General features: G+C 64.5%; 47 protein-coding genes and 1 pseudogene (1 of these 48 cut by a window edge). 31 read left to right on the forward strand and 17 right to left on the reverse strand.

Annotated elements, in window-relative coordinates:
• On the reverse strand, window positions 1-1,973 hold the 5' portion of the coding sequence (locus F3J17_RS14685) for an FUSC family membrane protein (protein WP_167059523.1). It extends 520 nt beyond the left edge of the window; the window shows 1,973 of its 2,493 coding nt (coding positions 1-1,973); the start codon lies at window positions 1,971-1,973; its stop codon lies off the left edge, out of view.
• Between the two features lie 115 nt (window positions 1,974-2,088).
• Window positions 2,089-2,790, reverse strand: a complete 702-nt coding sequence (locus F3J17_RS14690; protein ID WP_240160979.1) for a VC0807 family protein — start codon at window positions 2,788-2,790, stop codon at window positions 2,089-2,091.
• A gap of 227 nt (window positions 2,791-3,017) precedes the next feature.
• On the opposite strand from F3J17_RS14690, the gene arfB reads away from it, so the two are divergent.
• Entirely contained in the window at window positions 3,018-3,422 is a 405-nt protein-coding gene (arfB, locus tag F3J17_RS14695; protein ID WP_167059526.1) for an alternative ribosome rescue aminoacyl-tRNA hydrolase ArfB, read from the forward strand.
• Between the two features lie 128 nt (window positions 3,423-3,550).
• Here the strand turns inward: arfB and F3J17_RS14700 are convergent, their stop codons facing one another.
• From F3J17_RS14700 to F3J17_RS14710, 3 genes are all read right to left on the reverse strand, one after another.
• Window positions 3,551-3,811: a DNA-binding protein gene (locus tag F3J17_RS14700; RefSeq protein WP_167059529.1), complete on the reverse strand. Its 261-nt coding sequence runs from the start codon at window positions 3,809-3,811 to the stop codon at window positions 3,551-3,553.
• 208 nt (window positions 3,812-4,019) lie between these two features.
• Window positions 4,020-4,262 (reverse strand): hypothetical protein, encoded by a 243-nt coding sequence (locus tag F3J17_RS14705; RefSeq protein ID WP_167059532.1) that lies wholly within the window; start codon window positions 4,260-4,262, stop codon window positions 4,020-4,022.
• A gap of 204 nt (window positions 4,263-4,466) precedes the next feature.
• Complete coding sequence (locus tag F3J17_RS14710) at window positions 4,467-5,156, reverse strand: YdcF family protein (RefSeq protein WP_167059535.1); 690 nt, start codon at window positions 5,154-5,156, stop codon at window positions 4,467-4,469.
• Window positions 5,157-5,492: 336 nt separating this feature from the next.
• On the opposite strand from F3J17_RS14710, the gene F3J17_RS14715 reads away from it, so the two are divergent.
• The gene (locus F3J17_RS14715) at window positions 5,493-5,816 is read left to right on the forward strand and encodes a hypothetical protein (protein ID WP_167059538.1); all 324 of its coding nucleotides are present in this window, start codon (window positions 5,493-5,495) and stop codon (window positions 5,814-5,816) included.
• A gap of 225 nt (window positions 5,817-6,041) precedes the next feature.
• On the opposite strand, the gene F3J17_RS14720 is transcribed toward F3J17_RS14715, so the two are convergent.
• Together F3J17_RS14720 and F3J17_RS14725 are read right to left on the reverse strand one after the other, a co-directional pair.
• The gene (locus F3J17_RS14720) at window positions 6,042-6,353 is read right to left on the reverse strand and encodes a hypothetical protein (protein WP_167059541.1); all 312 of its coding nucleotides are present in this window, start codon (window positions 6,351-6,353) and stop codon (window positions 6,042-6,044) included.
• Window positions 6,354-6,780: 427 nt separating this feature from the next.
• Window positions 6,781-7,167 (reverse strand): annotated as a pseudogene (locus F3J17_RS14725) (transposase); the annotation flags it as partial.
• Window positions 7,168-7,594: 427 nt separating this feature from the next.
• On the opposite strand from F3J17_RS14725, the gene F3J17_RS14730 reads away from it, so the two are divergent.
• From F3J17_RS14730 to truB, 9 genes are all read left to right on the forward strand, one after another.
• Window positions 7,595-8,497, forward strand: coding sequence for a LysR family transcriptional regulator (locus tag F3J17_RS14730; RefSeq protein WP_167059544.1), 903 nt, complete (start codon window positions 7,595-7,597; stop codon window positions 8,495-8,497).
• Between the two features lie 150 nt (window positions 8,498-8,647).
• Entirely contained in the window at window positions 8,648-9,850 is a 1,203-nt protein-coding gene (locus F3J17_RS14735; RefSeq protein ID WP_240160988.1) for a pyridoxal phosphate-dependent aminotransferase, read from the forward strand.
• Between the two features lie 360 nt (window positions 9,851-10,210).
• Window positions 10,211-11,143 carry an SMC-Scp complex subunit ScpB gene (gene scpB, locus F3J17_RS14740; protein WP_167059550.1) on the forward strand — a complete coding sequence of 311 codons (933 nt, stop codon included), beginning with the start codon at window positions 10,211-10,213 and terminating at the stop codon, window positions 11,141-11,143.
• A gap of 63 nt (window positions 11,144-11,206) precedes the next feature.
• Window positions 11,207-13,051: a 23S rRNA pseudouridine(2605) synthase RluB gene (gene rluB / locus F3J17_RS14745; protein WP_167059553.1), complete on the forward strand. Its 1,845-nt coding sequence runs from the start codon at window positions 11,207-11,209 to the stop codon at window positions 13,049-13,051.
• 475 nt (window positions 13,052-13,526) lie between these two features.
• Window positions 13,527-13,985, forward strand: coding sequence for a ribosome maturation factor RimP (rimP, locus tag F3J17_RS14750; RefSeq protein ID WP_065061251.1), 459 nt, complete (start codon window positions 13,527-13,529; stop codon window positions 13,983-13,985).
• Complete coding sequence (nusA, locus tag F3J17_RS14755; RefSeq protein WP_027818245.1) at window positions 13,982-15,457, forward strand: transcription termination factor NusA; 1,476 nt, start codon at window positions 13,982-13,984, stop codon at window positions 15,455-15,457. Before rimP ends, nusA begins: the two co-directional genes overlap by 4 nt.
• Before the next feature lie 177 nt (window positions 15,458-15,634).
• Window positions 15,635-18,580, forward strand: coding sequence for a translation initiation factor IF-2 (infB, locus tag F3J17_RS14760; RefSeq protein ID WP_167059556.1), 2,946 nt, complete (start codon window positions 15,635-15,637; stop codon window positions 18,578-18,580).
• 186 nt (window positions 18,581-18,766) lie between these two features.
• On the forward strand, window positions 18,767-19,132 hold the full coding sequence (gene rbfA, locus F3J17_RS14765; RefSeq protein ID WP_027818247.1) for a 30S ribosome-binding factor RbfA: 366 nt from the start codon (window positions 18,767-18,769) through the stop codon (window positions 19,130-19,132).
• A gap of 10 nt (window positions 19,133-19,142) precedes the next feature.
• A complete protein-coding gene (gene truB, locus F3J17_RS14770; protein WP_167059559.1) occupies window positions 19,143-20,102 on the forward strand; it encodes a tRNA pseudouridine(55) synthase TruB in 960 nt (319 codons plus the stop codon).
• 101 nt (window positions 20,103-20,203) lie between these two features.
• Here truB and F3J17_RS14775 read toward each other — a convergent pair whose 3' ends face one another.
• The 4 genes from F3J17_RS14775 to F3J17_RS14790 form a co-directional block, all read right to left on the reverse strand.
• Complete coding sequence (locus F3J17_RS14775; protein ID WP_167059562.1) at window positions 20,204-21,772, reverse strand: DHA2 family efflux MFS transporter permease subunit; 1,569 nt, start codon at window positions 21,770-21,772, stop codon at window positions 20,204-20,206.
• A 109-nt stretch (window positions 21,773-21,881) separates the two neighbouring features.
• Window positions 21,882-23,105, reverse strand: coding sequence for an EmrA/EmrK family multidrug efflux transporter periplasmic adaptor subunit (locus F3J17_RS14780; protein ID WP_167059565.1), 1,224 nt, complete (start codon window positions 23,103-23,105; stop codon window positions 21,882-21,884).
• Window positions 23,106-23,183: 78 nt separating this feature from the next.
• Window positions 23,184-24,788, reverse strand: coding sequence for an efflux transporter outer membrane subunit (locus F3J17_RS14785; RefSeq protein ID WP_167059568.1), 1,605 nt, complete (start codon window positions 24,786-24,788; stop codon window positions 23,184-23,186).
• A 135-nt stretch (window positions 24,789-24,923) separates the two neighbouring features.
• The gene (locus F3J17_RS14790; RefSeq protein WP_167059571.1) at window positions 24,924-25,448 is read right to left on the reverse strand and encodes a MarR family winged helix-turn-helix transcriptional regulator; all 525 of its coding nucleotides are present in this window, start codon (window positions 25,446-25,448) and stop codon (window positions 24,924-24,926) included.
• Between the two features lie 410 nt (window positions 25,449-25,858).
• Between F3J17_RS14790 and typA the strand changes: the two genes are divergently transcribed.
• The 6 genes from typA (at window position 25,859) to F3J17_RS14820 (ending at window position 35,637) form a co-directional block, all read left to right on the forward strand.
• Entirely contained in the window at window positions 25,859-27,679 is a 1,821-nt protein-coding gene (gene typA, locus F3J17_RS14795) for a translational GTPase TypA (protein WP_167059574.1), read from the forward strand.
• Between the two features lie 360 nt (window positions 27,680-28,039).
• Window positions 28,040-30,904 carry a 2-oxoglutarate dehydrogenase E1 component gene (locus tag F3J17_RS14800; protein ID WP_167059577.1) on the forward strand — a complete coding sequence of 955 codons (2,865 nt, stop codon included), beginning with the start codon at window positions 28,040-28,042 and terminating at the stop codon, window positions 30,902-30,904.
• 105 nt (window positions 30,905-31,009) lie between these two features.
• On the forward strand, window positions 31,010-32,281 hold the full coding sequence (gene odhB / locus F3J17_RS14805; RefSeq protein ID WP_167059580.1) for a 2-oxoglutarate dehydrogenase complex dihydrolipoyllysine-residue succinyltransferase: 1,272 nt from the start codon (window positions 31,010-31,012) through the stop codon (window positions 32,279-32,281).
• A gap of 124 nt (window positions 32,282-32,405) precedes the next feature.
• Window positions 32,406-33,836: a dihydrolipoyl dehydrogenase gene (gene lpdA / locus F3J17_RS14810; protein WP_027818255.1), complete on the forward strand. Its 1,431-nt coding sequence runs from the start codon at window positions 32,406-32,408 to the stop codon at window positions 33,834-33,836.
• Between the two features lie 117 nt (window positions 33,837-33,953).
• Complete coding sequence (gene zapE, locus F3J17_RS14815) at window positions 33,954-35,051, forward strand: cell division protein ZapE (protein ID WP_167059583.1); 1,098 nt, start codon at window positions 33,954-33,956, stop codon at window positions 35,049-35,051.
• A 130-nt stretch (window positions 35,052-35,181) separates the two neighbouring features.
• Window positions 35,182-35,637, forward strand: coding sequence for a transposase (locus F3J17_RS14820; protein WP_167059586.1), 456 nt, complete (start codon window positions 35,182-35,184; stop codon window positions 35,635-35,637).
• A 99-nt stretch (window positions 35,638-35,736) separates the two neighbouring features.
• On the opposite strand, the gene F3J17_RS14825 is transcribed toward F3J17_RS14820, so the two are convergent.
• The 4 genes from F3J17_RS14825 to F3J17_RS14840 all read right to left on the reverse strand — a co-directional run bounded on the left by F3J17_RS14825 (window position 35,737) and on the right by F3J17_RS14840 (window position 41,545).
• Window positions 35,737-36,219: a DUF2147 domain-containing protein gene (locus F3J17_RS14825; protein WP_167059589.1), complete on the reverse strand. Its 483-nt coding sequence runs from the start codon at window positions 36,217-36,219 to the stop codon at window positions 35,737-35,739.
• A gap of 188 nt (window positions 36,220-36,407) precedes the next feature.
• A complete protein-coding gene (locus F3J17_RS14830) occupies window positions 36,408-38,129 on the reverse strand; it encodes a ShlB/FhaC/HecB family hemolysin secretion/activation protein (RefSeq protein ID WP_167059592.1) in 1,722 nt (573 codons plus the stop codon).
• A 235-nt stretch (window positions 38,130-38,364) separates the two neighbouring features.
• On the reverse strand, window positions 38,365-39,846 hold the full coding sequence (locus F3J17_RS14835; protein ID WP_167059595.1) for a collagen-like triple helix repeat-containing protein: 1,482 nt from the start codon (window positions 39,844-39,846) through the stop codon (window positions 38,365-38,367).
• Window positions 39,847-39,916: 70 nt separating this feature from the next.
• Window positions 39,917-41,545, reverse strand: a complete 1,629-nt coding sequence (locus F3J17_RS14840; RefSeq protein ID WP_167059598.1) for a collagen-like triple helix repeat-containing protein — start codon at window positions 41,543-41,545, stop codon at window positions 39,917-39,919.
• Window positions 41,546-42,272: 727 nt separating this feature from the next.
• Between F3J17_RS14840 and F3J17_RS14845 the strand changes: the two genes are divergently transcribed.
• From F3J17_RS14845 to F3J17_RS14910, 14 genes are all read left to right on the forward strand, one after another.
• Window positions 42,273-42,443, forward strand: a complete 171-nt coding sequence (locus F3J17_RS14845; protein ID WP_167059601.1) for a Flp family type IVb pilin — start codon at window positions 42,273-42,275, stop codon at window positions 42,441-42,443.
• A 132-nt stretch (window positions 42,444-42,575) separates the two neighbouring features.
• Complete coding sequence (locus F3J17_RS14850) at window positions 42,576-43,094, forward strand: prepilin peptidase (protein ID WP_167059604.1); 519 nt, start codon at window positions 42,576-42,578, stop codon at window positions 43,092-43,094.
• Entirely contained in the window at window positions 43,091-43,621 is a 531-nt protein-coding gene (locus F3J17_RS14855) for a TadE family protein (RefSeq protein ID WP_167059607.1), read from the forward strand. Before F3J17_RS14850 ends, F3J17_RS14855 begins: the two co-directional genes overlap by 4 nt.
• Window positions 43,622-43,718: 97 nt before the next feature.
• Window positions 43,719-44,657 (forward strand): Flp pilus assembly protein CpaB, encoded by a 939-nt coding sequence (gene cpaB, locus F3J17_RS14860; protein WP_167059610.1) that lies wholly within the window; start codon window positions 43,719-43,721, stop codon window positions 44,655-44,657.
• A gap of 54 nt (window positions 44,658-44,711) precedes the next feature.
• On the forward strand, window positions 44,712-46,148 hold the full coding sequence (locus F3J17_RS14865) for a type II and III secretion system protein family protein (RefSeq protein WP_205194790.1): 1,437 nt from the start codon (window positions 44,712-44,714) through the stop codon (window positions 46,146-46,148).
• A gap of 78 nt (window positions 46,149-46,226) precedes the next feature.
• The gene (locus tag F3J17_RS14870) at window positions 46,227-47,465 is read left to right on the forward strand and encodes a fimbrial protein (RefSeq protein ID WP_205194791.1); all 1,239 of its coding nucleotides are present in this window, start codon (window positions 46,227-46,229) and stop codon (window positions 47,463-47,465) included.
• 3 nt (window positions 47,466-47,468) lie between these two features.
• Window positions 47,469-48,809, forward strand: coding sequence for a CpaF family protein (locus F3J17_RS14875; RefSeq protein ID WP_167059613.1), 1,341 nt, complete (start codon window positions 47,469-47,471; stop codon window positions 48,807-48,809).
• Window positions 48,802-49,887 carry a type II secretion system F family protein gene (locus F3J17_RS14880; protein ID WP_167059616.1) on the forward strand — a complete coding sequence of 362 codons (1,086 nt, stop codon included), beginning with the start codon at window positions 48,802-48,804 and terminating at the stop codon, window positions 49,885-49,887. Before F3J17_RS14875 ends, F3J17_RS14880 begins: the two co-directional genes overlap by 8 nt.
• Window positions 49,884-50,924 (forward strand): type II secretion system F family protein, encoded by a 1,041-nt coding sequence (locus tag F3J17_RS14885; protein ID WP_167059619.1) that lies wholly within the window; start codon window positions 49,884-49,886, stop codon window positions 50,922-50,924. The genes F3J17_RS14880 and F3J17_RS14885 overlap by 4 nt, the downstream gene beginning before the upstream one ends.
• A gap of 40 nt (window positions 50,925-50,964) precedes the next feature.
• The gene (locus F3J17_RS14890) at window positions 50,965-51,861 is read left to right on the forward strand and encodes a pilus assembly protein (protein WP_167059622.1); all 897 of its coding nucleotides are present in this window, start codon (window positions 50,965-50,967) and stop codon (window positions 51,859-51,861) included.
• A gap of 41 nt (window positions 51,862-51,902) precedes the next feature.
• Window positions 51,903-52,253: a DUF3613 domain-containing protein gene (locus F3J17_RS14895; RefSeq protein WP_167059625.1), complete on the forward strand. Its 351-nt coding sequence runs from the start codon at window positions 51,903-51,905 to the stop codon at window positions 52,251-52,253.
• A gap of 1 nt (window position 52,254) precedes the next feature.
• Window positions 52,255-54,162 (forward strand): TadG family pilus assembly protein, encoded by a 1,908-nt coding sequence (locus tag F3J17_RS14900; RefSeq protein WP_167059628.1) that lies wholly within the window; start codon window positions 52,255-52,257, stop codon window positions 54,160-54,162.
• Window positions 54,163-54,172: 10 nt separating this feature from the next.
• Window positions 54,173-55,561, forward strand: a complete 1,389-nt coding sequence (locus F3J17_RS14905; RefSeq protein ID WP_167059631.1) for a sigma-54 dependent transcriptional regulator — start codon at window positions 54,173-54,175, stop codon at window positions 55,559-55,561.
• 55 nt (window positions 55,562-55,616) lie between these two features.
• Complete coding sequence (locus F3J17_RS14910) at window positions 55,617-56,363, forward strand: DUF2968 domain-containing protein (protein WP_167059634.1); 747 nt, start codon at window positions 55,617-55,619, stop codon at window positions 56,361-56,363.
• A gap of 79 nt (window positions 56,364-56,442) precedes the next feature.
• On the opposite strand, the gene F3J17_RS14915 is transcribed toward F3J17_RS14910, so the two are convergent.
• Window positions 56,443-56,634, reverse strand: a complete 192-nt coding sequence (locus F3J17_RS14915; protein WP_167058856.1) for a hypothetical protein — start codon at window positions 56,632-56,634, stop codon at window positions 56,443-56,445.
• A gap of 169 nt (window positions 56,635-56,803) precedes the next feature.
• Window positions 56,804-57,310, reverse strand: coding sequence for an RNA chaperone Hfq (gene hfq / locus F3J17_RS14920; protein WP_167059637.1), 507 nt, complete (start codon window positions 57,308-57,310; stop codon window positions 56,804-56,806).
• Between the last annotated feature and the right edge of the window lie 361 nt (window positions 57,311-57,671).

Below are 57,671 nucleotides of genomic sequence, written 5' to 3' on the forward strand. Positions count from 1 at the left end.
GCGGAAGCCGCTGGCGCTGCGGTCTGAGAGGCACCAGGAGCGCCAGCAGCGCCAGAAGCAGCCGCTTCCTGATTCAGTTGCGCATTGGCCTGTGCCGACACCTTCGCGCCCACCGCCGCGACGGGGCCAGGCTGCGCGCCCAACGCCGCCGCGCCTTCCATCGCCAGCGCCTCCTGTTCCTGCGTCGCTTGCGCGGGCACGCGCGCCGCCGCTTCCGTGAGCATCGGTCCCGCGAAGGCGGGCTGCGCGGAGCTGGCGCGCCCGCTCCACCATCCGCTCGCCTCCAGATAGCTGCGCGTCGCGGCGATCATGTCGTGCACGAGCTTGCCCATCAGCCGGTATTCCCAGTACGGGAACAGATGGCTCGCGCCGATCGCGATCATGCAACCCACCACGGTGTCGATCGCGCGCTCGCCGATGATGCGCATGCTGCCCGGCGCGAGCAGATGGAACATCAGCAGCACGTAAGCCGAGGTGAACACCACGCTCGCCGTGTAGTTGAACAGCAGCAGGCTGTAGCTCATCACCATCGCCGCGAACATCGACACCAGCAGCACGAGCGGCTGCTTCACGAGCAGGATCAGCGCGATGCTGGCCACGCAGCCAATCAGCGTGCCGACGATACGCTGCGCGTTGCGCTGGCGCGTGAGCGAATAGCCGGGCTTCAGGATGATGATGGTCGTCATCACGATCCAGTAGGCGTTGGTGAGCGGTAATAGACGCCCAAGCCAGAAGCCCGCCGCCACGGCAATCGTCACGCGCAGCGCGTGGCGAAAGCTCGGCGAGGCCATCGTGAGATTCGAGAAAATCTGCAGCCACGACACGCGCCGGTTGGTCACGAAGCGCGTGAGGGCTTCGTCGATGCGCAGTTCGGTTTCCGTGGTGGGCACTTCGCTCGCGAGGCTGCGGCGCATGCGGTCGATCAGGCGCGTCGCGCTCCAGATGCGGCGAAACGAAGCCGAGATCGCGGCGTAGGCTTCGGGGTCTTTGGCCGGCAGATCGCGCCGCTTGAGCATTTCGAGTTCGAACTCGATGGCGCGCAGTTCGGCCTTGACGTTGACGTTGGCGCGCGGCGCTTCGTTCTGCAGCACGGCGAGGCCAATGTCTTCGAGATCGGCCGCGGCCTTGCGGATCAGATCGCGATAGAACACCAGCAGATCGGAGCCGCCGAACGTGTTGCGCACCAGCGGGTAATCGGTATGCGCGCCCACGAACAGCTCGTGCAGATCGACCGTGTTGATGAACAGGTTGAAGTGCATCGCGCGGCGCGCATCGACGCGTCCGCTGCGCAGTTTGGGCAGATTGCGCAGCACGATGTCGCGCGCCGCGTCCTGGCGCTCGACCGCCGCGATCTGCTTGGCGACAAGGTTGCGGTAACACTCGTCCAGATCGTTGTCGAGATCGAAAAACTGCGCGCGCGCGAGCAGATAGTCGGCGCAGGCGAACACGCTTTCGGCGAGCGCCTGCTGTTCGATGCGATCGAGCATCAGGCGGCTCACGAGCGTCGACCAGCCGGTGTACCAGAGCCCGCCCAGCAGGATCCACGCGGCGTTCACCAGCGCCTGGTGCGGCGTGAAATGCTCTTCGAGCGTCATCACCATCATGAACAGCGTGGCGAAGCTGATCTGCGGCCAGCGGTTGCCGTAGACCACGATCAGCGAAAGCACGAAGGTGAGCGGAACGACGGTGGCCCAGAGCGCGATCGGGCTGAAGGTGGCGAGACCCGTGGCATACGCGGATAGAAAACCTATCACGCTGCACGCGAGCATTTCGTTGCGCTTGTATTTGAGCGGGCCGGGCATGTCGACCACACACGCGCCGAGCGCGCCGGTCGAGATGGTGAAGCCCAGCTCGCTTTTGTCGAATACGAAGAGGCACAGGATGGCCGGTAGCGAGATGCCGACCGCGATGCGCAGACCGCCGTAGAAGTACTGGCTATAAAGGAACTTCCTGATTTCTACGGAGTAGCGCATCGACTGCCATGGTGTTCGGATGCGGACGGAAGCGCCGCGGACTGTGGCGCTGAGTTTAAATGATTTCGGGCGCGATCCGTCCGTCTCTGTATTCGGGGTTTCCCGCGCGCAGACGTCAGCCCGCCGCGCCGCCCGATGGGTCCGTGGTGCCGACCGATGTACCCACCGTCGTGCCCAGTTGCGCTGCGTCGCCGAGCAGCCCGTGCGTGCCGCGAATACGGCGCATGCGCGTGCGATACCAGAAGGTCCACGCGAGCAGCGCGCCGAACATGCAGTAGCCGAGAACCGGCGAGACCACGAGGAAGCGCTCGACGGGCCAGGTGGCGGCCAGATACGTGCGCAGTGAGGCATCGGCGATCAGGCCCGCGCCCCACACGAAGGTGAGCAGACGCATCGCGGCCACGAAGCTGCGGTTTTCCGTCCACAGCAGTTCGAGCCGCGCGACGCCTTCGCTCGTCTCGCGCGCGACGGTGGCGCGCGTCAGATAGAACACGATAGGCCGTCGCGCCAGCAGCGAAAGCAGGAAGGTCACGCCGATTGCGCCAGTGGAAAAACTTTCGCGCATCAGCAGCGCACGCGTGCCGCCGCCGAATGCCATCGCGACAAGCGACAGGACGATGCCGAGCAGGATCACCGCCGAGAGCGCGTCGACGCGCCGGAAGCGGATGAGTTCGACGATGGTCCACGCCAGCGGCGGAACCGCCGAGGCAATCAGGCCGCCGACTTCGCCCCAGTAAGGTTGGGCGAGCCGGTACGCGACCCAGGGCAGCAGCAGATTGACCGCCAGTTCGGCGACGAATGCTGGACGCACTTTCATGGGATGCGCTCTCCATAAAAAGATGAACGAAGTATGGTTCAAGCGCCGCGCATCGGCAAACCGGCCAGGGCGACGCGTAGAACGCGAACGGTCCGTGTAGATGCATCCCGCGTGCCTGGACAGCGAGCCGCTTGTTGAGGCGCATATCGCGTCATGGCGCTTCATGCGACACTGCGAGGCTTGCGGGCCTGATCTCCCAGCTTGTCTCTCGCCATTTTTCCTTCGCCATGTCCGACCGTCTGTCCATCCCGCCGAATGAAATCGAACTCGTCGCCGTGCGCGCGCAGGGCGCGGGCGGCCAGAACGTCAACAAGGTGTCGAGCGCGATTCACTTGCGTTTCGATATCCGCGCTTCGTCGCTGCCCGAAGTCATCAAGATGCGCCTGCTCGCGCTCGCCGACCGGCGTATCACGCACGAAGGCGTCGTCATTCTCAAGTCGCAGGAGTACCGCACGCAGGAGCAGAACCGCACGGCCGCGCTCGCGCGCCTCGATGCGCTGATCGAAAGTGTGAGCGTGACGCGCAAGGCGCGGGTGGCAACGCGGCCCACGCGCGCGTCGAAGATGCGGCGTCTGGACGGCAAGGCGCGTCGCAGCGAGGTCAAGACGGGGCGTCAGCGCGTGACGGAGTGACGCGGGAGATCGCGTGCCGGCAGGCGGGGGAAGCCGGAAGGGCAGGAGGAGCAGGAAGACAGCGCGCGACCGCAACGATCGCGCGCGAGTGACGGCGGCGGGCGCTGTCTGGCGCCTGCGGGTACGTCTTAGTGCGTGGTTTCGGGCACGTCGAGGATCAGGATGATGGTCCAGTCGGCTTCGCCTTCATGGTGATACTGGCGCTCCGCGACGATGAACGGCTGTTGCTTGCCCTGCGGGCCGAGGAACAGCACATCGCCTTCCATCGGGAGGCATTCGACCGGGGGCAGCGCGAGGAACGCCTCGGTGCCCTTGCCGCGCGGCATCAGCTTTTCGATCTTGCGGGATGCCGCTTCGGTCCATTCGATGTCGAGCTGGATGTTGCTCATGGGTGTTTCTCCGCGCGAGTCGCGCACAAAAGTAGGGGAATTCGAGGTGCGCGACTTTAGCATAACCCGCGCGCGCGCCGCCCAGTGGGCGCGTTGGCGTCGAAACCTCACCGATTGCGTGCGCTTGATATGAAAAAAGCCGAAACCGGAGACCGGAATCGGCTTGTCGAACGTATCGCGATCAACGCCTTTGCAGGCGCATGGCGCTTTATTGTTCGGTCTTCGGCGGCGCCTTGTGATGCGGATGGCCGCCCTTCTTGTGGTGCTTCATCGGCGCTTCGGACGGTTGCGGCATCGCCTGCTGGCGCGCCTGGAGATCCTGCGCGCGTTGCTCGACGTCGGCGGCCTTGGCCGGATCGGTGCTCATCATGACGCCGTTGTCCGACTGTGCATAAGCGGCGCCCGTCAGAGCGGACAGCGAAATCAGGACTGCGAGGGACACTTTTTTCATCACTACCTCCGAAGGAGCGGTTTATGGACCCAGCTGGTGCCTGCCGAGCAGGATAAGGCACGTCATTCTAACGACCCTGACGTCATTCCCGATGACGCGGCGTAAGGCTAGTGCGTGCGATTTACAACTCCTTACATATCCTCATCCCTATCCTGGCACATCTGACCCGATCTTGATTGGGACATGCCCGTGGGCAACATACTGCTAGAACCAGCCCAGCAGCACGTAGACGTGAAACTGCGCAATCCCGATCAATTCGTGCAAAGCGGATTCGGCGTTACGCAGATTGCCTAGACGCGGCCACAGTCCCAGACGCACATGTCGTACCTCGGAGACGGCCGGCACCGGATGCATGCCGAAACGCTCGAAGTCCAGCATCGCGCGTGCCATGTGGTAGGACGAGGTTACGACGAAGAGCGTATCGGCGCGCTGCGAGTGCACGATGGGGGCAACATTGCGCGCGTTCTGCCAGGTCGTGAGGCTGGTGTTTTCCAGCACGAGATTGTCGCGCGCGATGCCTGCGCGCAACAGCCAGGGAGCGTAGGTATCGGCTTCGCTTGCCGGGTGATGCTGCGGATTGCCGCCGCTCGCGATCACCTTGCACGTGTCGCCGGCGGCGAGACAGCGCGCCTGCAGCGCTGCCGATAGCGCAATGCGCGCATAGACGTCATGCTGTGGCGCGAGCGAGCCATCGGGCATCACGTCGGTGCCGCCGCCCAGCATGACGATGGCGGTGCGCGCGCCGAACGTCGCCTTTGCCGGATCGTAGGGAGTCCGATACGCCGCGGGCTGGGCCAGATCGAGCAGCGGCTTCGCCAGCCAGCCCGAGGCGAGCAGCCAGAAAAAGATGACAGTCGTGAGTGCGACAGATCGTCGGGCGCGGCGCCACAGCACGAATAGCGCAAAAAATAGCGCAAATAAACCGAATAGAATCAATTTGAATGAGGTAACGTATTGTTTTCGGGATGAAGCGTGTCTCGTGCGCGTGAGCGGCAACAACCGCCGCCGCGTCGATCATGCCGGAAGCCACGGCCTTGCGCCGCGCAGCGCTCCATGACGAGCAGCTGGCGTTGCTCGCAGTGCCCGACGCTTTCGCGGGGGCCCGAATAACCTGCAGTCCGTGCCACGGTGCAGGATAGCGGCAGGGCACGTAATGCTTGCCGACATTGCGCTGCACCAGGTCACACCAGGCGCAATGGCAGCAGGACTGCATTTTAAGAAAGAAGTGAGATGACCACGTATTCCAACGAAGCAGTACTCGAAGCCTTGCGGCGGGTGCAGTATCGGCAGGTCCCGTGGGCGCGTAGTCCCAAAGTTTTCCAATATCTGCGTAACCTTGGCCTGATGGATACCGTCAGGCAGCGCACCGTCGCTCCCGCCCCGGGCTTTCACGCTCCCGTCGATATCGCCGTGCTGACCGATCGCGGCCGGGCGGAATTCGCGCGCCTCGCGCGCGACGAGCGCACCCTCCAATGGACCGACCAGCGTACGGCCGATTACGTCGACGAATCGCTCGTCCAGTCGTCCGACGCCGCAGGCACCACCGCTTTATAGCCAGCCAAAAAAAAGCCCGTATCGAAAGATACGGGCCTACCGGAATTACTGCTGCCACGCTGTGCTTAATGGCAATAGATAGACCGCGCGTCGTCGCGGTGGTTCCCGTCATCGCTACGCCTTCTGGATGTCATCGATACGACGCGCGCGTAAGGGCGGCCGTTGGGTCGGCTATCGTTATCGCGTGATCTATTTCGCATTGCTGTGCGACGCGTGATAACAGCGCTAATGGCGCGAGCGCGGCGGCTCCGGTCGCGGCGGCGGGCTGCGACGGGCGTTGTCGACGATATCGCCGCGCAGGTCGCCGCGCGGCACCGGCTGCCCCGCATTGTCGGCAGCACGGCTTTCGTTGGGGGGCCACGCATGTGCGCCCGTACGCGCGATCGGCCAGTGAGCGGCGCTGGATTGCGGCGGCTGGGCCGAAGCGTCGTCTGAGAGCCACGATGCCAGTTGGCCGGGCAATGTGAGCGACGCAAGCAGGGCGAGGGCGGACAGCGAAACCATGATGCCCCGATTGCGCAGAGTCATGGAATTCATGGCGGCCTCCCGTCAGAGCGGGAAATTGACGTAGGTGAACATGCTCCTAAGGTACGGGCGGCCGCGAAAGCATGCTGTAAATATTGGTAAATAGATGTTTCGCGCGCATCGATCTGGCGCGCATCCGTGGGACGTCGACGGAAATTAGAGGCATTGCACCAGCCGGGATCCAACGCGTGTTTCGTCGCGCCACACTGTGGCGGGCAGACAACAGCTCGGAAGTGCAGCTCAGATGCGCGGCCCGAAAGTCGCCCAGAAGCGGCCGGCAGCGAACGTCGCTGGAAAGCGACAGCCGGGCGCAGATTGCGCCCGGCGGAGAGAGCGTGAGGAGTCAAACCGGGCGCTTTCACGCCCACCAGGTTCAGTCGATCGGAACCCGGCCTACAGCAGATCCAGTCGCGGGATCAAGACGGCGTCAAGCCATCTTGACGGGTGCGCGCCACGATTCCGGGTTGGTCCAGAAGGCGCCGCGCAGGCGGTCGCGGCTCGGCGGTGCGGGCGGCTTGGTGGCCGTTGCGCCAATGCGTCCGCGCAGCGAAATTTCGCGGCCGCTCGTGCCCAGGCGCTTCACGATTTCGGCGAGCGTGCCGTCGGCCTGCCATTCGTCGAAGCGGCGGCGGCAGGTGGGCGGCGAGGGGTAGCGGCCCGGCAGCTTGGACCAGCCTTCACCCGTCGACAGCACCCAAAGCACTGCGTTGACCACGGCACGCGCTTCGACGCGAGGCCGTCCGCGTCGCTCGCTCCGTGCGGGTTCCGCACAGAACAACGCCTCGACCAGGGCCCATTCGTTATCTCTCAAATCGTCGAACAGCATCATGTTTCACCTCAGCGAAGCTATCTCCGGTGCGCTGCCCCGCGCTGCGCACTCTTCATGTACATCCGGCCGGTTGGCGGAGTACCAGGCGGAATCGGTTTTGGACGGGCCAGTCTCATCAAGCATCGGACCGTCCGCCGATCCTGTGTCTGCCTTAATGCGAGAAGCGTGCCAGCTCGCACACTTTCGTCTCGAAGCCGCGTGGTATCAAGCCTGCGCGGGTGCTTGCCAGGGGCGTATTCGACTCGAAAACGCATCACCGGGAAATCGGGACAATCACCAATCTTGTGCAAACAGGCCCGCCAGGCGTGCGTTTTCGCTGTATTGCTGCACTGCGGCGAACAATTGACGGGCAGATTCACCCTGCTGTAACGATCCAGCAAGCAGCTAAAATTGCATCAAACACAGTGATTCATGAGGCCACCGGATGAATGTGACGTTGCGGCAGTTGCGGGTATTCATCGAAGTCGCGCGTCTGCAGAGCTTCAGCCGCGCGGGGGATGAAATCGGCCTCACCCAGTCGGCGGTGAGCCGCTGCGTGCGCGAGCTGGAAGCCGAGATGGGCGTCAAGCTCGTCGATCGCACCACGCGCGATGTGCAGTTGACCGACGTGGGCGCCAACCTGATCGCGACGATTCCGCGCCTGATCGGCGACCTGGACGACGCGCTGCGCGAGATCCGCGAGATCGGCGAGCAGCGGCGCGGGCGGGTGGTGGTGGCCGCGAGCCCGACCGTCGCGTGCCGGCTGATGCCCGAGGTGGTGGCGGCGTGCGGACGGCAGTTTCCCTACGTGACGCTCGGCCTGCGCGATGACGTGCAAAGCGACGTGGTGCGCAAGGTGCGTTCGGGAGAGGTGGATTTCGGCGTGGTGATCGGGCCCTTCGTGGGCGCATCGGCGGCGGAAGATCTGGAAACCGAACTGCTCGCCACGGATTCGTTCTGCGTGGTGGTGCGCGGCGATCATGCGCTCGCGGGCCGCGAAGAGGTGCCGTGGAGAGCGCTCGACGGCGAGCGCCTGGTGATGCTCGATCACGCTTCGGGCAGCCGCCCGCTGATCGACGCGGTGATGCGCGAGCAGGGCGTCAATGCGCGCATCGTGCAGGAACTCGGGCATCCGGCGACTGTTTTCGGACTGGTGGAAGCGGGCGTGGGCGTGAGCGTGCTGCCCTGGCTTGCCTTGCCGGTGCCGGCCGGTTCGTCGCTGCTGGCGCGCTCGCTGGTGCCGCGCGCCGAGCGCACGGTCGAACTGGTGCGGCGGCGCGACCGTTCGCTGTCGCCCGCCGCCGAGGCGGTGTGGGCGCTGATCCGCGAACTGGGCGGCGAGCGCTGAAGCGTCCCGCGAAGGCGGCTGGAAATTGGCGCGAGCGTACGCGGCGCTACACTGGTGCGCAGCTGAATTGCGTCCCACCGTCTACTTTCCACGCTTTCCACGGAACCCTCGATGCGCGATCTCGACCTGTCTTCCTCCGCCACTCCACCGATGAACACGGTGCTTTCGTCGTCCAGCGCGCCAGCCAACGCGCGCGCGGCGGTGCAGGCGCTACGCGCGTCGCAGATCCGCGAGGTGGCGAACGAAGGTTTCGGCCGCGCCGACGTGCTGCCGTTCTGGTTCGGCGAATCCGATCGCGTCACGCCGGCCTTCATCCGCGATGCCGCCGCTCAGGCGCTCACGCGCGGTGACACGTTCTACACGCATAACCTCGGCATCGCGCCGCTGCGCGAAGCGCTTGCGCGTTATGTGAGCGATTTGCACGGCGCGACGCCTGCCGAGCACATCGCCGTCACCAGCGCGGGCGTGAATGCGCTGATGCTGGCGGCGCAACTGGTGACGGGCGCGGGCGACCGTGTGGTCGCGGTGACGCCGCTATGGCCGAATCTCGTCGAAATTCCCAAAATCCTCGGCGCGCATGTTGAAACCGTGGCGCTCGATTACGGCGCGCGCGGCTGGACGCTCGATCTCGATCGCCTGCTTGCCGCGCTCAAGCCCGGCACGAAGCTGCTCATGATCAACTCGCCGAACAACCCGACCGGCTGGGTGATGACGCGCGACGAACAGCGCGCCGTGCTGGCGCATTGCCGCCGCCACGGCATCTGGATCGTCGCCGACGAGGTCTACGAGCGCCTGTACTATGGCGAAGCCGGTGAACGCACCGCGCCGTCCTTCCTCGATCTCGCTTCGCGCGATGAGCGTTTGATTTGCGTCAATTCTTTCTCGAAAGCCTGGCTCATGACGGGCTGGCGGCTGGGCTGGATGGTTGCGCCGCGCGCGCTGATGGACGACCTCGGCAAGCTGGTCGAATACAACACGTCCTGCGCGCCGTCGTTCGTGCAGCAGGCCGGCATCGTCGCGCTGGAGCAGGGCGCGGCTTTCACGCAAACGCTGGTGGACGATCTGCGCGCCTCGCGCGATCACCTCGCGGCGGCGCTCGCGCAGTTGCCGGGCGTCGACGTCAAGGTGCCGCATGGCGCGATGTATCTGTTTTTCCGGCTCGCGGGCGCGCAGGAGAGCCTCGAACTGTGCAAGGCGCTGGTGCGGGAGGCGCGTCTCGGACTCGCGCCGGGCAGTGCATTCGGTCCTGAGGGGGAGGGTTTTGTGCGCTGGTGCTATGCCTGCGACACGGCGCGGCTCGATGCGGGCGTCGAGCGTCTCGCGCGATATCTGGCGCAGCATGGCGCGCGCTGAAATGCGGGGCGCGGGAGCATCGACATGCGGGCCGCATCGATCATCCAATGATCCATACGGTATTGACGCAGACGGGCTAAAACGCGCCGCCGCGCGACTTTACGCCCCCGGCGTTTTTGCGTAAGATGGCGCTCAGTCACGCGATTCCCTGCGGGAATTTCGCTGCTCCGTCCGGCTGGGTCTGGCACTTTGTCTCTCTCCAAGTGTGCAAAGCGTCGTTTAGCGGCCCCCCGGTGCGTGCTCCCATCAATATGACCGATCAGAATCGGGCGAGCGCGTCTCCAGTTCCATATCGTCTTTCGTCTGTCTGATCCGGTTCCCTGAACCTGATTTACCTTACTTAGGGTCTGACCTGGCTGCATGAATACCCAAGAGGCGAAGATCGTCCTCGAGACTGCATTGATCTGCACGCAGGAGCCGCTGAAGATCGGCGAGCTGCGCAAGCTGTTTGCCGACGACATTTCGGCCGACACCGTCCGTAACCTGCTCGAAGACCTGCGGCAAGAATGGTCGGGGCGCGGCGTGGAACTGGTGGGCCTCGCGTCCGGCTGGCGCTTTCAGAGCAAGCCGGCCATGCGTACGTATCTTGACCGCCTGCATCCCGAAAAGCCGCCGCGTTATTCGCGCGCGGTGCTCGAAACGCTCGCCATCATCGCGTACCGGCAGCCGGTCACGCGCGGCGATATCGAGGAAATCCGCGGGGTCACGGTCAATACGCAGGTCGTCAAGCAACTCGAGGACCGCAACTGGATCGAAGTGATCGGCCATCGCGACGTGCCGGGACGCCCGGCGCTTTACGCCACGACGCGCCAGTTTCTCGACGATCTCGGCCTGAAATCGCTCGACGAACTGCCGCCGCTCGACGATCCGTCGAACCAGCTGGGCGAGCAGTTGCTCGCGCAGCATGCGATCGAATTCCCGGAAAGCGAAGTGGCGCAGCTCATCGCTGAGGCCGCTTCCGAGCGTGGCGACGAAGCGCTGGCGACGGGCACGGACGATGCGGATGCAGAGGCGAACCCGCAGGAAGCGATCGAAGAGCCGGCCGCTGACACAGCGACAGCGACGCACGACGCGACCGAACACGCGGTTTCGCAAACTGTCGCCGTGCAGGCGCATCTCGATGAATCCGCGTTCGCGCAGGATCTCGACGCCGGGCTGGCTAATGCAGGCGCAGCGCAGCCCGCTGGCCATGCCGCCGGCGAGCCCGCAGAAGAACACGAAGACCGCCGCGACGCGGCGCAGGACGACCCCGTCTCGACGACGGACGACGACGCCGCCCGACGCGGCATCTGAAGCAACAAACACACTGACGCGCCCCTCCCATACGGGCGCGCAACCTGACATTTCGAGGTTGTTTTGACTGATATCCACGACACCGATTCGACCGACGCGTCCGAATCCGCGCGTCGCGCGTCCTCCACGCGCGATGACGACACGCGCGCCGCCCACGATGGCGGCGAGGTCGCTGGCCCGCAGGCAGGCGAGCACGCCGCCGAGGGCGAAGACCGTCCGCGCCGCGGCTTGCGCCGCGGTCCGCGTAGCCTGATCGCACGCCGCCGTGCGGGCGCCAAGGGCAAGAACGAAGGCGCAGCCGATGGCGCGCCGGAAGCGTCCGCCGGCATCGAAACGCCGCCGGACGGCGAGGTCGCCGCGAAAGTGCGCACGCCGCGCAAGGACAAGGACGCCGCTGTCGCGCCCGCGAAGAAGGGCCGCCGCACTGCTGCGCCCAAGGCCGCGGAAGGCGCTAACGCCGCGGCTCCGGCAGCCAAAGGCGCGAAGGGCGCTCGTGGCGGCAAGGGCCGCGCTGAAGCGCCGGCTGCGGCCGCCGCAGGCGAAGGCACGCAGGACGATCTGTTCCTGTACGTCACGTCGCCGGCATTCGACGCCGACAACGGCGCGGGCACCGGCGTGCGTGCGCCGATGCTGCGCCGTGGCGGCCGCGCCCAGCAGCCCAAGCGCGTGCTGAGCCCGGACGACGACGCACCGAAGCTGCACAAGGTACTGGCGGACGCGGGCATGGGCTCGCGCCGCGACATGGAAGAGCTGATCATCGCCGGGCGCGTTTCGGTGAACGGTGAACCGGCGCACATCGGCCAGCGCATTTTGCCGACCGACCAGGTCCGCATCAACGGCAAGCCGATCAAGCGCAAGCTGGCCAACAAGCCGCCGCGCGTGCTGATCTATCACAAGCCGACCGGCGAAATCGTCAGCCATGCCGATCCGGAAGGCCGTGCCTCGGTGTTCGACCGCCTGCCGCCGATGAAAACGGCGAAGTGGCTGGCCGTCGGCCGTCTGGACTTCAACACCGAAGGTCTGCTGATGCTGACGACCTCGGGCGATCTGGCCAACCGCTTCATGCACCCGCGCTACAGCGTGGAGCGTGAGTACGCGGTGCGCGTCGTCGGCGAGCTGAGCGAAGGCATGCGCCAGAAGCTGCTCAAGGGCGTCGAGCTCGAAGACGGCCCGGCGAGCTTCCTGCGCATCCGCGACGGTGGCGGCGAAGGCACGAATCACTGGTATCACGTCGCGCTGGCCGAAGGCCGTAACCGCGAAGTGCGTCGTATGTTCGAAGCGGCCGGCCTGATGGTGAGCCGCCTGATCCGTACGCGCCACGGCCCGATTGCGCTGCCCAAGGGCCTCAAGCGCGGCCGCTGGGAAGAGCTCGAAGACAATGAAGTGCGCGCGCTCATGGCCGCAGTCGGTCTGAAGGCGCCGAGCGAAGAGAAGGGCGGTCGTGGCGGCAAGGAGCAGGAGCGTCGCCAGCCCGATCCGATGCAGACCTCGATGGGCTTTATCAACCGCGAGCCGGTGCTCAGCTCGCACGGTGCGATGGGTCAGCCGCGTCAGCAGCGTGGTGGTGGCGCAGGCCGCCGTGGCGCGCAGGCCGGTGGTTTCGGCGCGGGTAGCGGGGCGGGTGGATTTGGCGGCGGCTTCGGTGGCGGCAATGCCGGCGGCAACCGCGGTAATCGCCCCAACGGCGGCGGCAATGGCCGTAGCGGCGGCGCGCGTGGCGACGTCGACGGCAATCGCGCACCGTCCGGCGGCAAGCGCGCTGGTGGCAATGCCGGCGGTAACGCGGGCGGCAACCGCCGTGGCGCGGGCAACAACGCCGGCGGCAACGCCAATGGCAATCGCGCGGCAGGCGGCGGCAATCGCACCGGTCAGCGCGGCGCGCCGCGTGGCCGTACGCGCGGCCACTGAGCGACGACCCAGCGAGCGCTCCGGATAATCAGGTAGCGCTCGCCAGGCGGCTGCTCGCAACGGCAGCCGTCAACTGCACGCAATCGCTTCGAACTGGTCTTGAAAACGCTTTCAGCGCTGCCATATCCGCCCTCGGATACTGTGGCGCAAGCGCCTCGCGGTTTGCGTTAAAAGCGAAAAAAGGCTACAATCTCGAAGTCGCTGGGCGTGCGGCTTTTATTTGCGTCCCAGGTGCGACCACCTGGCTAAGTGAGAAGATGGGCGTTTCGCCCATTTTTTTTTGGTTCGGCCGATTGTGTTCGTTGCTTTTATCCGGCATCGGGCGTCATCGTGCAGTAAAACCATTTATCACGCTGGGTCGGGCTCGCCAATCTGGGTTGAAGTGCAAGAGCGCGCGCTCACCTGGCGCGCGGCCCGCGAATCCCGAATCAAAGGAAGTTGCCGGCTCGCTGCGCGAACATCTGGAGTGGGCATTGTGCAACTGACGGAACTGATTGAAACCACGGTCACCGGGCTCGGTTACGAGCTGGTCGACCTCGAGCGCACCGGGCGCGGCATGCTGGCCATCTACATCGATCAGCCCGCGGGTATCGCGATCGAGGACTGCGAGAAGGTCACGCGTCAGCTGCAGCACGTTCTGTTTGTCGAGAACATCGACTACGAACGTCTCGAGGTCTCCTCGCCCGGCCTCGACCGTCCGCTGAAGAAACTGGCGGACTTCGAACGCTTCGCGGGCTGCGAAGCGGTCATCACGTTGAAAAAGCCATTGGACGGACGGAAATCGTACCGCGGCATCGTGCATGCCCCGGAAGGCGAAACCATCGGTCTGGAATTCGAAGGGAAGGCGGGGCCTGCGATGCTCGATTTCACGCTCGCGGACATCGACAAAGCCCGTCTGATCCCCAAAGTTGACTTTAGGAGCCGCAAACAATGAGTCGCGAAGTGTTGATGCTGGTGGATGCGCTGGCACGCGAGAAAAATGTCGACAAGGACGTGGTGTTTGCCGCCCTTGAAGCGGCGCTTGCGTCGGCCTCCAAGAAACTCTTCGACGAGGATGCGGACATCCGTGTGCATATCGACCGTGAAAGCGGCGAGCACGAAACGTTTCGTCGCTGGCGCGTCGTGCCGGACGAGGCAGGTCTGCAGGAGCCGGATCAGGAAATTCTCCTGTTCGAAGCTCGCGAGCAGAACGCCGACGCGCAGATCGACGAGTTCATCGAGCAGCCGGTGCCGTCGGTCGAATTCGGCCGTATCGGTGCGCAGGCCGCCAAGCAGGTCATTCTGCAGAAGGTCCGTGACGCCGAGCGCGAACAGATCCTGAACGACTTCCTCGAGCGCGGCGAAAGCATCATGACCGGCACGGTCAAGCGCATGGACAAGGGCAATTTCATCGTCGAATCGGGCCGTGTCGAAGCGCTGCTGCGCCGCGACCAGCTGATTCCGAAGGAAAACCTGCGCGTGGGCGACCGCGTGCGTGCCTGGATCGGCAAGGTCGATCGCACCGCGCGTGGCCCGCAGATCGAACTCTCGCGCACGGCGCCTGAGTTCCTGATGAAGCTGTTCGAGATGGAAGTGCCGGAAATCGAGCAAGGCCTTCTCGAAATCAAGGCGGCGGCGCGCGATCCGGGCGTTCGCGCCAAGATCGGCGTGGTGGCATACGACAAGCGCATCGATCCGATCGGCACTTGCGTCGGTATCCGCGGCTCGCGCGTGCAGGCTGTGCGCAACGAGCTCGGTGGCGAAAACGTCGACATCGTGCTATGGTCGGAAGATCCCGCCCAGTTCGTGATCGGCGCGCTCGCGCCGGCAGCCGTGCAGTCGATCGTCGTCGACGAAGAAAAGCACTCGATGGATGTTGTCGTCGACGAAAGCGAACTTGCAGTCGCCATTGGCCGCAGCGGCCAGAACGTGCGTCTTGCTGGCGAGCTGACCGGCTGGCAGATCAACATCATGACGCCGGATGAATCTGCGCAGAAGCAGAACCAGGAGCGCACGGTGCTGCGCGACCTGTTCATGGCGCGTCTCGACGTCGATGAGGAAGTCGCTGACATCCTGATCGACGAAGGCTTCACGAGCCTCGAAGAGATCGCCTACGTGCCCCTCAACGAAATGCTGGAAATCGAGGCGTTCGACGAGGACACCGTGCACGAGCTGCGCAACCGCGCGCGCGACGCCCTGCTCACGCAGGCCATCGCGAACGAGGAAAAGGTGGAAAGCGCCGCGCTGGACCTCAAGAGTCTGGACGGCATCGACCCGGAGCTGCTCGCGAAGCTGGCGCAGCATGAAGTTCACACCCGCGACGAGCTCGCCGAGCTGGCCGTGGATGAACTCACCGAAATGACGGGAATGGAAGAGGACGCCGCCAAGGCGTTGATCATGAAGGCACGTGAGCACTGGTTCGAATGATCGGCGGGGGAGTTTTCCCCCAATGGTGATTCACCAGGGCGTGACGAGCAGGAAGCGACCATGACCCACTGAACTGATCGCGGCCGCCCCGCAGCTGGCTTGATAAGCGCGGGGCAAACGGTGCCGCATGACCCGATGTCAACCGCAAGGAATCGGTCCTTGCATTAAGAGGAATGAATGGCGAGTAACAACGTAGCCCAATTTGCCGCGGAACTGAAGATGCCTGCCGGCGTGCTGCTCGAGCAGCTGCAGGCGGCGGGCGTCACGAAAGCGAGCGAAGCTGACTCCTTGTCCGAAACGGACAAGGCGCGTCTGCTCGACCACTTGCGCAAGTCTCACGGCTCGACTGATGCAGACAAGCGCAAGATTACGCTGACGAAACGGCATACGTCGGAAATCAAGCAGTCCGATTCGACGGGCAAGGCTCGCACCATTCAGGTCGAGGTGCGCAAGAAGCGCACGTTCGTCCGCCGCGACGAATCCGCCGAACAGGCGGAGGCATCGAATCATGCCACCGACGCCGCAGCCGCCGCTGAAGAAGCGGAACTGCAGCGCCGCGAAGAAGAAGCTCGCCGCGAGGCCGAGCTTCTGGAGCGTCAGGCTCAGGAACTCAAGGAGCGTCAGGAGACTCTCGCGCGTGAAGAGGCCGAGCGCCGCGAACGCGAAGAAGCCGCCGAAGCGCAACGTCGCCGTGCCGAAGAAGAGGCCGCCAATAAGAAGGCCGCGGCAGATGCCGCTGCGCGCGAACTGGCCGCTCAGGCCGTCGCTGCCCAGCGCAATGCCGAAGCAGAAGCGAAGGAAGTGAAGCAACAGCAAGATGATGACCGCGCCGCCGCCGAGCGCGCCGCGCAGCGCGAAGCCGCGCAGAAGGCCGAAGTAGCCGCGCGTGAAGCCGCCGAAAAGGCGCAGAAAGAACAGGAAGAGATCGCTCGCCGCCGTGCGGCTGCAGAAGCCGAGGCGCGCGCGATCCGCGAAATGATGAACACGCCGCGCAAGGCGCAGGTCAAGGCGGTCGAACCGCCGAAGCCCGCCGAACCGGCCAAGCCTGCCGAAGCCAAGGGCACGCTGCACAAGCCGGCCCGTCCGGAAGGTGCTGCAGCGCGTCCGGCAGCTGGCGCCGCTGCGAAGAAGCCTGCCACTGCGGCAGCGCCTTCTGCTGGCGCACCGGGCGCCGGCGCGGGCGACCGCAACAAGAAGCCGGGCGCAGGCAAGGGCGGCTGGCAGGACGACGCTGCGAAGCGCCGCGGCATCAAGACGCGTGGCGATTCGTCGGGCGGCGTGGACCGCGGCTGGCGCGGCGGCCCGAAGGGCCGTGGCCGTCACCAGGACGCTTCCTCGACGTTCCAGGCGCCGACCGAGCCGATCGTGCGCGAAGTGCACGTGCCGGAAACCATCACCGTGGCTGACCTCGCGCACAAGATGTCCGTGAAGGCGTCTGAAGTCATCAAGGTGATGATGAAGATGGGCCAGATGGTCACCATCAACCAGATGCTGGACCAGGAAACGGCGATGATCATCGTCGAAGAACTGGGCCACCGCGCCGTCGCTGCGAAGCTCGACGATCCGGAAGCACTGCTGGTCGAAGGTCAGACCACCGTTACGGACGCAGAGCAACTGCCGCGTCCGCCGGTCGTCACCGTCATGGGTCACGTCGACCACGGCAAGACCTCGCTGCTCGACTACATCCGCCGCGCCAAGGTCGCAGCGGGCGAAGCCGGCGGCATTACGCAGCACATCGGCGCTTATCACGTCGAAACGCCGCGTGGCGTCATCACGTTCCTCGACACGCCGGGTCACGAGGCCTTCACGGCCATGCGTGCTCGCGGTGCGAAGGCAACCGACATCGTCATTCTGGTGGTCGCAGCCGACGACGGCGTGATGCCGCAGACGAAGGAAGCGATCGCTCACGCCAAGGCAGCGGGTGTGCCGCTCGTCGTGGCGATCAACAAGATCGACAAGCCGGATGCGAATCCGGAGCGCGTCAAGCAGGAACTGGTCGCTGAAGGCGTCGTGCCGGAAGAGTACGGCGGCGATTCGCCGTTCGTGCCGGTGTCGGCAAAGACCGGTACGGGCATCGACGAACTGCTCGAAAACGTCTCGCTGCAAGCCGAAGTGCTGGAACTGAAGGCTCCGGTCGCAGCGCCGGCCAAGGGTCTGGTTATCGAAGCGAAGCTCGACAAGGGTAAGGGTCCGGTTGCAACGATCCTCGTCCAGTCGGGTACGCTCAACCGCGGCGACGTCGTCCTGGCAGGCAGTGCCTACGGTCGCGTGCGCGCCATGCTCGACGAAACCGGCAAGCCGACCAAGGAAGCTGGCCCGTCGATCCCGGTCGAAATCCAGGGTCTGTCGGAAGTGCCGGGCGCAGGCGAAGAAGTCATCGTTCTGCCGGACGAGCGCAAGGCGCGTGAAATCGCCCTGTTCCGTCAAGGCAAGTTCCGCGACGTGAAGCTGGCCAAGCAGCAGGCCGCGAAGCTCGAAAACATGCTCGAGCAGATGACGGAAGGCGAAGTGCAAAACCTGCCGCTTATCGTCAAGGCCGACGTGCAGGGCTCGCAGGAAGCGCTGGTGCAATCGCTGCTCAAGCTGTCGACCGGCGAAGTGCGCGTGCAGATCGTGCACAGCGCGGTCGGTGCGATCAGCGAGTCGGACGTCAACCTGGCAACGGCTTCGAAGGCGGTCATCATCGGCTTCAACACGCGTGCTGATGCACAGGCGCGTAAGGTCGCCGAGGCGAACGGCATCGACATCCGCTACTACAACATCATCTATGACGCAGTGGATGAGGTGAAGGCGGCCATGTCGGGCATGCTGGCGCCGGAGAAGCGCGAAGTCGTGACGGGTATGGCCGAAGTGCGCCAGGTGATCCGCGTGCCGAAGGTTGGCCTGATCGCGGGTTGTATGGTCACGGACGGTTTCGTCAAGCGTTCGTCGTCGGTGCGTGTGATCCGCAACAACGTGGTGATCCATACCGGCGAACTCGACTCGCTCAAGCGCTTCAAGGACGACGTCAAGGAAGTCAAGCAAGGCTTCGAGTGCGGTATGTCGATCAAAAACTTCAACGACATCGTCGAAGGCGACCAGTTCGAAGTGTTCGAGATCACGGAAGTCGCGCGTACGCTGTAAATCAGCGGCGCACGCGGGCAGGCCTGATGGTTCAGGCCGCTCGCGGGCTTACCCGAAAAGGGGCGGGGCGGGCAGTAGCCAGCCCCGCCCTTTGTTTTTTGTCCGACAGTTTTTGCGCGGCCGCGCGCCAGGATGATCCTGATTGCAGCGCGCCGCAACGAATGCCGCCAGAGAGGTGGAATCATCATGCCGAAAAAACGTACTTCCCCGAATCGCAACGTGCAGATCGCCGATCAGATCCAGCGCGATCTCTCCGAACTGATGCGCGAAGTGAAAGACCCGCGCGTGGGCCTCGTGACGATCCAGAGCGTCGAGCTGACGCCGGACTATGCGCACGCCAAGGTCTATTTCACGACGCTCACGGGCGATCCGCAGCAGACCCAGGAGGCGCTCAATCACGCCGCCGGTCACCTGCACAACCAGCTCTTCAAGCGCCTGCATATCCACACGGTGCCGACGCTGCATTTCCATTACGACCAGTCGGTCGAGAAGGGCGTGGCGATGTCGCGTCTGATCGACGAGGCGAACGCTTCGCGCGCCAAGGACGACTGATCTCGCCAGCATGACTGCATCATCGAAGAAGAATCAGGGCGAGCAGCGTCCCAAAGTGCCGCGTCGCCTGCTGGACGGCGTGCTGCTGCTCGACAAGCCCGTCGGCCTGTCGAGCAACGATGCGCTGATCCGCGCCAAGCGTCTTTATCGCGTGAAGAAGGCGGGGCACACGGGTACGCTCGATCCGCTGGCTTCGGGTCTGCTGCCGCTGTGCTTTGGCGAAGCCACCAAGTTCTCGCAGGATCTGCTCGAAGCCGACAAGACCTACGAGGCGACCATGCGCCTGGGCATTCGCACGACGACGGGCGATGCCGAAGGCGAAGCGGTCGAGACGCGCGACGTCACCTGCGATGAAGCCGCGGTGCGCGAAGCGATGTCGCGTTTTCTCGGCGACATCGTGCAGATTCCGCCGATGTATTCGGCGCTCAAGCGCGACGGCAAGCCGCTCTATGAGTACGCGCGCGCGGGCCAGACGGTCGAGCGCGAAGGGCGCAATGTCACGATCATCGCGCTTGAGATGATTGCCTGCGCACTGCCCGACGTGACGTTCCGCGTGACCTGCACCAAGGGTACGTATGTGCGCACGCTCGCCGAGGATATCGGCGAGGCGCTGGGTTGCGGCGCGCATCTGGTGATGCTGCGTCGTACCGGCGTGGGCGCGCTGACGCTCGACCATGCAGTGACGCTCGATGCGCTCACGGCGATGGACGAACCCGCGCGCGACGTGTGGCTGCAGCCGGTGGATGCGCTGCTTTCGACTTTCCCGCGCGTCACGCTCGACGCTGAATCGGCGCGTCGCTTCACGCATGGCCAGCGTCTGCCGCTCAATGCGCTGGTGCTGGATCGCACGGAATGCGAAGCCGCCGAACGCGTACGTGTGTATGACGAAGCCGGGCGGCTGCTAGGCGTGGCCAAGGCGGCGAATGGCGTGCTTGCGCCGGAACGTCTGGTCGTGAACGGCCCGATCTGAGGATTGCAGCAGCGCGATTGAGCAGATCGCGCGAGCAATAAAAAACGGCACGCCAGTGAATCGGCGTGCCGTTTTTGTTGGTGCGTCTCGTGCGCTTGCGTCTAGTGTGCCGCTGAAGCCGCCGCGCCTGCATCGGCGCTGCCTGCGCGCTCGGGGCGCGTGATCCAGATCAGCGCGATCAGCACGATAAAGATCACCGACGAAATCCAGAACAGGTCGTTGACGCCCAGCTGTGCGGCCTGCTGCGTCACCATGCGGTCGAACATGCCGTGCGACTGCGCCGGATCGAGCCCCACCGAGTTCTGCATCTGCTGCATCGACTGGTTGAACACCGGGTTGGTCGGCGTGGCCTGTTCCGTCAGGCGCGCGTGGTGGAAGATCGTGCGATGGTCCCAGGCGGTTTCGAAGATCGAAGTGCCGATGCCGCCGCACATGATCCGCACGAAGTTCGACAGACCCGATGCTGCCGGAATGCGATTGCCCGGCAGACCCGACAGCGTGATCGACACCAGCGGAATGAACAGACCCGCCATGCCGATGCCCTGGATCAAGGTGGGGACCGTGAGCGCCCACGTATCCACGCCGGTCGTGTACTGCGAGCGCAGCCAGAAACACAGCGCGAACACCACGAACGCGGTGGTGGCGATATAGCGCGGATCGGTACGCGGCAGGATCTTGCCCGTGACCGGCGAAAGCAGGATCGCGAAGAAGCCCACCGGCGCCATCACGAGACCCGCATCGGTGGCGGTGTAGCCCAGATCGGTCTGCAGCCACAGCGGCAGCAGCACCAGATTGCCGAAGTAAAGGCCATAGCCCACCGACAGCGCAATTGTGCCGCCCGTAAAGTTACGCCGCGCGAACAGCGACAGATCGACGACCGGGTGTTCGGCGGTCAATTCCCAGATCACGAAGAACGCGAACGAGATCACGGCGGTCAGCGCCAGCACGATGATGGTCGTCGACGAGAACCAGTCGAGATCCTTGCCCTTGTCGAGCATGATCTGCAGCGAGCCGACCCAGAGGATCAGCAGACCAAGACCCACGCCGTCGATCGGCGCCTTGCGGATCACCGAATCGCGGTTGCGGAAGATCATCCACGTGGCGATCGCGGCGACGATGCCCACCGGAATATTCACGTAGAAAATCCACGGCCACGAGATATTGTCTGAGATCCAGCCGCCGAGAATCGGACCCGCCACCGGCGCGATCAGCGTCGTCATCGACCACATCGAGAGCGCAATCGGCGCTTTGGCGCGCGGATAACTCGCGAGTAGCAGGGTTTGCGAGAGCGGAATCATCGGGCCGGCCACGGCGCCCTGCAGCACGCGCGCGGCGAGCAGGAAGGGCAGCGTGGGCGCAAGGCCGCACAGCCATGACGAGATCACGAACAGAATGATCGACGCCATGAACAGGCGCACCTGGCCGATGCGTTCGGTCAGCCAGCCCGTGAGCGGCACGGAGATGGCGTTCGCCACCGCAAACGAGGTGATGACCCACGTGCCTTGATCGGAGGCGACGCCCAGGTCGCCAGAGATCGACGGGATCGACACGTTCGCGATCGACGTGTCCAGCACGTTCATGAACACCGCGAGCGAGACCGCGATGGTGCCGAACACGAGTTGCGCGCCTTGCAGCGGCGGATGGACGACGGGTTGTTGTGCTGCTGCCATTGAGTGCTTTGTTATGTGCTGCTAATTGCTGCGAGTTGCTTCCTTGTACAGCCTGACGCCGCCGGGCGATTCCCTGGGGAATGCCTGGCGGCGTCACGCGATCCTTACATCAGCTATGCGCGGCGGATTTGGCTGCGCCGTTGGCCGACGACACCTGCTTCGCGTTCTGGCCTGCATTTTCCGAGATGATGCGGGCGATTTCCGCGTCGGCTTCGTCGCCGTACTTCTCGAACACGTTGGTCTGGTAGACCGTGTTCTGCGCGTTGCCGAGCTGGCTGCCCGTGTCGTCCTTGATGTTCACGTCCACCTGCATCGACAGGCCGATGCGCAGCGGGTGCTTTTCGAGGTCGGCCGGATCGAGCGCGATACGCACCGGCAGGCGCTGGACCACCTTGATCCAGTTACCCGTGGCGTTCTGCGCCGGCAGCAGCGAGAAAGCCGAACCCGTGCCTGCCGAGAAGCCCACCACCTTGCCGTGATAAACCACCGACGAACCATAGACGTCCGCCGTCATGTCGACCGGCTGGCCGATGCGCATGTGCTTGAGCTGGACTTCCTTGAAGTTGGCGTCGACCCACACGGCATTCAGCGGCACTACCGACATCAGCGGCGTACCCGGCGAAACACGCTGGCCGACCTGCACCGAGCGCTTCGCAACGTAACCCGTCACCGGCGCGGGCAGGGTGTTGCGGGCGTTGGTGAGGTAGGCGTCACGCACCTTCGCGGCGGCGGCCATCACGTTCGGGTGATCGGAGATGGTCGTGTTGGCGGTCAGCGCGCGGTTCGCGGCGAGTTGCTGTTGCGCGGCGTCGAGTGCGGCTTCCGCGCTCTTGACCGTATCGCGTGCGTGCGAGATTTCTTCCTGCGAAACCGCGCCCGTTTGCGCAACCTGCATACGGCGGCGCAGATCGTCCTGCGCGCGCGACAGGTCAGCCTGACGCACGGCCACCTGCGCCTGGTACTGGCTGTCGTCGGCGAACAGGCCGCGCACCTGGCGCACGGTCTGGCCGAGATTGGCTTCGGCCTGCTGGAGCGCGATGCGCGAGTCAGCCGGGTCGAGCTGGACCAGCGGGTCGCCGATCTTGACGGTCTGCGTGTCGTCGGCGTTCACGGCGATCACCGTGCCGGTCACCTGCGGGGTGATCTGCACGACGTTGCCGTTGACGTAGGCGTCGTCGGTGCTTTCCGAGAAGCGCGCGACGAGGAAGTAATAGAGGCCGTAGGCAATGGCTGCGATCACGATCACGAGGACAAGCAGCGTCATCATGCGCTTGCGCTTGCCGTTGTTCGCGGTCGGCTGCGGATTGGCCGCCGGTTGCTGAGGGGTGCTCATGGAAGGATCTCCGGATTCTTGCGTGCTGTTCGTTCAGTTATCTGGCCAGCTTCTGGCTTTCTGGCTGCTTTGGCTCTATCAGTTCGCGGCCGAATTCGTCGCGCTTGCGGCAGGCGTCGACGAGGCGGGCGCCGTCCACGGCGCATCGCGCCACGGGCCGCCGTTCACGTCGCTCTGGCCTTTCACGTCTTTCGCGTCGCTGCCGACCTGCGACGGCGCGACGAGATTCACGTCGTGCGCGTTGTGGGCATCGAAACCACCGCCCAGCGCCTTGATGAGCGCCATCTGCTGGTCGCGGCGCTGCGCCTTGAGGCTAGTCACGTTCTGCTCGGACGCGAGGCGGTTCTGGTCGGCGTTGAGCACCTGCAGTTGCTCCGACAGACCCGCCTTGTAGCGGATCACCGCGAGCTGGTACGCCTTCGTCGACGCATCGAGTGCGTTCTGCGCATCGACCAGCTGCTTGTCCGCCGAGCGGATCGACGACACCGTCGTCGCCACATCCTGGAACGCGCCGATCAGCGTCTGGTTGTAGTTCGCCACGTCCAGATCGAAGTCAGCGTAACGGCCCTTCAACTGCGCGCGCAGTGCGCCCGCATCGAAGATCGGCAGATGCACGGCCGGCCCGAACTGCGCCTGACGGCTCGTGAAGTTGAGGAATTTGCCCCAGCCGAAGGCATCGAAGCCAAAGCCCGCTGCGAGGTTCACGTCGGGGTAAAACTCGGCTTTCGCTTCCTTGACGTCGTGCATCGCGGCTTCGACCTGCCAGCGCGCGGCGACGATGTCCGGGCGGCGCGCCACGAGGTCAGCGGGCAGGTTGTCGGGCAGGGCGATCTGCGCCACCGGGTTCAGAACCGGATTGGCGATCTGCAGGCCGCGATCCGGGCCTTTGCCCAGCAGCGCGCCCAGCTGATAACGCACTGTTTCGATCTGGCCGTCGATCTGCGTGAGGTTCGCCTGGCTCGTCGCGATATTGCCGTTGGCGGTCTGGCGTTCGACGTTGGTGTCGAGGCCCGCGACCACGCGGCCATTGGTGATCGTGCCAATGGTCTTGCGATTGTCGATTTCACGCGCGGCGATGTCGCGCAACGCGTAGAGCTGCGCAAGCTGGTTGTACGTGCGTGCGACCGAGGAGGCGAGCGTGACGCGCGCCTGTTCCATGTCGGCCTGCGCGGCGCGCTGCTGCGACACTGCCTGCGCGAGACGCTGGCGATTCTTGCCCCACAGATCCAGATCCCACGACGCGCTGGCGAGCGCATTGTTCTCGCTGAACCACGTGCCGCCGTACGGAGGCGGGAAGAGCGCGTTGGCCGAATACAGCTCGCGCGTCCACGAATAGCTGGCGTTGACCTTCGGTGCGAGCGCCGACTTCGACGTATCGATATACGACGAGGCCTTGGCGATGCGCGCCTGCGCCTGGGCGATGCTCGGGTTGCCTTCGAGCGCTTCGTCGATCAGCTTGGGCAGTTGCGGGTCGCCGAACTGCTGCGCCCAGTCGAGCGTGGGCCACTGGCCGCCTTGTGCCGGAATGCTCTGCGAGGTCTCGAACTGTTGCGGCTGCGCGATGGTCTTGTCGCTCTTGATGCCGAAGTAGTTTGCGCAGCCCGAAAGCGCGAGCGCCGCGACCGCGGTCGCAACCGCTGCTCGACAGGTGTGCGCTGGCGCAAACTGGGTTAGGGATGTCATTGCTCGTCTCGTTGCGTGAGAGGGTGAGGTGATACTGGACGATGCAGCCATTTTTTCGTCTGACGCTTTCAAATTTGCCTGCCTCGTCATCTATCGTAAGTACCGGTTTGGCGCAGATTGATTGCGATTAACGCATCAATCGCCCGATGACTGCTGGCTAGATGCCGCATTGGCCGCGTTCGCGTTCTGGTTAGCTTCGCAGCTATTGACCAGAATCCGCCGCAACATGCTCTTCAGGAAGCCGACTTCCTCGGGCGTGAAGCCTTTGGATAGCTCGTCGGTGACGCTCGTGAAGATGGCCGGCATGCGCGCCGCGATGGTTTCGCCTTCGGGCGTGAGCGCGAGGCGCACCGCGCGGCGGTCTTCGGAGCTGCGCACGCGGCGCAGGAGACCGCGCTTTTCCAGCCGGTCCACCAGCCGCGTGACGGCGCTGGCGTCGATGCCGTATTCGCGCGCCAGTTCGGCCGCGAGCACGCACTTGCCGCTCGCCACCATGAACAGCACGCTGGCCTGCTGGCTGGTGACGCCAAGCTCCGCCACGGTGCGCTGCGTGACCAGGTTCGACATCGACGAGCGCACGCGGGAAATCAGGTAGCCAACGCTTTCGCCGAAGTCGTAATCGAGCACTTTGGGCGGCGGCGTGGAAGTCGGTTCCGTCATGGTTCTGCTGCAACTGCAATGGTTGACCAGGCAGGAATTATAGGGTTCGTTAGTTGACGCGGCAAGGTTTATTGTCGCAACGCCGAGAAACCTTTGCTAAGTAGGGTCTTAATTGGCTTGGGGCACGCATGAGAAAATTGGGTCGTGCGGACCCGGCCCGCGTCGCGTGGATGCCGCACTTCACGCGCAACACGTGGATGAGTCAGATCAAGTCATCTACGCGTGCTATAATTTCAGGTTCCCAAAAGTGTGTCATGGCACCGTTGCCGAACCGACCCGCCAAACGCGTATCCCGAATACATCTGAATGTATCCGGACGCGTCCGGCAACAGGGCGGGGCGGCGTCCGAGCCCTCCTTGTGTGGCCCGCCGTCGAGCCCGCATGACGCACCCAACTGTACCCAGGTTCCTATGTCCCGCGCCCTACGCAACATCGCCATCATTGCCCACGTCGACCACGGCAAGACCACGCTCGTCGACCAGCTCCTCCGTCAGACCGCCACGTTCCGTGACAACCAGCAGGTCGCCGAGCGCGTGATGGACTCGAACGACATCGAAAAAGAGCGTGGCATCACGATTCTTTCGAAGAACTGCGCGGTCGAGTACGAAGGCACCCACATCAACATCGTCGATACCCCGGGTCACGCCGACTTCGGCGGTGAAGTGGAGCGTGTGCTGTCGATGGTCGACTCGGTGCTGCTGCTGGTCGACGCCGTCGAAGGCCCGATGCCGCAAACGCGCTTCGTGACCAAGAAGGCGCTGGCGCTCGGCCTCAAGCCGATCGTCGTCATCAACAAGATCGACCGTCCGGGCGCGCGTATCGACTGGGTGATCAACCAGACGTTCGACCTGTTCGACAAGCTCGGCGCGACCGAAGAGCAGCTCGACTTCCCGATCGTGTACGCATCGGGCCTGAACGGCTACGCTTCGCTGTCGCCGGAAGCGCGTAGCGGCGATATGCGCCCGCTGTTCGACGCCGTGCTCGAACACGTGCCGGTTCGCGACGCCGATCCGGAAGGCGGCCTGCAGCTCCAGATCACCTCGCTCGACTACTCGGCTTACGTTGGCCGTATCGGCGTGGGCCGTATCAAGCGCGGTCGTATCAAGCCGGGTCAACAGGTTGCGCTGCGCTTTGGCCCGGAAGGCCAGGTCATGAACCGCAAGATCAACCAGGTGCTGGCGTTCAGCGGCCTGGAGCGCGTGCAGGTCGAAGCGGCTGAAGCCGGCGACATCGTGCTGATCAACGGTATCGAAGACATCGGTATCGGCGCGACCATCTGCGCGGTGGACAACCCCGAAGCGCTGCCGATGATCACGGTCGACGAGCCGACGCTGACGATGAACTTCCTCGTGAATTCGTCGCCGCTCGCTGGCAAGGAAGGCAAGTTCGTGACGAGCCGCCAGATCCGCGACCGTCTGACCAAGGAACTGAACCACAACGTGGCGCTGCGCGTGAAGGACACGGGCGACGAAACCACGTTCGAAGTGTCGGGCCGTGGCGAACTGCACCTGACCATCCTGATCGAAAACATGCGCCGTGAAGGCTACGAGCTGGCCGTGTCGCGTCCGCGCGTGGTGCTGCACGAAGTCGACGGCGTGAAGCAGGAGCCGTACGAAATGCTGACCGTTGACGTCGAAGACGCCAACCAGGGCGGCGTGATGGAAGAACTGGGCCGCCGTAAGGGCGAAATGCTCGACATGGCGTCGGACGGCCAGGGCCGTACGCGTCTTGAGTACCGCATCCCGGCACGTGGCCTGATCGGCTTCCAGGGCGAATTCATGACGCTCACGCGCGGCACGGGCCTGATGAGCCACGTGTTCGACGCTTACGGTCCGATCAAGGAAGGTACGCTCGGCGAGCGCCGCAACGGCGTGCTGATCTCGCAGGACGACGGCGCTGCTGTCGCCTACGCACTGTGGAAGCTGCAGGATCGCGGCCGCATGTTCGTGAAGCCGGGCGACGCGCTGTATGAAGGCATGATCATCGGTATCCATAGCCGCGACAACGACCTCGTCGTCAACCCGATCAAGGGCAAGCAGCTCACCAACGTGCGCGCCTCGGGCACCGACGAAGCCGTGCGCCTGGTTCCGCCGATCCAGATGTCGCTCGAGTACGCAGTCGAATTCATCGACGACGACGAACTCGTCGAAGTGACGCCGCAGTCGATCCGTCTGCGCAAGCGTCACCTGAAGGAACATGAGCGTCGCCGCGCAAGCCGCGAAGCCGAATAAGTTTGCTGTCTAAACTTTTTCGCGCACTGCAATGCATGTAAGAAAACAAGAAAGCCGCCGCTGTCTGGGCGGCTTTTTTGCGTCCATTTTTACGTCTGGCGGCGATTGCCTTGCTGTGCAGGAAGAGTCTGTTGTTGAAGTTGCAAAGCGCCGCAAAAGCCCTTGTAGTAAGGGTTTGCGTGCGATGATGTGTCGCATTGCATCTTATGGGGAGTATCACTTATGTGCTATGCTCCGCGGATGCATGATTTAGGTCCTTCCAAGCAGACTTGATTCGCAATCCGCTAAACGGTCAGGCCGTGGCGCGGAAGGTTGAGTAACCCGCTATTTCTCGAGAAACTCGAAGAAAGGTGAGCGTAAATGTCGGAAACGATGAAGCAATTCCAGCTGAACTCCTATCTGTTCGGCGGCAATGCTCCGTATGTCGAAGAGCTATACGAAGCATATCTTGACAACCCTGCGTCCGTTCCGGACCAATGGCGCGAGTACTTTGACGCACTGCAAAACGTGCCGTCATCGAGTGGCTCGGCCGACAGCGACGTGGCACACGGCCCGATCGTCGAGTCGTTTGCGCAACGCGCAAAAGCCAATGCGTTCGTCCCCAAGGGCGGTGGTGAAGATCTCGCCACGGCACGCAAGCAAGTTTACGTTCAGTCCCTCATCGGCGCATATCGCTTCCTGGGCTCGCAATGGGCGAACCTGGATCCGCTGAAGCGTCGCGAGCGTCCCGCTATTCCCGAACTCGAACCTGCGTTCTACGACTTCACTGAAGCCGATATGGACCAGACGTTCAGCGCCACGAACCTGTACTTCGGTTTCGAGCGTGCTTCGCTGCGCGAGATCGTCAAGGCGCTGCGCGACACGTACTGCGGCACCCTCGGCGCCGAGTACATGTACATCAGCGATCCGGAACAGAAGCGCTGGTGGAAGGAACGCCTCGAGTCGATCCGCTCGACGCCGAACTTCTCGAACGACAAGAAGAAGCACATCCTGCAGCGCCTCACGGCCGCTGAAGGTCTTGAGCGCTTCCTGCACACCAAGTACGTCGGCCAGAAGCGCTTCTCGCTTGAAGGCGGCGAATCCTTCATCGCCGCGATGGACGAAGTGGTCCGTCACGCAGGCGCGAAGGGCGTGCAGGAAATCGTCATCGGCATGGCCCACCGTGGCCGTCTGAACGTGCTGGTCAATACGCTGGGCAAGATGCCGGCTGACCTGTTCGCCGAATTCGAAGGCAAGCACGTCGACGATCTGCCGGCTGGCGACGTGAAGTACCACAAGGGCTTCTCGTCGGACGTCGCAACCGAAGGCGGCCCGGTCCACCTGTCGCTCGCGTTCAACCCGTCGCACCTTGAAATCGTCAACCCGGTGGTCGAGGGTTCGGCGAAGGCACGTATGGATCGCCGCGGCGATGCAGACGGCCTGCAGGTTCTGCCGGTGCAGATCCACGGCGACGCGGCCTTCGCAGGCCAGGGCGTCGTGATGGAAACGCTGAACCTCGCGCAAACGCGTGGTTACGGCACGCACGGCACGCTGCACATCGTCATCAACAACCAGATCGGCTTCACGACGTCGGACCCGCGCGATGCGCGCTCGACGCTGTATTGCACGGACGTGGTCAAGATGATCGAAGCGCCGGTGCTGCACGTGAACGGCGACGATCCGGAAGCGGTCGTGCTGGCGATCCAGCTCGCGGTCGAATTCCGCATGCAGTTCCACAAGGATGTCGTCGTCGACATCATCTGCTTCCGCAAGCTCGGCCACAACGAGCAGGACACCCCGGCGGTCACGCAGCCGCTCATGTACAAGACGATCGCGAAGCACCCGGGCACCCGCGCGCTTTACGCAGAAAAGCTCGTGCAACAGGGCGTCATCACGGCGGAAGACGGCGACAACTACGTCAAGGCGTACCGCGCCGCGATGGACGAAGGCCACCACACGGTCGACCCGGTGCTCTCGAACTACAAGAGCAAGTACGCGGTGGACTGGGTGCCGTTCCTGAACCGCAAGTGGACCGACGCAGCCGATACGGCCGTGCCGCTCGCGGAACTCAAGCGCCTCGCAGAACGCATCACCACGATCCCGGAAAACTTCAAGGTTCACCCGCTGGTCGAGCGCGTCATCAATGACCGCCGCGCGATGGGCAAGGGCGAAGCGAAGCTCGACTGGGGTATGGGCGAGCATCTCGCGTACGCCTCGCTGGTCGCTTCGGGTTACTCGGTCCGTCTGACGGGCCAGGACTCGGGCCGCGGCACGTTCACGCACCGCCACGCTGTTCTGCACGACCAGAACCGCGAACGCTGGAACGACGGCACGTACATTCCGCTGCAGAACATCGGCGAAAACCAGGCGAACTTCACGGTGATCGACTCGGTGCTGTCGGAAGAGGCAGTGCTGGGCTTCGAATACGGCTACTCGACGGCTGAACCGAACACGCTCGTGGCGTGGGAAGGCCAGTTCGGCGACTTCGTCAACGGTGCGCAGGTCGTGATCGACCAGTTCATCTCGTCGGGCGAAGTGAAGTGGGGCCGTGTCTCGGGTCTCACGATGCTGCTGCCGCACGGCTACGAAGGCCAGGGTCCGGAGCACTCGTCGGCGCGTATTGAGCGTTTCCTGCAGATGTGCGCCGAGCACAACATGCAGGTCGTTCAGCCGACCACGCCGGCACAGATCTTCCACGTGCTGCGCCGTCAGATGATCCGTCTGTTCCGCAAGCCGCTCGTGATCTTCACGCCGAAGTCGCTGCTGCGTCACAAGGAAGCCGTGTCGGATCTGTCGGAACTGGCGAAGGGCTCGTTCCAGCCGGTCATCGGCGAAGTGGACGAAACCATCGACGCGAAGAAGGTCAAGCGCGTGGTGGCCTGCTCGGGCCGCGTGTACTTCGACCTCGTGGCGCATCGCCGCGAAGCGAAGGCCAACGACGTCGCGATCATCCGTATCGAACAGCTCTATCCGTTCGCGCACAAGCAGTTCGAAGCTGAACTGAAGAAGTACGACAACGCAACGGAAGTGGTCTGGGTGCAGGACGAGCCGCAGAATCAGGGCCCGTGGTTCTACATCGAGCACCACCTGAAGGAAGGCATGAAGGAAGGCATGAAGCTGGCATACAGCGGCCGCCCGGCTTCGGCTTCTCCGGCTGTTGGCTACTACGCGAAGCATTACGAGCAGCAGAAGACGCTGATCGAAGGTGCGTTCGGCCGCCTGAAGGGCGCGCAGGTCGCGAAATAAGCACATGAGCTAACGAACCGGGAAGGCGTGCGAACGTACAGCGCGCTTTCCCGCGCTCACGTGCGCGACCCGGTTCGTACCCAGATACGTATTCAGGAACATCAAATGGCTATTGTTGAAGTCAAGGTCCCGCAGTTTTCGGAGTCGGTGTCGGAAGGCACGATGCTGCAGTGGAAGAAGAAGGCGGGCGAAGCGATCGCTCAGGATGAAGTCGTCATCGAGATCGAAACCGACAAGGTCGTGCTCGAAGTGCCCGCACCGGCAGCCGGCGTGCTGGCCGAAATCCTGATCGGCGACGGCGCGACCGTCACGAGCGAACAGGTCATCGCACGCATCGACACGGAAGGCAAGGCTAGCGCCGCTGCAGCTCCGGCAGCCGCCGCCGCTCCGGCTGCTGCGCCCGCAGCAGCACCGGCAGCCGCCGCACCCGCAGCTGTCGCATCGACGTCGAGCAGCAACATCGCCTCGCCGGCCGCGACCAAGCTGATGGCAGAAAAGGGACTGGCAGGCGGCGACGTCGCCGGCACGGGCCGCGACGGCCGCATCACGAAGCAGGACGTGCTGGGCGCAGGCGCGCCGAAGGCCGCTCCGGCTGCACCGGCCGCTCGTCCGGCTGCTGGCAAGCCCGCGCTGCCGCAAGTCAACGCACCGGCTTCGGCTGGCAACTGGCTCAACGACCGTCCGGAACAACGCGTGCCGATGTCGCGTCTGCGTGCGCGTATCGCCGAGCGTCTGCTTGAGTCGCAGCAAACCAACGCCATCCTCACGACGTTTAACGAAGTGAACATGGCGCCGGTCATGGACCTGCGTAACAAGTACAAGGACAAGTTCGAGAAGGAACACGGCGTGAAGCTCGGCTTCATGTCGTTCTTCGTGAAGGCTGCGGTTCACGCCCTCAAGAAGTTCCCGCTCGTCAACGCGTCGATCGACGGCAACGACATCGTCTACCACGGCTACTTCGACATCGGTATCGCTGTCGGTTCGCCGCGCGGTCTGGTGGTGCCTATCCTGCGTAACGCAGACCAGATGAGCCTCGCCGACATCGAAAAGAAGATCGCCGAATTCGGCCAGAAGGCCAAGGACGGCAAGCTGTCGATCGAAGAAATGACGGGCGGTACGTTCTCGATCTCGAACGGCGGTGTGTTCGGCTCGATGCTGTCGACCCCGATCATCAACCCGCCGCAGTCGGCGATCCTGGGCGTGCACGCGACCAAGGAACGCGCCGTGGTGGAAAACGGCCAGATCGTCATCCGCCCGATGAACTACCTCGCGATGTCGTACGACCACCGCATCATCGACGGCCGCGAAGCCGTCCTGTCGCTGGTCGCGATGAAGGATGCGCTGGAAGATCCGGCGCGTCTGCTGCTCGACCTGTAATTCGCGATGTAGCGCGGGCGGGGCGCATGTCCTGCTCGCGCATCCAGTCTCACACTGAGCGGCGCGTGCGCGGGTTCCGGAAGCCGGAATCCACGCGCGGCGCTCACGTATCGAAAGGATGACCATGTCCAAAGAATTTGACGTCGTCGTGATCGGCGCCGGTCCCGGCGGCTATATCGCGGCAATCCGCGCGGCTCAGCTCGGCAAGTCGGTTGCCTGTATCGAAAAGTGGAAGAACCCGGCTGGCACGCTCAAGCTCGGCGGCACCTGCCTGAACGTCGGCTGCATTCCGTCGAAGGCGCTGCTCGCTTCGTCGGAAGAGTTTGAAAACGCGCAACACCACCTCGTCGACCACGGCATCAGCGTGGGCGACGTGAGCATCGACGTGTCGAAGATGCTCGGCCGCAAGGAAGCCATCGTCGAGAAGATGACGAAGGGCATCGAATTCCTGTTCCGCAAGAACAAGATCACGTGGCTCAAGGGCCACGGCAAGTTCACCGGCAAGAACGACGCCGGCGTGCAGATCGAAGTCTCGGGCGAAGGCGAAACCGAAGTCGTGACGGCGAAGAACGTCATCATCGCCACGGGTTCGAAGGCGCGTCACCTGCCGGGCATGCCGGTCGACAACAAGATCATCGCCGACAATGAAGGCGCGCTCTCGTTCGACTCCGTGCCGAAGAAGCTGGCCGTGATCGGCGCTGGCGTGATCGGTCTGGAACTGGGTTCGGTGTGGCGTCGTCTGGGCGCGGAAGTCACCGTGCTCGAAGCGCTGCCGGAATTCCTCGGCGCGGCTGACCAGGCGCTCTCGAAGGAAGCTGCCAAGCTCTTCAAGAAGCAGGGTCTGGACATTCACGTCGGCGTGAAGGTTGGCGAAGTGAAGGCCACCGACAAGAACGTCACGATCAACTACACGGACAAGGACGGCAACGCGCAAGTGCTCGAAGCCGACCGCCTGATCGTGTCGGTTGGCCGCGTGCCGAACACCGATAACCTCGGTCTCGAAGCAATCGGTCTGAAGACCAACGAGCGCGGTTTCATCGACATCGACGACCACTGCGCAACGGCCGTGCCGAACGTGTATGCGATCGGCGACGTGGTGCGTGGCCCGATGCTCGCGCACAAGGCCGAAGACGAAGGCGTGCTGGTTGCCGAAATCATCGACGGCCAGAAGCCGCACATCGACTACAACTGCATTCCGTGGGTGATCTACACCGAACCGGAAATCGCATGGGTCGGCAAGACGGAACAGCAGCTCAAGGCCGAAGGCCGCGAGATCAAGACGGGCCAGTTCCCGTTCATGGCGAACGGCCGCGCGCTCGGCATCAACAAGGCCGACGGCTTTGTGAAGATGATCGCCGACGCCAAGACCGACGAGCTGCTCGGCGTGCACATCATCTCGGCCAACGCATCGGACCTGATCGCGGAAGCCGTGGTGGCGATGGAATTCAAGGCTGCCGCCGAAGACCTCGGCCGCATCTGCCATCCGCACCCGTCGCTGTCCGAAGTGATGCGCGAAGCGGCACTCGCTACCGACAAGCGCGCGCTCAATATGTAATGCATCAGGGCAGGGTGGCGGCCTTCATGGCCGCGCCCGGCTCGCGGTAACTTGCATCACGTACAGAGGCGGACGGGTTTGAACCCGCTCCGCCTTTACTCATTTGTGGCCCACGAAATGAACGTCACCGAATACTACGAATCAGAACTGCAGAAACGGGGATACAAGCCGGATGCGGCGCAGCGCGTCGCCATCGATCGACTGCAGCGGTGCTACGACGAGTGGGTCGAATACAAATCGCGTCGCTCGAACGCGTTCTGGAAGCTCATCAATCGCCCCGATCTGCCGCGAGGCGTCTACATGTGGGGCGGCGTGGGGCGCGGCAAGAGCTTCCTGATGGACAGCTTCTTCGCGGTCGTGCCGGTGCAGCGCAAGACGCGCCTGCATTTCCACGAATTCATGCGTGAAGTGCATCGTGAACTCGAAGAACTCAAGGGCCAGGCCGATCCGCTCGACGAACTCGCGCGTCGTATCGCCAAACGCTATCGCCTGATCTGTTTCGACGAATTCCACGTCTCGGATATCGCGGACGCGATGATTCTCTATCGCCTGCTCGACCGTCTTTTTGCGAACGGCGTGCAGTTTGTGATGACGTCCAACTACGATCCGGATCTGCTTTATCCCGATGGTCTGCATCGCGACCGCATGTTGCCCGCGATCGAGCTCATCAAGGAAAAGTTGGACGTCCTGAACGTCGATGCGGGCGTCGATTATCGCCAGCGCACGCTGGCGCAGGTCGAGGTCTATCACACGCCGCTCGGTGCGGCGGCGGACAAGGCGCTGCGCCACTCGTTCGCGGAGCTGGCCGCGGTGCCCGACGAAAGCCCGATCCTGCGCATCGAGAAGCGCGAATTAAAGGCGCTGCGCCGTGCGGATGGCGTAGTGTGGTTCGATTTCGCCACGCTGTGCGGCGGTCCGCGCTCGCAGAACGACTATCTCGAACTGGCGAGCCGCTTCCACGCCGTGATCCTGTCAGACGTGCCGCAGATGACGCCGCGGATGGCGTCCGAGGCGCGCCGCTTCACCTGGCTCATCGACGTGTTCTACGACCACAAGGTCAAGCTGCTGATGTCGGCCGCGGTGCCGCCCGAGGATCTGTATCCCGAAGGACCGATGGCCAACGAATTCACGCGCACGGTCTCGCGTATCGTCGAAATGCAGTCGAAGGAATATCTGGAAACGCCGCGCCGCGTGGTGGATACGACGCTCACCTGAATGGCGGAAACCGTCGCGCGGCATTGAACGGCATCCGGATCGTTTTTTCAAGATTCGGACTCGTCTGATATGGCCGGCCGGGTCAAGTCGATATCTTTTGTCAGGACTGGTTCTGACAAAGGAGTAGACCATGACCCCCCATCGCGATATTACCGAGGAAGAATGGCAGCGCGTCATGCCGCTGCTGCCCGAACTGCGCCCGCGCTCGGAAATGCGCGGCCGGCCGCTCGCCAATACCCGTTCGGTGCTCAACGGCGTCCTGTGGGTCATGTACAGCGGCGCCACCTGGTCCGCCATGCCGCGCCGCTATCCGTCGTATCAGACCTGCCATCGCCGCTTCAAGGCGTGGCATGACGACGGCGTGCTCAAGCATGTGATGGGCGAGCTGTTTGGCGAAGAGGGCGTCGCGCTGTGCGACACCATCGAAGCGCGCATGCGCAAGCATCTGAGCCGCGCCGAAAAAGCCGCCGCACGCGTTCAGGAAGGCCTGCAAGCCGCGCCGCGCAATTCGCCGTTCAGCCCGGCTGTGGCGCAAGGTGTGCCGTCGTCGCTGGGCTACCGGTCGGTTTATCGGCACACGGCGTAACGCTGTTTAACGCTCCTGCTGCGCCCTGAATGCAACGAGGCCGCCTTTCTGCAAGGCGGCCTCGTCATTTAGACGCAACTTATATCGTTGTGCGAATGATTATTGCTGGCGCACCCACGTCTGCGAGCGGCCCAGCAGCGAGATGCCCATATAACCGCGTACGACCAGTTTCTGGCCGCCGTCTTCGGTGTGCATCTTGCAGCGATAGATCTTGCCGTTTTCCGGGTCGAGGATATTGCCGCCATCCCAGTCGTCGCCGGTTTTCTTCATGCTGTCGATGATGGTCATGCCCAGAATCAGTTGATCCTTGCGCGCGTCCGTGCAGGCCGTGCAGCGGCGGTCGGGCTGATCGTTCGCGCCCAGACCCTTGATGACCTTGCCGGAGAGAGCACCGCTGCCGTCGTCGCTGATCTGCACGAGCGCCTTGGGTTGACCCGTGTGATCGTCGATGGTCTGCCATACGCCAACCGGCGAATTCGTTTGAGCCTGTGCGGCAACGACTGCACCGAGCAGCGCGCCGGCAAGCGCTACCTGACGCGCCGCGCGTGCGGCGAACGAGGCGGAACGGTCGAATGCTTTCATGGTGTCTTCCTCCACTGATGTTTATCCATATGTGATGAACCGCTTCGCGTCGCGCGGCATGTGAGAACTGCGCACGACGGTGAGGGCAGGATACGCGAAAGCGCAGCGTGCGTTTGCGAGGAGAAACTCTAGTCGGCAGGCACGGCCGAAGATCGCACGGCGCGTGCCTGCCAGCCCATCGGGATCGATCAATTCAGCTGATACGAGAACGTCGCGTTAAAGCGCGGACTGCGCGAGGCGCTCTCGACCGGCGCATCGGCCAGCGCTTTCGCCACCGACAGATCCAGGCTGTAATAGCGCCCATCGCTCAGCCGGAAGCCAATCGATGCCGATGACAGCCGTGAAGGCGAGGGCGTGCCCGCATGCAGATAAACGCGCGCCATATCGAACGACACATAGGGCGTGAGCGTTTGCAGCCACACCTTGCCGATCTTGAGCGGCCGGTTCAGTTCGAGCGAATATGCCCAGCCCGAATCGCCCGACGCTTCGCCCGGCTCGTAGCCCGCTGCGAAACGCTGTGCGCCGAACGAAATCTGCTCGGAAGTCGGCAGCGAAACCGGGCTGTATTGCCCGATCACGGCGACGGCGGTGCCGAAACCCATCGGCCAGTCGTTGGTCTGCGAGAACGATGCGTTGGTGCGCACGAAATTCAGCGAAGCCGGATTTTGCAGCGTGAGGCCTGGAATATTCGTATCCGCCGATTTCGACGCACCGAGCACATTGAACGCCTTCGCCACCGCAATGCTCGCCTTGCGCACCTGACCGGTTTGCACGTCGGTGTAATCGGCCTGCAACTGGACCACGCGCACCTGCGATTTCAATCCGTACTGCAGACCATTGATGGTGTTGTGATAGCGATCCTCATCATGCGTCGCGTAGGCGCTGACGGTGCCCACCACGCTGCGCGTATTGCTCAACAGCAGCGGATACGACAGCGCGCCCGTGATCTTGTCGCTGATGACGGTGCGTTCGACATAGCTCGGCAATCCCGGATTGTCGGTCGGATTGCCGCGATAGTGCGAGGCATCGACCTTCGCGATCAGACCGTCGCTCGCAATCGGCACGGCGGCGTGCGCGGCGAGATAGGTGACGTTGTCGCGGCCCTTGGGCAGCAGCGCCGACACACTCAGCTGTTCGCCAAACGGCGTGAGACCGTTTTCGGTCAGCGTGAGCAGGCCCTGCACGCCGGGGTGATTGAAATCGATCCCGGTGCTGACGTCATAGGGCTTTTGCGTGGCGTCCAGTTCGAGCGTGGTCGCGCCGTCCGTGTTGGTCGGCGGCGGCACGTTCGCTTTCACCTTGAGGCCGGGCAACAAACCCAGCACGTTGATATAGCGCTGGAACGTGGCGGTGCGCAGCGGCCGGTCTTCGACGATATGCGCCGCGATCGAGCGCATCTTGTCTTCGAGCTTGCCCGGCTTGCCGGTGACCTTCACGTCCTTCACATAGCCTTCGACGACAGTGACGCGCACCACGCCGCCCGCGAAGTCCTGTGCCGGCACAAACGCGAACGAGAGCGCATAGCCGCGCTCCTGATAGAGCTTCGTCACCTCGTTGGCCGTTTCGATCAACTGGCCAATCGTGATGTCGTGATTCGCCAGCGGCGCGAACTTCTTCACGACCTCGTCGAACGGAATCGATTTCACGCCCTCGACCTTGAAGGTCGTCGGCGTGATATGCGTAGCGAGTAACTGCTGCAATTGGGGCGTCTGCTGCTCCACCTGCACCGTTACGTTAGGCGCCTTCTGCGGCGCGTTGATCTGAGGCAGTGCGTCGAGCGGGTTCCCTGCTGCTGGATTACCGCCCGACGCCGGCCTGTTTTGCTGTGCTACTGCCACCCCCGTCAAGCCGATGCCCGCCCACACTCCCAACGCGGCGAGCACGGCCCATTCTGCGACTGCGCCTTTCATCGGACTACCCTCGGACTTGTCGGACGGCGCGCAACGGTTCCCTGAAACATCCGCTGCGCGCCGCCTCTTTGTGTCGCCTTTGCGGCGATCTGTGGCTCCCTGATTGCCTGTGTTTATTGTTTCTGCGTACTACGTACTACCTGTCCCTGTGATACCCGGGCCAGTCGCGGCGCATCGTCCCTCTCCGGACCCCGCGCCACGCAGCGCCCATGTTGCCCGATGATTGTTGCGCGCGCTACGGCAGCTTATGAAGCAAGCCGCTCAGTAGTCCCCCCGATGTACTCGTGCTGCCAGAACTGCTTGAAGAAGTGCTGCCCGTGGTCGTGCCGAGCGCTCCAGTGATCGTGCCGACGATCACCGTGACCGGTTGCAGCAGCGCCCCCGCGCCGCTCGCCGTCGTGGTGCCCGACGTGCCCGTCGTACCGCTCGATGCGGAGCCCGCTGCCGTGCTCGCGGTCGATACCACGCCCGAGAGCAGGCCGCCGACCACAGGCACGCTCGTCAGGCCGCTCGTGATGGCGCTGGTGCCGCCGGTCGTGCCGGTCAGGCTCGTGATCGTGCCGAGCGGCGAGCTGCCGAGGCCCAGGCTCGCGATTACGGAGTTGAGCGGGCCGAGCACGCCGTTAGCCGCCGCGCCAGTCGGCGGGCCGTTGGCGACCAGCGCCGTGCTGCCGCCCACGAGGCTCGTGATCAGGCCGGGAATCGGCGCAGCGCCGTTCGCGCCGTTCGGATTCACGAGACCGCCTGCGTTGGTGACGGTGTTGCCGAGCGCGCTGACCAGCGTGCCGACGTCCGCGCCCACCGGCGAGAGCGGCCCGAGTGCGCCGCTCGACGTGGTGCCCGTGGTCGACGAGACCTTCGCTCCCGCCGTTTGCAGCGCGCCGCCCACTTGCGCGAGCAGACCCGAGACCGGCGTTGCAAGACCCGTCGACGTGCCCACCTGCTGCGTGATGAGGCCGGCGGTGGTGACGATCGGCGTGATTGCGGTGCTCAGCGGTTGCGTGATCTGCTGCACCGGCGCCGACGACAGCGCATTGCCGAGCATCACGCCGCCGGCGTTGACGGCGTTGGCGGTGGTATTGAGTGCGGAAGCCAGCGGCGTCGTAACCGGCGCCAGCGGGGCGAGCGGGCCGCTGCCCAGACCGTTGACGGTCGTGGCGACGCCCTGAACCACGCCGCTGGTTGCGCTCACAACGTTGCCGAGACCGGCAACCGTGGTGCCGACCGGATTGGCCGTCGAACCGGTCTGGCCGAGGCCGTTCGAGACCGCGTCGGCGAGTGCGCCCGCAACGGTGCCCGTGCTCGACACCGTCTGGCCGAGACCCGAGGTGACCTGCGAGCTGACGCCGCCGGGCAGGGTGGTCGAGCCGATTGCGTTGCCCAGATCGCTGGTGGTCTTGGCGACCGAGGTGACGACGCCCGAGGTGCCCGTCGAGCCGCTGGTGCTGCCGCCCGAGGTCGAGCCGCCCGAAGTCGAGCCGCTGGTGCCGGTGCCGCCGCTGGTGGAGCCGGTGGTGGTGGTGCCCGTGCTGCCGTCCGAGCCCGTCGATGCCGAGGGCGGGGTGTAGCTGCTGCCGCCGCAGGCGGCGAGACTGCAGGCGACGACCGCGGCCGCGGCGAGTGCGCTCAGGCGCAGGGTGCGCACGAGTGCGGCGTGAGTTTCATGCTGAGACGCGCTGTGGATCGCGCGGTGGATCGTATTGAAGCGGCTGGACATGACGCTGTCTCCTGATCGAATGGGGACGCTTGAGCGATGGTGTGACGATGTAGTTGGCCGATTGCCGGGATTACTTCTTGGCGCCGAGCAGGCCGCCTACGAGCGAAGTGAGGCCGGCGAGCGGGCCAGTCGTGCTGCTGCCCGAGGTGCCGCCCGTCAAGGAAGAAAGCGAAAGCGCCGGCGTCGAGCTCGAGCTGCTGGTCGAGCTGGAGGAGCTGGACGTGCTGGTGGTCTTGGCGCCCGCTGCGACGCCCGCGCCCGCGACGATCGAGCCGCCTGCCGTGCCGACGCTGTTGACCGTGGTCGTAAGCGCGCCGACGACGCCGCCAACGAGGCCGGTGACCGGAGCCAGCGCGCCGGTGCTGCCGCCCGTCGCGGACGTCAGTGCGGTGGTGACCGTGGTCAGTGCGCCCGTGACCGGTGCGAGCGGGTTGCTGCCGCTTGAGGTCGCTGCGACGCCGACACCTGCGCCGATGCCGATGGCCGCGCCGCTGGTGCCCGTCGAGCTGCCCGTCAGGCCGCCTGCGAGCGTGCCCAGCAGACCCGTGACCGGGTTGGTGCCGCTGCTTGAGCTGCTGCCGGTGAGCAGATTGCCGGCGGTGGCGACGGTCTTGCCCGTATCGGCGACGAGGTTGCCTACGCCCGTCGTGACGGGGTTCGAGCCGCCCGATTGCGCGACCAGCGCGCCGCCTTTCTGCAGGCCGCCGCCGAGCGTCTGGAGCAGACCCGCGACCGGCGCGCCAAGGCCCGTTGCCGTGCCGACCGTTTGCGTGGTGTTGGCGACCACCGAGGTGATCGGCGTGATCGCCGAGCTGAGCGTTTGCGTGACCTGTTGCACCGGACCGGTCGAAAGCGCGGTCGTGAGCGTGCTGCCGGCGTTCGTCACAGCGGTGCCGAGCGTGCCGACGGCCGTGCCCAGCGGCGTCGTCACCGCCGCGAGCGGAGCAAGCGGGCCGCTGCCGAGACTCGTGACGAGCGCACCCGTGCTGCTGACCGCCTTGCCTGCGTCGGCGACCACGCCGCCCGTGCTGGAGAGCGTGGTGCCCACCGGATCGCTGCTCGAACCGAGCTGGCCAAGGCCGTTTGCCAGACCGCTGCCGAGCGTCGACACCGCATTGCCGACGTTCTGCACGATGCCGCCCGCGGCTTGCGTCGTCGACGAGCTGACACCAGGAATCGATTGCGAAGCGATCGTGCTGCCAAGGCCCGACACCGTCGAACCCGCATCGCTCACGACGCTGCTGGCGGTATGCACGACCTGGCCGACGGCGTTTGCGGCGGTAGCCGAACCGGTGCCGGTTCCCGTGCCGCTGCCATTGCCGCCGCTGCCGTTATCGCTGGAGGACGAACCGTTGCCGCCGCTGCTCGAGTTGCCGCTGCCGTCTCCGCCGCTGGAGCTGCTATTGCCGTTGCCGTTGTCGGCGGTGCTGGTGCCCGAGCCACTGTCGGTGCCGGTGCCGCTACCGCTGTCGCTGGTGGTCGTGCTGCCGCTGGTGCTGCTCGTGCCGCTGCCGCTCGAACCGCTGCCGTCGCTGCCCGAGCTGCCGCTCGTGCCGCCACTCGTTTGCAGCGCGCCGCCGCTGCCGGTGCCGCTGCTGAGCGATCCCGAACCGCCGCAGGCGGTGAGAGAAAGCAGGGTGGCGATCGTTGCTGCGATAGCGGTGAGGCGTGCTGCCTGTGCGATGTTGTGGTGGTTCATGGTGTGCCCTCGGTCTCGTATGGTGTGTTGTCTTGTGTTGTGTGCTCGGTTTGTCAGACCTGCGCCACCTACACTGCAACAGCTGTGCCAATTCGAAATCGCGCTCGAAAAACAACAGCGTTTGCGCGTCGAGGGTTTCGTCTAATCAAGGCGTGACAAGCGTTTGCCGGATCGTTTCGTCGAACGAATAACGCGGGTTAATTCGCGAGGTATCAGCGCGACGCGTGTTACGTCACGTAACGTGGCGCGCGTGGTGTTACGCGTGACGGGGGTAACGATGCGAACGCTTATGCGTATTGGGAAATTACGAGGCAATTGCGTGTGCAGCGAATCGCCTTGAATCGAGCGGCATGGCTCGATCACGCGTTTTTATGCGTGAAAACGTTTGACGTAAAAATGGTTTGCGACTCCTGAATAGTTGTGTAATGGTTTATCCGGAGTCAGCGATAAAACGCATATGCCGATAATGATGTTACGACCTGTCCGTTGCGTAACGAACGATTGCGTAACGTTTCGGGTTACGCTATAAAAAACGCACTGGGCACTAAACAACACAAAACAGAGCTGTACGTTGGCAAATCCGATGGGAATGCTTACGATTCGGCCGTCGTTGTTGGCGGACTGTCATGAGTCCGTGGACCGGATGTATCGACGCAATCCAAAAAGCATACGCAGGCGTCGATGCAGATCAGCGTGAGAGCGCTATAAAAGAGAGAGAGGGCCGAAAATGAACAAGCTGGTGAAGCATTTCCTGAAGTCGGAAGACGGGGTTACGGCACTGGAGTATGGGCTCATCGCGGGGCTCATCGCAGTCGTCATCGTCGCAAGCGTGACCAGTCTCGGTACCAAGCTGGAGGCGGTATTCACGTATATCACCTCGCAGATCTCGGTGCCGTGAGGCAGCGCTGACGAATGACGCGCGGCGTGATCGCAGTTGTTGGTCACGCTAATTCATTCAGTTAAACGTAGCAGTTGCGTACACGTGCGCCGTTAAACCGGAATGCGCGGCGTCGCTGCACGTCTGTCCGCGATGATTTCATTGATCTCGAGCCTCGCGTTTGCCGCGTGGACGACGGCGATTGCTGTCTGCGATTGCCGTTCGCGCCGCGTTCCTAACGCACTTGTGGGCGCAGGTTTCTGCGTCGCGCTTGTGGCATCCCTTTTTCACGCGGGTCCCGCGTCGCTGGGCTTGCTTCCTGCACTCGCCGCGGCAGCGGTGGGGCTGGCCGCGCTCATGCCGGTTTTTATGCTCGGCATGATGGGCGCCGGCGACGTCAAGGTCTTCGCGGTGCTGGGTGCATGGTGCGGCATGTCGGCGTTGCTCGATTTGTGGGTTGTCGCCAGTCTGATTGCCCTCGTTTATTCGCTTGCGGGGCTGCTTGTGTCGCGTATGACGCGCATGCGCTCTCATGCGCTGGCGGCGCGCGCTCCGCATAGCGTTGCTTCGGGCAGTGTGCGGGCATCGCATGGCGCGCCGTACGCAGCCTTCCTCACGTTACCCGCGCTCGCATGGTTAGTGATCCATATGATTCAGAGGGGGCTGCAATGAAAGCGCGTGCGTTCAAGTGGCGTGCGCGCAACGATCATGCCTCGCGTCGCAGCGGTCTTCGCGGCCAGCGCAGGAGCCGGCGTCACCAGCGCGGTGTGGCGGCCGTCGAATTTGCGCTCGCGTTTCCGCTCTTTTTCACGATCCTGTACGCGATCGTGATGTACAGCATGATGTTTCTTGTGCAGCACAGCCTGACTTCGGCGGCGGCAGAAGGCGCGCGCGCGGCGCTGGTCTATCAGTACGCGTCGAGCACGTCGGCGGCCTTGACCAGCCGCGGTAGCGCAGCCTGCACGCGTGCGCTCGCCGTGGTCAGCTGGTTGACGCAGGCGCCAACCTGTACGCCAGTAGTGAGTGCAGCGCCGTCCGGCTGCTCCAGCAACACCGCGATGGACTGCGTGCAGGTCACGCTGACCTACCCGTGGGGCAGCAGCCCGCTGATTCCCCCCTTGCCGCTGATGGGGCTGATTTCGCCGACTTCGCTCGTCGGTCAGGCCACGGTGCAGATCGACCCGGTGAACATCCTGTGAAAACCGCTGACTGCATCGCGATTCGCTCAATCTGCCCGCAGCGCGCCTTAGCCGCGCTGTGTGGCGCACGTACTGTACGCATCCGGAATCATCGTTGATGGCCAATCTGACCAAAATTGCTGCAGGACTCCTGATTGCCGCTGCGCTCGTGCTCGGGCTGTTTGCGATCATGCTCGCGCGCCGCGCCCCGGCGCCGCAAACCGTCGTTCAGCCGACGACCACCACGCAGGCGCTGACGCCGGTTGTGGTGGCCACGCGCAAGCTGGCCGCAGGACAGCCGATTCCCGCCGATGCCGTGCGTGTGCAGCCGCTGCCGATCCACCCGATCGGCTCGGTGAGCGACAGCGCCCTGGTAGCGGGCCGTGTGCCGCTCACCGACATTGCTGCCGATACGCCGGTGCTCGATCAACAGTTGTCGTCGAGCATCGCGGCGAGTCTCGCTGCGGGCGAGCGGGCGGTCGCCGTGCGTGTCGACGAAACCAACGCCGTCGGCAATCAGTTGCACGCGGGCAACTATGTCGACGTGTTCTTCACGCTGCGCCGCGACGGCAGCGGCGCAGGCGGCAGCACGGGCGAAGTGGGACGCACCCAGGCGCGTTTGCTGATCTCGAAGGCGCGCGTGCTCGTGTTCGGCGCGCAGCCCGACGACAGCGCGGCGGGCGGTCAGCGCACCAGCAACTTCGGTACGCAGAACGGCGGCCCGCGTACGGCGGTGATCGCGGTGCCGGTGACGCAGGTCGACCAGCTTTCGCTGGCGCAAAGCCAGGGGCAACTGATTCTCGCGCTGCGTAATCCGACCGACGACGATCAGGTCGATCCGGACGCCTTCGGCCCGCAACCGGGCGTGCTCAAAGTGGTGTCGAAGGCGACGCTCGACGGCGCCACGCGCGCCGCGGCGGGCATCGCGCTCGATCAACTGGCGGGAGGCAGCGCACCGAAGCCGGCGGCGCAGGCTGCGCCGCATGTGGCAGGTGCCCCCGCGCGCGGCGGGCTTGAAGTGATACGGGGTGGGCGAGCCGAAACGGTCGCCTGGTAAGTGAAAAATAGCGCTGCGCATGACGCGGTCGCATACGAGAGAAGCAGGAACACGATGACGATAACGAGGAAACTCGCCGTGGCCGTTGCCGCGTCCGCTTGCGCCAGCGGTCTCGCACTCGCCACGCTGGCCGCCTGGGCCGCGCCGCCGGTGCGCTCCAGCGCTGCTCAAGAGCCGCTGCCGACGAGCTTCGATATTGCGGTGGGCGAGCAACGCACCTTGCCGGTGACGGGGGCGCTCACGCGCGTGGCGGTGGGGGATCCGTCGGTGGCCGATGTGCTGGTCATTCGCGGCGACCGGCGCGGCGGATTGCTGCTCGTCGGCAAGTCGGCGGGCACGACCAATGTGATGGTTTGGGAGGGCGGTGTGCAGCGCACGTTCACTGTCAACGTGACCACCAATGCGGCGCGCGCGCTGCTGGGCCCGAACACGCCTGACGTGAAGGTGCTGGGCGGCACGGCGATCATCACCGGCAGCGCTACGTCGATGCTGGAGCATCAGCGCGCGGTGGCCGCCGCGCAGGGCTCGGTGGGCGTGAGCGGAGGCGGCAAAGGCGGCAAGGGCGGCAAGGGTAGTCAGGACGGCGGCGACACCAGCGGCGACGGCACCGTGCTCGACAATTCGACCATCGCCACGCGCTCGGTCGTGCAGGTGGACGTGCGGGTGGTGGAGTTCAGCCGCACGGTGCTCAAGGAAATCGGCTTTAACTTTTTCCGCCAGAACAGCGGCTTCTCGTTCGGCTCGTTCACGCCGTCGTCGCTGACTTCGGCGAGCACCGGGTCGACCGGCACGTCCATCTCGGCGACCTCGCCGATCTCCTCGGCGTTCAACCTCGTGTTCTCGTCGGCCACGCACGGTCTGGCTGCCGATCTGAGCCTGATGGAATCGAACAACCTCGCACGCGTACTGGCCGAGCCGACGCTCGTTGCGCTCTCGGGCCAAAGCGCGAGCTTTCTGGCGGGCGGCGAGATCCCGGTGCCGGTGCCACAGGCGCTTGGTTCGACCTCGATCGAATACAAGCCCTACGGCATTGGCCTGTCGCTCACGCCTACGGTGCTCTCGCCGCAGCGCATCGCGCTGAAGGTGGCGCCGGAAGCGAGCCAGCTCGACTACTCGAACGCGGTCACGATCAGCGGCGTTTCCGTGCCCGCGATCACGACGCGGCGTACTGAAACCACCGTCGAACTCGGCGATGGCGAGAGTTTTGTGATCGGCGGCCTGATCGATCGTGAGACCGCGTCGAATGTGAACAAGGTGCCGCTGCTGGGCGATCTGCCCGTGATCGGCGCCTTCTTCAAGCAGTTGAACTACCAGCAGAACGAAAAAGAGCTGGTGATCGTGGTCACGCCGCATCTGGTGTCGCCGCTCGCGAAGGACGCGAAGCTGCCGACGACGCCGGGTGAACTGGCCGAGCAGCGCAACGCGCCCGTGTGGCGTTCGCTGCTGGGCGGTGCGGCGGCACGTGAACCGGTGCCGGGATTTTCGCCTTGATTTTCGCCTGGAGATAGCGCAGTGGAACACAGCGGGCGCGCGAGCGCACACCGTTCCACCGGATGCATGGAGCCTGAGATGAATGCGAGAGCGCACTTGATGACTCAAACCACCGTGGCGGATTCGTTTGTCTTCGCCTCGGCGAACGATGCGCACGCGCGCTGGCTGGCGCAAACGCTCTTTCCGGCGGGCAAGGTGGAATCCGTCGCACTCGACCCCGCGCTGGTATCCCAGCGCATTTCGCAGCATATGCCGTCGCTGCTGCTGGTCGATTTTTCGCAGGGACGCGGTGCGATTGCCAGCGCCGTGGCGGCTGCCGCGCACGCTGCGTTTCCGGGCCTCCAGGTGGTCGCGCTCGGCACGCTCGCCGAGCCGGAAAGCGCGCTGTCCGCGCTGCGCGCCGGTGTGCGCGATTTCGTGGACGTGGCCGGAGACGGTGAGGATGCCTTAAAGATCGTCAGGCAGGTGCTCGAAAACCGCGTGGAGCCTGTGAGCCGTCATGGACGTCTGACGGTGTTGCTCGGCGCGCGTGCGGGCATGGGCGTGACGACGCTGGCCGCGAGCCTGGGTGCGCTGCTCGCGCGCAAGGGCGCGCCGACCAACCGCCACGCCGCCTTGCTCGATCTCGGCTTGCCGGCCGGCGACGGCGCGCTGCTGCTCAATGCGGGCAACGGCTTCAACTTCGTCGATGCCGTGCGCAATCTGAACCGCTTCGACCAGACCTTCGTGCATACGGCGCTCGCGCGTCACGAAAGCGGTCTCGCGCTTACCACGCTGCCCGCCGATCTCAGTGCATTCCGCGAGGTGTCGTTTCAATCGGCGGTGGCGCTGCTCACGCGCCTGCGTGCGTTCTTCGACCAGCAGCTCGTCGATCTGGGCGGCTTCAGCAATACCGAATTCGTTTCCGAAGTCGCGCACGCCGCCGATCAGGTCTGGCTCGTATGTGACCAGAGCGTGGCGTCGATCGTCGCCGCTTCGCGCCAGCTCGAAATGCTGCGCGAGGCCGGAGTGGAGAACGATCATCTGCGCCTCGTGCTCAACCAGTACGAAGCGGAGATCGACCTGAGCGCGGCGCAGATCGCCGAGCGTCTGGGCATCGATCTCGCGGGTGCGCTGCCCGCGCGTCGCGTTGCGCTCTGCCAGGCCGCCAATCGCGGCCAGCTGCTCGCCGATAGCGCGCCGCGCGACCCGTACGTGCGTGCGCTCGAAGCGCTCGCGGCACAGCTCGACGGCATGCGCTCGCGTGCACCCAACAAGCTGGACGCGCTGCGGCGTCCGTTGCGCGGTCTTTTCCCTCACTCATCGAAGCGTTCGTAGACCATGGCGGATAACATCGAGTTTGCCGACGACGCGCCGCTGTTCGCGCACAGCCAGCAGTTCCAGGACATCAAGAACGCCGCGCACGAGCATCTGCTCACCCGCATCGAAGAACTGGGCGCCGAATTCGGCCGCTGGTCGCGCCACGCGATCAACCAGTTCGTCGATCTGGAAATCGACAGCTTCGTGCGGCTGCGTCACATCCCGATCAACGAAAGCGAGGTGCGCGCGATTGCCGAAGCGCTCACCAAAGAGCTTGCGGGCTTCGGGCCGATCGAGGATCTGCTGGGCGATCCGGCCGTCGAGGACATTCTCATCAACGGCTATAACGATGTGTATGTCTCGCGGCACGGGATTCTCGCCAAGATTCCGGTGCGCTTTTCCGACAATGCCCACTTGCTGCGCATCGTGCGGCGCATTCTTGCGCCCATCGGGCGGCGTCTGGACGAATCGAATCCGATGGTCGATGCGCGCCTGCCCGACGGTGGCCGTATCAACGTCGTGATCGAACCGCTGTCGCTCGCGGGCCCGATCGTCTCGATCCGGAAGTTCCGCAAGGATCCGCTGCGTCCCGACGACCTCGTGAGCAACGGCACCTTCGGCACGGAAATCGGCGCGCTGTTCGAAGCGGCGGTGCAGGCGCGCTGCAATATCCTGGTGTCGGGCGGCACGAGCTCGGGCAAGACCTCGCTGCTCAACGCGCTGGCGTTCTATATCCCCGACGTCGAACGCGTCGTGACGATCGAAGACACGGCCGAGCTTTCGCTGAACCACCCGCATGTGGTGCGGCTCGAAACGCGGCCGGGCGGCTTTGACGGCGTGGGCGTGGTGACCATCCGCGATCTGCTGCGCAACACGCTGCGGATGCGCCCGGACCGCATTATCGTGGGCGAAGTGCGCGGCGGCGAAGTGCTCGAAATGCTGCAGGCGATGAACACGGGCCACGACGGTTCGATGGCGACGGTGCACGCGTCGTCGCCGCGCGAGTGTCTTTATCGCCTCGAAATGCTGGCGGGTTTCGCGGGCTTTCAGGGCACCGAAAGCAGCCTGCGCCGCCAGATCGCCAATGCGATCGACTTCATCGTGCAGATCGGGCGTCTGTCCAACGGCAGACGGCGCATTCTTTCGGTTACCGAAGTAACGGGTCTGGCCGACAACATCATCGCCACCCAGGAGCTGTATCGCTACGAGCCGGTGACGACGCCCGACGGCGAAGAACTCGACCGCTGGGACTCGCTCGGCATCCATCCGCACTCGCCGAAGCTCGCGCGCTTCCGCCAGGCGGTGTCGGCGTCGTCGAATTTCGGTTTCGGCGGCGGGCGTGACGGAGGATTCAATGTCTAGCCTGCTCGCGCTCGCCGTGGGGCTCGCGCTGCTGTGCGCGGGCGGCGGGCTGATGCTCTGGCAGCGCGCGCAGCAGCGCACATCGCGCGAGCGCGTGTCGCGCTTCGTCGACAGCCGCGTGGCGGCTGCGAGCCAGGGCGCGTCGATGGGGGCGGCCGCGAGCGGTTTTGGTGGCGCGGGCACCCTGGGTGGGCAAGGCGGGACGTCGAAACACGACGCCATGCGCGCGGTCTACGTGGGCGGCAACGCCACGACGCGCGGCGGCGCCGTCGCCTCGGGCGCTCAATCGGCGAATGCCGCCGGTGCCTCCGCGCTTCAGCGCTGGCGCTTGCGGCTGGCGCTCGCTTTTCAGCACACCTTGAGCCGGGCGGGCATCGTCGACGCGCGCAAGCCGCTCGCCTTCATCGCTTTCGTCACGGTTGCGCTGACGCTGTGGGCGTTCATCCTCGGCGGCGCACCTGCGGCCATTGCGATGCTGGTTGCGGTGCTGGCGTGCGTCGCCTTCGCGCTATCGATGCGCATGCAACGACGTCGCGCACGGCTCGTGACGCAACTGCCTTCGTTTCTGGACGGCATCGTGCGCCTGATCGTGCTGGGCAACAGCGTGCCCGCCGCTTTTCAGGCCGCGCTCGTGACCACCGAAGCGCCGCTGCGCGAATGTCTCGATCATGTCTCGCGCATGCTGCGCTCGGGTGTGGAAATCGATCGCGCGCTGCATCAGGTGTCGCAGGTTTATCGCACCAAGGAACTCGAACTGGTGGGCGCGGTGCTGCGCCTGTCGGTGCGATACGGCGGCCGCGCCGACGTGATGCTCGAACGCATGGCGACTTTCATGCGCGACCTCGAACAGGCGCAGCGCGAACTGAGCGCGATGTCGGCGGAAACGCGTCTTTCGGCGTGGGTGCTGGCATTGCTGCCGATCGCCATTGCCGGCTTTCTCATCGTCACGAACCCTGTGTATTTCGGCTCGATGTGGAATGACGGTGGCGGCCGCAAGCTGGTCTATGTGGCCGTGGGCCTGCAGGTGAGCGGGGCGTTCCTGCTGCATCGCCTCACGCGCCTCAAGGGGGCGATATGAGCGCGCAAGGCCTGGGCATCTTTGCGCTGGTGCTTGCCGCGCTCGGGATTGCGCTGCTGGCGACGCTGCTTTGCCTGCGCGTCGTGGCGGCGGGCAAGAGTGCGCGTACGCTTGAGCAGGCGATGGCCCGTACATCGAGCCAGGCAGCGGCGGTGAAAGCAGCCGGCACGATGGCCGGTGGCGGCTCGAATGGGGCCGCGAATGGCGCCGCGAACGGTGTAGCCGGCGGCACGCTCGATACGCCAACCGGCGCACGCAAGCGCACCGGCCTCGCAGGCATGCTCGACGCGCTCGGCGCGAAGGGCGTGCGCTGGCTCGATACGCCGTTCGGCAAGCTGATCGTCGCCGACGAAGACCGTCGTCTGATCGAGCAATGCGGCTATGTCGATCCGCGCGCGCGGGGCCTGTACTGCATGATCCGTCTCGCCAGCGCGTTTATCGTCGCTTGCCTCGGCATGTGGTACGCCTTTGCGCACGACATGAAGCTGGCGATCTTCGGCGGCGCGGGTCTGCTGCTGGGCTTTTTTATTCCCAAGTTTTTCGTGCAGCGGCGTGCGCATTCGCGTCTGGAATCCGTCGCCGATGAATTGCCGATGCTCGTCGATCTGCTTCGACTGCTGCAAGGCGTCGGCTTGTCGCTCGACCAGAGTCTGCAGGTGCTGATCAACGAATTCCGCCTCGTGCTGCCGGTGCTGGCGGGCGAGATGGAAATTGCCCAGCGCCAGTTCGTAACGGGGCGCACCCGCGAGCAATCCTTGCAACGCATGGCGTCGATCTACGAAAACGAGGACCTGCGCGCGGTGATTCGCCTGCTCGTCCAGGTGGACAAACACGGCGGCGCGGTGCAGGAACCGCTCAAGCAGTTCGGCGACCGGCTGCGCGATGTGCGGCGCGCCACGCTGCGTGAGCGCATCGGCAAGCTCACGGTGCGCATGACCGGCGTGATGGTCGTGACGCTGTTACCCGCGTTGCTGATCGTCACCGCCGGGCCCGGCTTGATCGCCGTCCTGCATTCGCTTTCGCAGATTCATCGTTGAGGCTCAACGTCGGAATGCCATGAATACGGCCGGAATCATCATGAAGAACGTTACTGTCCTCACACGCCTCAAACGCCTGACACGCTTCACATTTGCCGCCGGTTGCGTGAGTTTTGCCGCTGCGCTGGCCGCTTGCGGTACGCAGCAGGGTTACGGCGTCGGCGCTCAGGCGCAGGCGGAAATGCAGATGCGCGCGGCAACCAGCAAGGATACGGCGCCGGATACGCCTGGCATGTATCTCGGGCTGATTTCGCGCATGCAGTCGGAAGGGCTCTATTACGCCTCGCTCGCGCATATCGACGCCTTCGATCGCCAGTACGGCAAGACGCCCGATTCGATCGTGCTGCGGGCGGACGCCTTGCGCATGACGGGGCAGGCGAGCGCCAGTGCGCAGGCCTATGCGCAATTGATCGACACGCCGCTGGCCGCGCGCGGTCATCGCGGCCTGGGTCTGCTGGCGGGCGCGAACGGCGACTTTCATCAGGCGGCGCAGGAGTTGAGCGCGGCCTCGGCGCTCGATCCGACCGACGCGACCACGCTGTCCGACCTCGGCTATGCGTTGCTGCGCGACGGCGACGTCACGCACGCGCGCGTGCCCTTGCTCAAGGCGCTGGAACTGGATCCGCGTAACGCGAAGATCGTCGCCAACGTGGCGCTGCTGTTCGAGGCGAGCGGCAACGACGCCGACGCGCAGTCGATGATGGCGCAACAGAATCTGCCCGCTGCGGCGCGCGCGGCCGTGATGAGCGACGCGCAGAAGGTGCGCGATGTCGAACGCGCGCGCGAAGTCGCCCAGCAGCACGAGACGATGCAAAAAGAGGCGCAGCGCATCGCGAAGATAGCGGCGATGCCCGCGCCGCGCGCGCTGGCGAGTACGCAGGGCGGCTGGCCGGGCAGCGACGTGCAGCCGCGTCTGGTGGACCGTTTCGCACAATGACGATCGGCGCGGCGACACGCTCGCGCCACCGGGGAGATACCATGAAAACAAGGCACATTGAGAATCCGCTGAACCTGTTCCGCTCACGCACGCCGATGCTGGCGGCGATGGCGCTCGTCGCCGCGCTCGTCATGCCGACGGCCCGTGCGCAAAGCGCGGACGTGAGCAATGTGGAAGTCGGCCATTCGACTGCGGCGTGGTTCGAACTCCAACGCAGCAACGCGCAGGCCGCGCCCCCGCAGCCGATGCTGGGCGCCGAGGCGGGCTATGCCTGGCAGCGCTATATGAATTCGTTCACCACACCGATTCCGAACAGCTTTGGCTCGGCCATGCAGGCCAGCGGCGGCCAGGGCAACAGCCTCTCGGTGTCGTTGGGCGGCAGCTCGAATTAAGATGATCAGGCATCGAAGCGGGGCCGATCAGCCTGTCGAGCCTCAGGCAACAAGCGCATCCTCACGGTGGCGGTGGCGCGCGTTTGCGCCGGCTCGCGCGCGGCGGCAGCGCGGCTCGTTTGCGGCGGTCGCGGCGGTGGGTCTCGCGCTGGCTGTGATCGCGCTGGGCGTGCTCGACGTCGCCAATCTCTATCTGTCCAAACGCGCGTTGCAGAACGTCGCCGACCTGGCCGCGCTCGCGGCCGTGCAGCAAATGGACGACCAGTGCGTCCAGCCGCTCGCGACCGCCCAGGCCAACGCGGCGAGCAACGGCTTCAGCGTGAGCGGCACGACCAACACCCTGACCGTGCAGTGCGGCCGATGGGATTCGACCAGCAGCGGTGCGATGAATTTCGTCACCTCCAGTCCCACGCCGCCGCTCAATGGCGTGCTGGTGACCGTGACGAAGGTCGTGCCTTATTTCTTCGTCGGCCCGACGCGCACGCTGACCGCCACCGCGACCGCCAAGGCGACGGTGGTGGGCAGCTTCCAGGTGGGCACGTCGCTCGCCCAGGTGAATCTGCTCAACGGCTTGCTCAGTTCCTTGCTGGGCGGCACGTCGGTGAACCTCGACGCGGTGTCGTGGCAGGGCATCGCAAACGCCAACATCAAGGTCGCCGATCTGGCGGCCGTCGCCACCACGGCGGGTACGTACGACGGCTTGCTGGCCACGCAAACCTCGGTGACGGGCCTCGCCAACATCCTGCTCAACGCCGTCACGCAGGATAGCGCGCTCACGGCCAACGTATCGGCGGCGCAGAACGCGCTTTCCGCGATTGCAACGCTGGTGCCGCAAGGCTCGCTCAACACCATCCAGCTCGCTTCGATCAGCGGATCGCAGGCCCTGTTGCAACTGGGCGTGGCCAATGCCCAATATGCCGCCGACGCGACCGTGAATGTGCTGCAGATGCTGATCGTGGGCGCGGAGATCGCCGCAGCGGGCAAATCACCGGTGGCGCTCAATGTGAATCTGAATGGTTTGAGCGGCGTGTTACCGGTGAGCGCCGCGCTCACGTTGCAGGTCATCTCGCCGCCGTCGATCGCGGTAGGCGAGCCGGGTTATATCGCCGGCACGACCACGTGGCGAACCGTGGCCACGACTGCGCAGATCCTGCTGGGCGTCAACGCAGCCATTTCGACGCAGAACGTGCCGATCCTCGGCAGTGCCATTGCGTTGACGGTGAATTTGCCGCTCTATGTCGTCGTGGCGCAGGGGCAGGCGTGGCTGCAGTCCGCACAATGTGCGGCGACCCGGGCCGCCAGTACGCAGACGATTGGTGTCAGAACCGGTCTCGCGAACATCTGTATTGGCACGCCGCTCGCCGCCGGCGTGACGGCCAGTACGCTCGGCAATAGCGGGTTCAGCTGCTCGACGACGAATGCCCGCTGGACACTGGCGAGCCTGATGATCCTGTCGGCCCCCGTCGCGCTGATCACGGCGCCGTCGATCAACGTTCCCGTCGTGAATCCCACCACCAGCACCTTGACGTTCGACGGCAACGGTAATCCGCTCGCGGGCAATTCCGTCAACTCGAACCAGATCGGCGCGGTGCTCAACAACACGCTGACGTCGACGGTGACCCAACTCCAGCAACTGACCGAAGGCAACAACGGACTCGTATTCCAGCTGTTGCCGAGCACTAGCCTCGGTTCGGCGGTGCAGGTGATCCTGGCACTCGTCAGTGGCCTGCTCGACGTCACCGTCATGCCCATCGTGACCGGACTGCTGTCCACCACACTCGCCCCCGTACTCAACGGCCTCGACACCGTGCTGCTCGGTCCTTTGCTACAACTGCTCGGCGTCCAGCTCGGCGTTGCTACCGTGACCGACTATCCGCTCGCCTGCGGCGTCGCAACGCTCGTCAAATAAGAACACCACGATGAGAACCACCACTGCCATCGAGGAACTCGACCTCTACGTCTGGGAAGGCAAAGCCGATATCGTCGAGCGCGTCGCGCGCTGCATGGCGAGCCTGGACGTCGAGGTGATCCGCGCCGACGACACCGCCATCTCGCCGCAGCGCATTGCCGCGCGCGCGTCGATCGCCGTTGTCAGCGTCAGCGTGATCGACACCGGCGCGCTCGTGCTGCGCGACTGGCAGGCCACGCACGGCATGCCCGTGATCTGGGTCGGCGCCGCGCCGCGCGACAACGATCCGGCGTCCTATCCCTCCGAGTATTCGCACATCCTGCCGCTCGACTTCACCTGCGCGGAATTGCGCGGGCTCGTTTCCAAACTGGTGGTCCAGTTGCGCGCGCACTCCGCGCAGACGGCCGGTTCGGACGTGCTGGTCGCCGAATCCGAGACCATGCGCGCGCTGCTGAGGGAAGTCGATACGTTCGCCGACTGCGAGACCACCGTGCTCGTGCACGGCGAAACCGGCACCGGCAAGGAGCGCATCGCCGAGCTTTTGCATCGCAAGAACAATCGCTATGGCACGGGACCGTTCGTGGCGGTCAACTGCGGCGCGATTCCCGACGGGCTGTTCGAGTCGCTGTTCTTCGGCCACGCCAAAGGGTCGTTCACGGGCGCGGCGGTCGCGCACAAGGGCTATTTCGAGCAGGCCGACGGCGGCACGCTGTTCCTCGACGAAATCGGCGACCTGCCGCTTTATCAGCAGGTCAAGCTGCTGCGCGTGCTGGAAGACGGCACGGTCACGCGCATCGGCTCGTCCACGCCGCTCAAGGTGGACTTCCGGCTGGTGGCGGCGTCCAACCGCCATCTGCCGCAGTACGTGAAGGACGGCAACTTTCGCGCCGATCTTTACTATCGGCTTGCGGTGATCGAACTGAGCGTGCCGTCGCTGGAGGAGCGCGGTGCGGTGGACAAGATCGCGCTCTTCAAGGCCTTCGTGGCGACCGTGGTGGGCGAGGACCGTCTGGAGGCGCTGCCCGAGCTGCCTTACTGGCTGGCCGATTCGGTGGCGGCGATGCGCTTTCCTGGCAACGTGCGCGAACTGCGTAACCTGGCCGAACGGGTGGGGGTGACGGTGCGCCAGATGGGCAGCTGGGACGCCACGCGGCTGCGCCGTCTGCTGGCCAGTTCGGGCGGCGCGCAACCGGTCGCGGCGGAGCCCGCGGCACCCATCGTGGACCGTAGCAAATGGGATATGGCCGAACGCGGCCGTTTGCTCTCGGCGCTCGACGCAAACGGTTGGCGTCGCAAAGATACGGCCACATTCCTCGGAATTAGCCGAAAAGTGTTGTGGGAAAAGATACGGAAGTACCAAATTTTCGACGAGGAACCCGCAACCGGCGAAAGTGAGTAATAATTGTGCCGATTTGTAAAATCGTAAAAATAGAACTGTTCAAAACAGGGACTTCATGGACTACAAGTGGAGAGTTCGACAAGTCGCGTTGGCCGCGCTTTTGTTGATCGGGGGTGTCGAAACCGGCTGCGCTCAACCGCTGCCAGATAGCGCCGCGGCGAACGCGGCGGCCCAGGCGGGTTCGGTTGCGGCGCAGGATTCGGGGGCAGCCGTTCAGCAGGACCAATCCGCTTCGGCGGCGCAGCCTCTGCCGGGCACACCCACGGCGCTCACGCCGGCCGAAGCGCAGCAAAGCGCCGCTGGCAATGTGGCCGAGCTGCAGCAGATGATCCGCGGCTCGGAGCTCAATGAGCTGCGCACGACTTACAACGGCACGTACGGCGCGAGCCTGCTGTTCTACGGCAAGGAGATGACGTACTACGTGGCGCTGTTCCAGAACAAGACGTTCTGGCGTGTCATCAAGACGAGCGACGAAACGCGCGCCGAACTGATCTATCGCGACTTCGTGCAGAAGACGCTGCAGCTTTCGGACGTCGAGATCCGCCGCACGCGTCTGGATGCGCAGAAGGCGTTCACGACCCGCATGATCGCGCTCACGCAGGATCACGCGAACCGCCTGCAGGCTGACCTCCAGGTCGCTCAGCAGCAGCAGGCGATCGTCGCGGACCAGCAGAAGCAGACGCGCGATCAGGCCAATGCCCTGCAGGTCGAGAAGGCCGCGGCGCAGGATCAGCTGCGTGCGGTGCAGCGCCAGGTGCGCGATCTGCAGCGTCAGGTTGAAGGCGGTCTGCCGGTTCACTAAGACTGAGCCAGACGGCAGTGGGACCACAGAAAAGGCGGGCGTCGATGACGCGCCGCCTTTTTTCATTGTTGCGGCCGGGTCAATGCTTGCCGTGGCGATGATGGGTGTCGTGACCCTTCTTCGCGGTGTCTTCGTGTTTGGGTTTGGCTGGAGCAGGATCGGGCGAAGGATCGATGGAGATCGGATCGCTGGCCGGGAAGGTTTCCTCGAGCGCTTCGTCGAGCGGATCTTCCTGCTGGGGCGGGGGGGATTTCGGCTTGGATGCGCTCATGGCGTTCTCCGGTGCGAGACAGGTCGCAACCAGAATAGCGCAAAGGCCAGATCCATGACGCAAGGCGGATTTCGCGCAGGAATGCGCGCGAAGGATTGACGCGGGCTTGAGGCGAAAAAGCGCGAAAGCGATGCGCGCGCGCAGCGCGCATCGTCGGATTGCGGACGGCTTAGCTGTTGTTCGAGCCGTCCTGGCCGTTGCCGCCGTTGTTGACCGCGCCATAAAGGCGACGGCGGCGCGTGACGACCACCGGACCATCCTGCGACTGCGACGAACGCTCGGGCGAGGACGGCGCGGAAGGCGACGACGAACCCGACCACGAGTCGCGCGGTTCGCGAGGCTCACGGGGTTCGCGCGATTCACGGGGCTCACGCGGACCATGGCTGCCATGCCCGCCGTGATTGCCGTGCGGGCCGCGGCTCGTGTGCTCGCCGTGCGCCGGGCGCGGCGCGCGCGGACCCGGACGCGTGCCGGTGTCGAGCTGGATGGTGGAGATGGCGCGTTTGTAGATGCCTTGCAGGCCGACGGGCGTGCGCAGCATCACCAGGTACTGATCGAACGACTCGATGCATCCGGTCAGGCGAATGCCATTGACCAGATAGATTTCGACGCGCTTGCGCTCTTTGCGCGCGGCGTTCATGAAGTCGTTTTGCGGGTGCGATTCTGCGGAAGGCATGGACGAATTCTGGCCGGGCGGCTCAATGCCGCAATTCAATTGGAAACGTTTGCTCGCCGGGATTCTACCTTGTGTCGGCGAAGCGCGCGTGCGTGGACAACCTTTACTGCAGAACTATACCGGCTCCGGGCCGGCCCGGCAGTTTGCCGGAGGGAATGCATTGTTACGTCCCCGTGCATGTCGAGTAGAGAGCGGCGCGGCATTTTGCGTAGTGGATCGACGTTGCCGCGCGGGTTCTGCGTTTCTACGCGGTTTTGAAACAATACACGAAAGCGGGGCGCGATCTGTGGCAGTTGGACGCAGTTGCGGCACGTACGTTCAACAGCGTAGTGCATGCCGCGCACGAGTGCGCGACGAATTC

It is taken from the genome of Burkholderia sp. Ax-1719 (assembly GCF_011753055.1).
In the GTDB taxonomy this organism is placed as follows: domain Bacteria; phylum Pseudomonadota; class Gammaproteobacteria; order Burkholderiales; family Burkholderiaceae; genus Paraburkholderia.

Bases quoted from the DNA above. Each gene is read 5' to 3' on its own strand.
- F3J17_RS14690 (WP_240160979.1), bottom strand. From the start codon at position 2,790: ATGAAAGTGCGTCCAGCATTCGTCGCCGAACTGGCGGTCAATCTGCTG.
- arfB (WP_167059526.1), top strand. From the start codon at position 3,018: ATGTCCGACCGTCTGTCCATCCCGCCGAATGAAATCGAACTCGTCGCC.
- F3J17_RS14700 (WP_167059529.1), bottom strand. From the start codon at position 3,811: ATGAGCAACATCCAGCTCGACATCGAATGGACCGAAGCGGCATCCCGC.
- F3J17_RS14705 (WP_167059532.1), bottom strand. From the start codon at position 4,262: ATGAAAAAAGTGTCCCTCGCAGTCCTGATTTCGCTGTCCGCTCTGACG.
- F3J17_RS14715 (WP_167059538.1), top strand. From the start codon at position 5,493: ATGACCACGTATTCCAACGAAGCAGTACTCGAAGCCTTGCGGCGGGTG.
- F3J17_RS14720 (WP_167059541.1), bottom strand. From the start codon at position 6,353: ATGAATTCCATGACTCTGCGCAATCGGGGCATCATGGTTTCGCTGTCC.
- F3J17_RS14730 (WP_167059544.1), top strand. From the start codon at position 7,595: ATGAATGTGACGTTGCGGCAGTTGCGGGTATTCATCGAAGTCGCGCGT.
- F3J17_RS14735 (WP_240160988.1), top strand. From the start codon at position 8,648: ATGAACACGGTGCTTTCGTCGTCCAGCGCGCCAGCCAACGCGCGCGCG.
- scpB (WP_167059550.1), top strand. From the start codon at position 10,211: ATGAATACCCAAGAGGCGAAGATCGTCCTCGAGACTGCATTGATCTGC.
- nusA (WP_027818245.1), top strand. From the start codon at position 13,982: ATGAGTCGCGAAGTGTTGATGCTGGTGGATGCGCTGGCACGCGAGAAA.
- infB (WP_167059556.1), top strand. From the start codon at position 15,635: ATGGCGAGTAACAACGTAGCCCAATTTGCCGCGGAACTGAAGATGCCT.
- rbfA (WP_027818247.1), top strand. From the start codon at position 18,767: ATGCCGAAAAAACGTACTTCCCCGAATCGCAACGTGCAGATCGCCGAT.
- truB (WP_167059559.1), top strand. From the start codon at position 19,143: ATGACTGCATCATCGAAGAAGAATCAGGGCGAGCAGCGTCCCAAAGTG.
- F3J17_RS14775 (WP_167059562.1), bottom strand. From the start codon at position 21,772: ATGGCAGCAGCACAACAACCCGTCGTCCATCCGCCGCTGCAAGGCGCG.
- F3J17_RS14780 (WP_167059565.1), bottom strand. From the start codon at position 23,105: ATGAGCACCCCTCAGCAACCGGCGGCCAATCCGCAGCCGACCGCGAAC.
- F3J17_RS14785 (WP_167059568.1), bottom strand. From the start codon at position 24,788: ATGACATCCCTAACCCAGTTTGCGCCAGCGCACACCTGTCGAGCAGCG.
- F3J17_RS14790 (WP_167059571.1), bottom strand. From the start codon at position 25,448: ATGACGGAACCGACTTCCACGCCGCCGCCCAAAGTGCTCGATTACGAC.
- typA (WP_167059574.1), top strand. From the start codon at position 25,859: ATGTCCCGCGCCCTACGCAACATCGCCATCATTGCCCACGTCGACCAC.
- F3J17_RS14800 (WP_167059577.1), top strand. From the start codon at position 28,040: ATGTCGGAAACGATGAAGCAATTCCAGCTGAACTCCTATCTGTTCGGC.
- odhB (WP_167059580.1), top strand. From the start codon at position 31,010: ATGGCTATTGTTGAAGTCAAGGTCCCGCAGTTTTCGGAGTCGGTGTCG.
- lpdA (WP_027818255.1), top strand. From the start codon at position 32,406: ATGTCCAAAGAATTTGACGTCGTCGTGATCGGCGCCGGTCCCGGCGGC.
- zapE (WP_167059583.1), top strand. From the start codon at position 33,954: ATGAACGTCACCGAATACTACGAATCAGAACTGCAGAAACGGGGATAC.
- F3J17_RS14820 (WP_167059586.1), top strand. From the start codon at position 35,182: ATGACCCCCCATCGCGATATTACCGAGGAAGAATGGCAGCGCGTCATG.
- F3J17_RS14825 (WP_167059589.1), bottom strand. From the start codon at position 36,219: ATGAAAGCATTCGACCGTTCCGCCTCGTTCGCCGCACGCGCGGCGCGT.
- F3J17_RS14830 (WP_167059592.1), bottom strand. From the start codon at position 38,129: ATGAAAGGCGCAGTCGCAGAATGGGCCGTGCTCGCCGCGTTGGGAGTG.
- F3J17_RS14835 (WP_167059595.1), bottom strand. From the start codon at position 39,846: ATGTCCAGCCGCTTCAATACGATCCACCGCGCGATCCACAGCGCGTCT.
- F3J17_RS14840 (WP_167059598.1), bottom strand. From the start codon at position 41,545: ATGAACCACCACAACATCGCACAGGCAGCACGCCTCACCGCTATCGCA.
- F3J17_RS14845 (WP_167059601.1), top strand. From the start codon at position 42,273: ATGAACAAGCTGGTGAAGCATTTCCTGAAGTCGGAAGACGGGGTTACG.
- F3J17_RS14850 (WP_167059604.1), top strand. From the start codon at position 42,576: ATGATTTCATTGATCTCGAGCCTCGCGTTTGCCGCGTGGACGACGGCG.
- F3J17_RS14855 (WP_167059607.1), top strand. From the start codon at position 43,091: ATGAAAGCGCGTGCGTTCAAGTGGCGTGCGCGCAACGATCATGCCTCG.
- cpaB (WP_167059610.1), top strand. From the start codon at position 43,719: ATGGCCAATCTGACCAAAATTGCTGCAGGACTCCTGATTGCCGCTGCG.
- F3J17_RS14865 (WP_205194790.1), top strand. From the start codon at position 44,712: ATGACGATAACGAGGAAACTCGCCGTGGCCGTTGCCGCGTCCGCTTGC.
- F3J17_RS14870 (WP_205194791.1), top strand. From the start codon at position 46,227: ATGAATGCGAGAGCGCACTTGATGACTCAAACCACCGTGGCGGATTCG.
- F3J17_RS14875 (WP_167059613.1), top strand. From the start codon at position 47,469: ATGGCGGATAACATCGAGTTTGCCGACGACGCGCCGCTGTTCGCGCAC.
- F3J17_RS14880 (WP_167059616.1), top strand. From the start codon at position 48,802: ATGTCTAGCCTGCTCGCGCTCGCCGTGGGGCTCGCGCTGCTGTGCGCG.
- F3J17_RS14885 (WP_167059619.1), top strand. From the start codon at position 49,884: ATGAGCGCGCAAGGCCTGGGCATCTTTGCGCTGGTGCTTGCCGCGCTC.
- F3J17_RS14890 (WP_167059622.1), top strand. From the start codon at position 50,965: ATGAAGAACGTTACTGTCCTCACACGCCTCAAACGCCTGACACGCTTC.
- F3J17_RS14895 (WP_167059625.1), top strand. From the start codon at position 51,903: ATGAAAACAAGGCACATTGAGAATCCGCTGAACCTGTTCCGCTCACGC.
- F3J17_RS14900 (WP_167059628.1), top strand. From the start codon at position 52,255: ATGATCAGGCATCGAAGCGGGGCCGATCAGCCTGTCGAGCCTCAGGCA.
- F3J17_RS14905 (WP_167059631.1), top strand. From the start codon at position 54,173: ATGAGAACCACCACTGCCATCGAGGAACTCGACCTCTACGTCTGGGAA.
- F3J17_RS14910 (WP_167059634.1), top strand. From the start codon at position 55,617: ATGGACTACAAGTGGAGAGTTCGACAAGTCGCGTTGGCCGCGCTTTTG.
- F3J17_RS14915 (WP_167058856.1), bottom strand. From the start codon at position 56,634: ATGAGCGCATCCAAGCCGAAATCCCCCCCGCCCCAGCAGGAAGATCCG.
- hfq (WP_167059637.1), bottom strand. From the start codon at position 57,310: ATGCCTTCCGCAGAATCGCACCCGCAAAACGACTTCATGAACGCCGCG.